Genomic DNA, 57671 nt, shown 5'->3' with positions numbered 1-57671 from the left:
TAAAAATCAACTCTACATTGTGACACGCCATTATGTGCGCCATAAAGAGTATCAAGCCATACACAGTGCGCTCGAGAAAGAATTACAGTTTGAAGAAGAAAATCTTTTGAGCATTAAAGACAGCTTGCATCGTTTGGATGAGGCAATGTTAAAACGTTTATGGGAATTAAAACGGCAGAATGGCTATGGCATTTAAAGATTCAAAGAAGGAACTGGAACAACAGGTGAAACGAAGTGTTCACAAAATGAACCAGGCAAAAAAAAGTAAATCCACTTTATTAGCCCAAACGGTTTATTTAGGGACCTTAGGCTTTGTTTTTGTATTACCGATTATTGCTGGAGCCTATCTTGGGGTTTGGCTCGATGAAAAAATAAAAGGGTTTTCCATCAGTTGGACCATCAATTTAATCCTTGTCGGTGTGATTGTTGGTGCAGTTAATGTGTATCTTATGATTAAGGAATAGCGGTGGGCTCAGAAGGATTTTTAGCGCGCTTTGCATTTTCACTAGGGTGGCTCAACATCAGCCAAAGCCTATTGACTACCTGGCTTATTATGCTGGCTTTATTTCTTTTTGCCTGGGTTTCAACGCGAAAACCATCTCTTCAACCCGGTACTTGCCAGGTTATTTTAGAAGGAATTTTGAGCACCATGCATGATGCAATTAAAGAAGTACTGCCTGCCCATGTAGATTTGGTCTTTTCTTTTGTGGCCACCTTGTGGATTTTTATCCTTATATCCAACTTAATTGGGGTGATTCCGGGATTTTATGCCCCGACTGCTGATTTATCGGTGACGGCCTCCCTTGCGATTTTGACTTTTTTATCAGTGCATTGGTTCGGCATTCGTGCCGAAGGGCTACGCGATTATTTAAAGCATTATCTTAAACCCACGCCTTTTTTGTTGCCGTTTCATTTAATCAGCGAGGTCTCTCGAACGTTGGCCTTGGCAGTACGCTTATTCGGTAATGTGATGAGCTTGCAATTAACCGCATTGATTGTACTTATGATTGCCGGATTTTTAGCCCCTATCCCCATCCTCATGTTGCATATTATTGAGGCCATTATCCAAGCGTATATTTTTGGGATGCTCGCTTTAATTTATATTGCTGGGGGAATTCAATCACACGAGCTGAAGAAGCAAGGAGAATCGTTATGAATGGTATCAGTTGGTTTAGTTTAGCATCAACCGTTATAGCAGCACTCGCGATTGCCATCGGAACCATAGGTCCGGCGCTCGCTATGGGGCGTGCGATTAGTCAGGCACTGGATGCTTTGGCACGACAACCGGAGGCTGAAAAATCCATCACCAGAACTTTATTTATTGGTTTGGCCATGATTGAATCGTTAGCCATTTATTGTTTGGTGATTGTATTGATTATTCTCTTTAGAAATCCATTATTGTCTTATTTTGTTACTCAGCAGGGATAAAATAAATGGAACTGTCTTGGTCAACGTTTTCATTAGAAGTCATTAATTTTCTAGTCCTGATTTGGATTTTAAAGCATTTTCTTTACGCACCCATCCAAAAAACCATTGCAGAGCGAAAAAAAACGGTGCAAGAACAATTAACAACGGCTCAAACCCTGCACAATGAAGCGACCCAGTTACAAATAAACTATGAACATCGTCTCACCGATTGGCAACAAGAGAAAGCAACACTGCAAAGTAGCTTGCAAGAAGAGCTGGAGCAGTGGCAATCAGAAGAAAAGCTTCGTTTTGAACACCAATTACGTGAAGAAAAAGAGCAGGTTTTTGCGCATGAGAGGCAACAATTCGCCGCACTCATTGAAAAAAAGGAACGAGAAGCCTTGCTTTTGGCGGGTAAATTTGCCGCAAAACTCGTCATCGACTTTGCTGATGCCCGTCTTGAAGAGAAAATCATTGCAAAAACCATTGAGGACCTCGCTTCTTTCCCAATCAAACAATGGCAATCGATGAGTGCTGTCTCTGAAGAAGACAGTGTGTGCATCCAAAGTGCCTTTCCCATCAAGGAACAGCAACGGCAGCATCTCATACAAGCCATGGAACATTTAGTGCCTCAAAAACTTAGCGCACGTTTTACTGAAAATCCGGCTCTGCTTGCGGGTTTAACCATTCAAATGGGTTCAGTGGTTTTGCAGGCCAATCTTCGCGATGAACTCAAATTCTTTACGGAGAGCAAAAATGGACTTGTCTAATCGTCCTTCGTTGATTGATAAAACGCGGCAGCGTATTGAGGATTATCAATTTCAAATCAGAGTCTCAGAGCAAGGACAGGTTGTTTCGGTAGGCGATGGCATTATTTGGATTAAGGGACTACCTACTGCCGCCATCGATGAAATTTTAATTTCAGTAGATGGTTGTTGTATCGCGATGGTTTTTCATCTCATGGAAGATTTGGTGGGCGCGATTATGTTGGTGCAAACGAAAAAGCTAAAAGCAGGCACCGCCATGTTTCATTTGAAGCGTGCCTTGAGTCTCCCTGTAGGCGATAAACTTCTTGGGCGAGTGATTGACCCTTTAGGCAATCCGTTAGATGGCGGAGAGGTTCCTCAATGTGAGGAACAGGGCTTACTGGATATGTTGTCTCCGCCCATCATCCATCGCGATTTTGTGAAACGTCCCTTTTATACGGGGAATAAAATTATTGATAATTTAATTCCCATGGGTAAAGGGCAGCGGGAGTTAATTATCGGGGATAATGGGCTTGGCAAAAGCTCGCTGGCCATTGATGTGGTCATTAACCAAAAAAATCAAAATGTACGTTGTGTTTATGTATTGATTGGCCAAAAGCGCTCGACCGTAAGCAATACCATTCAATTATTAAAAGATGCCAATGCCCTAGACTACACAACCATTGTGGTGGCCCAGGCAACGGCATTACCAGGACTTCTCTATCTTGCCCCATTCGCGGGCTGTGCCATTGCCGAACACTGGATGAACAAGGGTTTAGATACGCTGGTAGTTTATGATGATTTGAGTGCGCATGCGAACAGCTATCGAGAGCTTTCCCTTTTACTGCGCAGACCCCCTGGACGCGAAGCCTTTCCTGCGGATATTTTTTATCTTCATTCACGTTTGTTAGAACGCTCCACCTGCTTGGCTGCCGAAATGGGCGGCGGCAGCATGACCACGTTGCCGATTATTGAAACCAAAGAAGGGGAAATTGCAACGTATATTCCGACCAATCTCATCTCCATCACCGATGGGCAAATCTTTTTTGATGAAAAACTCTTTTCTTCAGGTTTTCTTCCGGCCATTGATATCACCAAATCGGTCTCACGCGTTGGTGGTAAAGCCCAGCATCCGCAAATTAAAAAAGAAGCCGGGAGAATGAAACTGGATTACATGCAATTTCTTGATTTGGAAATTTTTACCCGCTTTGGTGCACGACTGGATGCCAAAATGCAAAAGCAGATTCAAAAGGGACGACTTTTAAGAGAAATATTGAAGCAAGACAGGCTATCACCGCTGCCTATTGAGTTTCAGCAAGCCTGGCTTATTGCCTACAACGACGGTTTATTGGACCCATTGACTGTAGATGAGATTCCTCAAGTGCTTAAAAAAATAGAACAAGAACTAAAAAAGACCGACTTGACTTTAGGAAGCTCACGAGAACAATGGAAGAATGCGGTAAAAAGCTGGTTAAATGGCTAAGGCTTAACCTGTCCTTTAACTCACGGAAGATTTTATGACGAAACGAACTAAACTAAAAGAGCACCTTCATACCTTAGAAGAAATTGGTGACATCATGACCGCCATGAAAAATCTATGTTTCATTGAAATGAATAAAATTACTAAGTTTCTTGCCATGCAGGAACAAGTCATGCAAACGCTTCGTGAAGTAAGCCGTGATTTTTTAAGCTTTTATCCTATTTTTCCCACGAATCAACAAGAAGCTCATCCTGCGATTTATATTCTCATCGGCTCAGAAAGAGGCTTTTGCGGCAGTTTTAATGATAATGTGATGCATCAGTTAGATACTTTAAAAGAGCGCGATGCTGAATTTAACCCGGCACTCATAGTGGTCGGGCGTAAACTTGCCTTAAAAATGGCGGATGATACTCGAGTCATGGCCACAATCGATGGACCCAATGCGATTGAAGAAATTCCAGCCGTGATTTTAAACCTGTTACAAACTTTAGAGAAAGTGTCCTCCCAAAGACATATTGCCTTGCATTCCTGGCAGTGGGACATTCTGTTCAATGAGGAAGAACACAATCAAATTCAAGCAAAAACCATGCAACCCTTCAAAGAATTTTGCGCCAACGATGCAAATCATGGTTCTATTCCTCCTCTGCTCAATTTAGCCCATGAGCAATTTTTAGCTGAATTTGTGGATCATTACTTATTTTCCATGTGTTATTCGGTTTTTTATCAATCGTTTTTTGCAGAAAATCATCAAAGGCTCTTTCATTTGAATAGCTCGTTAGATCGTTTGGAAAGTAAAAAGAACTCATTAAAAGAATATCTTAATTTGCTGCGTCAAGAAGAAATTACGGAAGAAATTCAGATTATTATGTTGAGTGCGGAAGCGCTTATTGGCACTAAATAAACAATCAATTTTACGTACCTTGCTTTACAATGATATACTCAAACGCACATTTAAATGTTTTATGCTGCTTGTGGACACGCCATAAAAACACCATCCCAATTTGGAAATTCGGGTAACTCAAGCGACACTAAAATGGTTCATAAGTGATAGGGATATTTGCTTCATGGGGTTATGTGTTCAATCAATCATTACATTGAAGAAAAGGCTAGGTGGCATCACCGTAGTCCTTTTTTCTGTATTTTATTTAAATACGTACGCCACTACTTTGTCAACGCCCCTTTCTTTTTCCGAAGCAGGCCGGCTTGCCATTTTATTTTCTCCTGAACTGAAACGTTTGTGTACTGAGGCGGAAGCTTTGGAGCAGAAAGCCATTGCTGATCGCCAATTACCCGATCCGAAACTGATGGCAGGGACTATTAACGTGCCTACCAACAACTTCAGCTTTACACAAGATGAAATGACGATGATCATGGGTGGATTAGAGCAACGACTTCCACCAGGACATTCTTTAGCTATCAAGTCACGAAGGACTAAAGCAGAAGCGGGGGTCTATCGCGCGCGATTTCAAGAACAAAAGCTGGCTCTAGTTCGTACAGCACATGAGGCCTGGCTTGAATTGTACTATTGGCAGCAAGCAGCTCATATTGTTCAGGCGAATCGTCGTTTGTTTGTGTATTTACTTAAAGTCGCCAAGTCGCAATATGCGCAAGCTATAGCCACCCAATCGGACGTACTGCAGGTGGAAGTAGAACTATCCCAATTAGACGAACAACAAGTTCAAATCACCCAGCAAATAGAACAAGTGCGTGCAAAACTCGGGCGTTGGATAGGGCAAGAAGAGGCAAGACGTCCACTGGCCGCTACGTTACCTAAGTTACCCCACCTCCCATCATTAAATACATTGAAAACTAACATAAAAAGTCATCCTTTATTAAAAGCGGATTTAGGTTCCATTCAGGCCAATCGCGAAGCAGTGGCTTTAGCAAAAGAGCAATTTAAGCCTGGAGTGGTTTTTGATGTCAATTATGGCGTCAGACAAGGCCGCATGCCCGATGGGACGCCCCGTTCCAACATGTTGACCGCGCAAGTTACCGTTGATTTACCCATTTTCCCCAAGCATCGCCAAACACCACGTCTAAGGGAACAATTTCTTCATTTAGAATCGGCATTCTTGGACAGAAATGCCCACTTTCGCGATTTAATGGAAATGCTCATCAGTTCATATGCTGCCTGGGAGCAGCTCGTACGACGCGATGCAGTATTTACGCAAAAGCTGATGCCAGAAGTCAAGCAAAATGCCAAAGCAGCCTTGCTGGCGTACCAAAGTGCCACAACGGACATGAATACGGTGTTGCGTGCCTACAGCGGAGAGCTCAATATCCAGTTGGAGCAATTAAATGTTGAAATTGAGCAGCTTAAAACACGGGTAACACTACTTTACCTAGAAGGAAAAACAGGATGAAGCTGAAAATAGTCGCACTCCTTATTGTGTTACTGGCAGTCATTTTTTTAGTAAAAAAATGTGCTTTCTCTACTGAAAAATCTGCTGGCCAAGAAAGCGCAACCAATGAAAAGGGAAAGCCAGTTTATTGGATTGATCCCATGAATCCTATGATTCGCTACAATAAACCAGGCCTCTCTTCCATGGGGATGAAACTGGTCCCCGTTTATTCCGATAATGAAGGAGCTACAACCAATGGCAAAATAACCGTACGCATAGCCCCTGAGATTGTGGATAATCTTGGGGTACGCACCGCACCTGTCAGAAAAGGAACGCTTGCCCGAAAAATCGACACCGTGGGTTATGTGACCTCAAACGAAAATCTCATTAGTAACATTAATGCTTATGTCGATGGTTGGATTCGAAACCTTGTGGTCAAAACAACGGAAGCTCCTGTGACAAAAGGCCAATTACTCATGCAGCTTTATTCACGAACCCTGGTCAATGCCGAAGAAGAATATTTAATTGCGCTTGAAACCAAGGAGTCGACCCTGATTGATGCCTCGCAGCAAAAATTAATTTCCCTGGGCATGGCCGAAACACAAATTCAACAGTTAAAAAAAACGCGCAAAGCAAGTCAGCTTGTGGATATCTATAGCCCGCAAAATGGCATTGTGGCTACCTTAAATGTTCGCGAAGGCATGCGGATAACGCCTGAAATGAAAATGATGAGTATCATTGATTTATCAACCATCTGGATTATTGTGGAGGTGTTTGAGCAACAAGCCTCATGGCTTAAAGTAGGGCAATTGGCCGAAGCGCAATTTCCTGCTTTTCCTGGCAAAGCTTGGAAGGGTAGGATTGACTATGTTTACCCTCAGCTCAATCTAAAAACACGTACCCTTAAAGTGCGCTTACGCTTTGACAATCCGGACAATCACTTAAAACCCAACATGTATGCCCTGGTGACCTTGTCCCTGACACCCTTGGAACAGGTATTAAGCATTCCCAAAGAGGCCATCATTCAAACGGGTGAGGGAGCTCGGGTAATTATTTCTTTAGGCAAAGGTCGCTTCCAAGTTCAACCCGTAGTCACCGGCATTGAATCAGGTGACCGAATAGAGATTTTATCGGGATTAAAAAAAGGAGACGATGTGGTGAGCTCAGGAGAGTTTTTGATTGATTCGGAGGCCAGTTTAAAAGCAAGTTTGCAGCGTATGAATGACAAGCAAAGCAAAAAAGGGAAAATGAATGTACACTAATATCCATGCAGGGAGTCATAACCCATGATTGCGGCTATTATTCGCTGGTCCATCCAGAATCGGCCTTTTATCCTGCTGGCAACCCTTTTATTAATTCTTTCAGGACTTTATATCCTGAAACAAACACCGTTGGATGCCATTCCTGATTTATCGGATGTACAAGTAATTATTAAATCATTCTATCCTGGTCAAGCCCCGCAAATTGTTGAAGACCAAGTCACCTATCCTTTGACCACCAAGATGATTGCAGTCCCCGGGGCGGTGACGGTGCGAGGCCAGTCTGCCTTTGATGATTCGTATATTTATTTGATTTTCAAAGACGGGACCGATCTGTATTGGGCGCGTTCCCGAGTTCTGGAGTACTTAAGCCAGGTTGCCAATCGGTTACCACCGAATGCAAGTACCGCATTAGGACCGGATGCCACAGGGGTGGGGTGGGTTTATGAATACGCCTTGGTGGATACGACAGGCAAGCACGATTTATCCCAGTTAACAACCCTGCAAGATTGGTATTTAAAGTTTCAGTTACAGAAAGTACCAGGCGTCTCTGAAGTGGCACGGATTGGCGGGATGGTGCGCCGTTATGAAGTGATTCTTGATCCCAGCAAATTACGTGCTTTTGATTTAACCCTATCCCAAGTGATTGCAGCCATTCGAGATGCCAACCAAGAGGCAGGAGGCTCAACCATTGAAATGGGTGAAGCCGATTATATGATACGTGCTCGCGGCTATCTCAAAAAAACTACTGATTTTGAAAACATTCCCTTAGGTGTTTCGAAGCAAGGAACGCCCATCCTCTTATCCGATGTGGCAAGCATGCGGCTGGGTCCTGAAAATCGTCGCGGTATTGCAGAGCTCAATGGCAAAGGCGAAGTAGTGGGTGGCGTCATCATCATGCGGTTTGGTGAAAATGCTATGAAAACCATTCAAGAGGTTAAAGCAAAATTGGCGGAGTTAAAGGACAGTCTGCCACCGGGTGTGAACATTGTTGAAACCTATGATCGCTCAAGCCTGATTCAACGCGCAGTGAATACCCTGAATGATAAATTGATTGAGGAATTCGTCTTAGTATCCTTGATTTGTTTTGCTTTTTTATTTCATTTGCGTTCTGCTTTAGTCATTGTAATTACCTTGCCAATCGGTATCTTGGCTTCCTTTATCATTATGTATTGGCAAGGCATTACGGCAAACATCATGTCTTTAGGGGGCATTGCTATTGCTATTGGGGTGATGGTCGATGCTGCCATTGTTATGATTGAAAATGTGCATAAGCATTTTGAGCAGACTGTAGTGACCAAAGAAAATCGTTGGCAAATTATTCAAGAAGCCACCTTGCAAGTTGGGCCCTCGCTCTTTTTTTCTTTGCTGATTATCATGTTTAGTTTTCTGCCTATATTTACCTTACAAGCCGAAGAAGGTCGTCTCTTTTCACCCTTAGCCTTTACCAAAACCTATGCCATGGCCTGTGCGGCAGCCTTGTCGATTACTTTAGTTCCGGTGCTGATGGGCTATCTGATTCGCGGTCGTATTCGACCGGAAACAGAAAATCCCTTAAATCGTGCCTTGCAAGCGGTTTATCAACCGGTTATTCATGCGGTGCTTAAAGCGCCCAAGACGATTTTAGCAATTGCCTTTGTCCTTGTACTCATTGGTTTTTGGCCAGTCACCCGCTTAGGCTCTGAATTTATGCCGCCTTTAAACGAAGGCGATCTGCTCTATATGCCAACGACATTCCCAGCGATTTCAGTGGGTAAAGCGCAGCAATTAATCCAGCAGATCGATAAATTAATTCTTACCGTTCCCGAAGTCAAATCAGCGTTTGGGAAAATTGGTCATGCAGAAACAGCAACCGATCCGGCATCTATGTCGATGATTGAGACCACCATTCAATTTAAACCACAAAGTGAATGGCGGCCTGGCATGACCTTTGAAAAAATTAGAGACGAGTTGGATCAACACGTACAAATACCCGGTGTGACCAATGTTTGGGTCATGCCCATTCGAAATCGGATTGATATGTTAGCGACCGGCATTAAAACGCCTTTGGGAATTAAAATTATTGGTCCTGATTTAAAAGTCATTCAAGAGATAGGAGAGAAAATTGAACAAGTACTAAAGCCTTTGCCAGGTACTGCATCGGTGTTTGCAGAACGAGTAGTGAGTGCGCGCTACGTGAATGTGGACATTGACCGACTCAAAGCCTCTCGTTATGCCTTAAACATCCGCGGTGTGCAAGAGATGATTGAAAATGCGGTGGGCGGCATGAACATCACGCAGACTGTCGAAGGGCTTGAACGCTATCCGGTGAACTTGCGCTACCCACAGTTTGTGCGTGATTCAGTGGCGCAATTGCGCCAATTACCTATTGTGACTCCTACTGGTGCCCATATTCCTTTAGAGGCCGTTGCGACCTTATCGGTGACCGATGGCCCGGATATGATTAAAACGGAGAATACGCGTCCCGCAGGTTGGGTTTATGTCGATATCGCAGGACGCGATCTCGGCTCGTATACGAAAGCAGCCCAACAGGCAGTGAAACAGAACATCTCATTGCCTCCTGGGTATTCTTTATTATGGTCAGGACAATACCAGTATATGGAACGTGCTGAAGCACGGCTTATGATTGTCATCCCGCTGACGCTGCTGATTATTATTGTCTTACTTTATTTGAATTTCCATCGTTTTTCGGAAGTATTCATTATTCTTGGCACCTTACCTTTAGCGCTCGTGGGTGGAGTATGGTTTATTTATTTACTCGGCTATTATTTATCGATTGCGGTTGGCGTGGGATTTATTGCTTTGGCCGGTGTTTCTGCTGAAACAGGGGTGATTATGCTCATTTATCTTGACCAAGCACTTCTAAAGCAGCAACAACTGGCCCAGCAAGAGGGACGTGCGCTCACCAAAGCCAATGTGCGAAGTGCCGTGATTGAAGGGGCACTGCTTCGTCTAAGGCCTAAGATGATGACGGTACTCGCTATTATTGGTGGTTTGTTGCCCATTATGATTGGCGGTGGCACGGGTTCTGAAGTCATGCGCCGTATTGCTGCACCTATGGTCGGTGGCATGATTACCGCGACCCTACTCACGCTTATTGTGATACCGGCTGTTTTTTTAGTGTGGCAAGAATCAAAAATAACTGAAATAAAGGAGTCCGGTGAGTAAGTGATGAATATCCAGAACACTTCCCAACAAATGGTCCTGGTGTTTCATAACTAGGATGATTCACTATGCATCAGCGAATGGTTTTGATCCTATTTATTTTTTTAGTACCCGGAATAGCCTTAGCCAAGATGCAACACGCTCCTTCGACAGCGAAACCTCCATCTGACTTCAAATTCTCGGGTTATGTTGATGGTTCCTATAATTATCTTCAAAACAGCAATAAGTTTGCTAGTGGCACCTATGATCGCGTCTTTGACATCAACCCGAATGGATTAACACTCCAACAAGCGGGTATTACCTTGGCGTATCAACCGCAACAAGGGTTTGGCGGTTTAATGACGCCTGTAGCAGGAAGTGATCCCAATATTTTTGCACCCTATGGTTGGAATATTCGTTCCTTTGCAATGCCACAAGCTTATATGCAGTATGCAAGCGGTTCTTTGACTTTCATGGGAGGAAGTTTTATTGAATTAGCCGGTGCTGAAAATCTCTTTTCTTATAATGATACCAATTTTTCTCGCTCTATTCTTTGGGGTTATGCAGAACCTTTTACCGTGACGGGATTTAGAGTTTCCTATATTCCAAACAATCAACTCACCTTGGTAGGCGGTATCAATAATGGCTGGGACAATATTCGTGATACCAGCCGTCAGAAAACTATTGAATTGGGCGCCTCATATACGTTTAACCCCAAGTTTTCTTTAGCAGCTTATGCTTATTCGGGTCAACAGCGTGTTGCTGAAAGGACATCAAGCGGTCCTACAGGGCAGCGCTCTCTGATTGATTTAATTGCCACGCTCACAATCACGGAACAGTTAAGTTTTGTAATTAACTATGATGGTGCGCTACAAACGAAAGCCGCGCTTCCAAATGGCACTATAGCAGAAGCAGTCTGGCAAGGCATTGCTGGATATATGAATTATCAATTGAATCAGAAATGGCGAACCTCCTTACGTGGAGAAATTTTTTCTGATAGAAATGGTTATCGCACGGGAGTCGCTCAAACTTGGGATGAGCTCACTGTAACATTGAGCTATTTTCCTATTAAAAATCTTGAGTTTCGTGCAGAAACTCGACGTGATTTTTCTAACGTCAGTTCTTTTCTGAATAAAAACGATATTACAACAAGTCACAATCAACAATCATTTGCTTTAGAGGGGATTTTTAGGTTCACATAAAATACAAATCATTACAACTTCAGCGCTACGCTACTTTAATTACTGGACAATAAATGGAGGCAATCACAAAGGCTCTAAGTCAAATCAACAGCCTTATTTTTTTAATTCGTTATAACTCGTAAATCTGCGAGTCGCCATATTGCGTTACGTAAATTTACGACATAAATTAAATATAAATACTAAGGAGAAGGGCCCAGAAGAATTTATTGCATCATGATTATGCTATGATTCTAATGGATTCATTGAATTTGCGAAAACGTTTTTTGTTTTAGTGAGCAGAAATTAGAAGCAAATCGCTGGAGCCAATTGAGCCACCCAAGACTACAACCCTGATTCATAATTATACCAAGGACGGATATACGACATGAATGAACCAAGGAAAAAATGCTGCTCCAATGAAGAGACACCAACTTCGCAGAAGGAACTGACGTCATCAAATGCCTCTATGCCGTGTTGCTCGGTTAGCAATTCAGATGAAATCGCTCATTTTTTTAGCTTTCTCACTCAATTTTTTCAGGCAAATCTGGGTAAGGCAACAGCAGGAATGAGCCCAGCAGCTCTGAGGATTGCCTTCTTTTCTTGGCTAGTGCAATTGGAACAGTCACCCGGACTCTTATTGGAGTTAGCACTTTATCCAGCTTTGCATGCGCATGATTGCATTAATAATGTGCTCTGCGTGGACCGTGCTGCAGGGGGTAAAGACGTTCGCTTTCATAAAGAAAGCTGGCAAGCCATGCCCTGGCGGTTGTTTGCCGAGCAATTTCTGCAAGTTGAAGATTGGTGGCGACGTGCCACAACCCAGGTTCCAGGATTGCCTAAATCGGTTGAACGCACTGTTTCTTTTTGGGCACGCCAATTCCTTGATGCATGTTCTCCCTCTAATTTTGCCTGGACTAACCCTGATTTGTTCTACGAAACGATTCATTCCAATGGATTTAATTTGATTCATGGCACTGAACTAGCGATTCAGGACATGCTCGATAGGCTAATCGGTGCACCACCTGCTGGCGCGGAAGAGTTTATACCCGGTAAGGGTGTAGCGATTACTCCAGGACGTGTGGTCTTTCAGAATCATTTAATTGAACTCATTCAATATGAGCCACAAACCAAAACGGTATTTAAAGAGCCGGTGTTAATAATTCCAGCATGGATTATGAAATATTATATTTTGGATTTATCCCCCAATAATTCACTGGTTAAATGGCTTGTTGGTCAGGGGCACACCGTGTTTATTATTTCATGGCGTAACCCCAATGGCGACGATCGTGATTTAGGGATGGATGATTATTACCGACAAGGGGCAATGGCGGCCATGAATGCGGTTTCTGCTTTGTTGCCGCAAACAAAAATCAATCTGATGGGCTACTGTTTAGGTGGCACATTGGCAATGATTACGGCAGCTGCAATGGCACGCGATGGGGATAATCGTCTTAACAGTCTCACGTTACTTGCTGCGCAAGGCGATTTCACCGAAGCGGGGGAATTGATGCTTTTTGTCACCGACAGTGAAGTTGCTTTTCTCAAGAACATGATGTGGGAGCAAGGCTATCTTGATACCAAACAAATGGCGGGCTCCTTTCAGATGTTGCGTGCCTATGATTTGATTTGGTCTAAAATGATTCAGGATTACATGCACGGGGTGCGCCGCGGCACCATTGATTTGCTCGCGTGGAACGCAGATGCCACCCGTATGCCTTACAAAATGCATAGTGAATACCTTGAAAAGCTCTTCTTAAACAATGATTTTGCTGAAGGACGCTTCACCGTGGAAGGCGAGCCGGTTGCTGCTGAAAACATTCAATTGCCCATTTTTGCGGTAGGTACTGAAAAAGACCACGTGGCGCCTTGGCAATCGGTATATAAAATTCATCTGATGGCTAATGGTGATACCACCTTTATTTTGACCAGTGGTGGGCATAATGCAGGGGTTGTCAGCGAACCAGGTCGTCCCGGATGTTATTATCGTATTCATGAACGCAAAAAGGGTGACGCTTATTTAAGTCCTTCTCGCTGGTTAAATAAAGCAGAAAAGCGAGAAGATTCCTGGTGGCACGCTTTACATGATTGGCTGGTGCGGCAAGATACCCCAAAGCGGATTTCCCCGCCTGCCATCGATAACGCGCTGCCTTTAGCTCCTGGCAGTTATGTGATGCAGAAATAAAGGAACAATGATGGATAAGGAATTTCTGGAGAATGTCACTTTTGATGAGCTCATCCTTGGGCAGCAGGCGAGTCTCAGCAGGACGCTCACTCAAGAGGACATTGAGCTTTTTGCGGCCATGTCCGGTGATGTGAATCCGGCGCACATGGATCCCAAATTCGCCCAAAGCGACATTTTTCATGGTATTGTGGGTCATGGCATGTGGTCGGGTTCCCTGATTTCGGCATTGCTTGGAACCATCTTACCGGGACCTGGAACGATTTATCTGGAGCAAGATGTCCAATTTAAGAAACCAGTACGGATTGGCGATAAGATTACCATCACCCTCATTGTGCGTGACAAACGGGCGAAGCAAGCCATCGTCACCTTGGACTGTAAGGGTGTGAATCAGCGTGGTGAAATCGTGGTCGAAGGCTTGGCTACGGTGATGGCCCCAACGCAAAAAATAAGAGTGCCTAGAGCGAGCCTACCCCAAGTCGAAATTCATAATCATGACCGGTTTCAGGCCATTATTCAAACGTGCCAGTGCATGACACCGGTTCGTACCGCTGTGGTTCATCCGGTAAAGGCCAATGTGCTGGAAGCAGTGACTGATGCGGTGAAGGCCAAACTCATGATTCCTGTTTTAATTGGCCCAAAAGAAAAAATTAAATCAGCAGCCACCGAGGCAAAAATTGACATTACTCAATGGGAGCTCATTGATACGGAACACAGTGATGCCGCAGCCAGTAAAGCGGTGGAATTAGCAGCGCTTGGTGAAGTTGATGCCATCATGAAAGGTGCTTTGACCACCCATGAGTTGTTAGCCGCCATCGTGCCGACCACCTCCAACCTGCGTACTCAATACCGGATTAGCCATGCCTATGTCATGGATGTCCCGTCTTATCATAAACCACTCATTATTACGGATGCGGCAATTAATATTGCTCCCAGTACGAGTGAGAAGGCCGATATCTGTCAAAACGCGATTAATCTGTGGCGTGTCTTATGCGGTGAAGATAAAAAGCCCAAAGTCGCTATCCTTGCCGCGGTAGAGTTGGTTAATCCTAAGATGCAGGCGACCGTTGATGCCGCAATCTTGTGTAAAATGGCGGATCGCGGCCAAATCACCGATGGTATTCTCGATGGCCCACTGGCATTTGATAATGCTATCAGCAAGCAGGCTGCCGAGGATAAGGGTATTGTCTCAACGGTTGCAGGGGATGCCGATATTCTACTCGTCCCTGAAATTGAATCAGGTAACATTTTGGCAAAGCAGCTCACTTTCTTAGGACATGCAGATGCTGCCGGGATTGTTTTAGGTGCACGTGTGCCCATCATTTTAGTAAGTCGCGCCGATTCCTTACGAACCAGGCTCTTCTCTTGTGCCTTGGCCGTCAAAATGGCCGCCGCACGCAAGGCAGGGAAGATTAAATGATACCTAAGACAAAAGAGTGTATTTTGGTGATTAATGCAGGCTCCTCCAGTGTAAAATTCCAAGTGTTTTCTAAGGAGCCAACGCTACCACTTCTTGCTCAAGGCAAAGTGTATGATTTAGGGAGCAAACCCTTATTTACAGTAACCCATGAAACGCACACTCAGAATCATGCGGATACCACAGCATTTCCTGCTGACGCTACGCCTGAAAGTGCCTTGCATTTTATTCTGCACTGGATGGAAGCGCAAAATCAAAGCTGGCAGGTGAGTACGGTAGCTCATCGAGTAGTTCATGGCGGTACTTGCTTCACCCGTAGTGTGCGCATCACCCCGGACGTGATGGTCCAACTGGAGGAATTATGTCCCTTAGCCCCCTTGCATCAATCGCATAACCTTGCGGCAATTAAAATGATTAGCGAACTTAGGCCAGATATCATGCAAATCGCGTGTTTTGATACCGCCTTTCATGCCCATCACGAGCCTTTGTTTACAGAATATGCCTTACCACAAACACTGCGCGACCAAGGCATTCGTCGTTATGGTTTTCATGGTCTTTCATACGAATGGATTGCTCATACCTTACAGCAAAATGAACCCAAATTAGCATGTGGACGAATTATCGCAGCCCATCTTGGCAATGGTGCAAGTCTCTGTGCGATGCAACATGGCATCAGTGTGGATACGACTATGGGCATGACAGCCCTTGATGGCGTACCGATGGGCACACGCTGTGGCAGTCTTGATCCGGGTGCTGTGATTTATATGCTGCGTGAGCTTCATCTGCCTCCTGAGGAAATAGAGTCTATCCTTTATCATGAGTCTGGACTTCTTGGATTGTCGCATTGGACGCAGGATGTCCGTCTGTTGCAAGACAGTAGCGAGCCTGAAGCACGATTTGCACTCAATTATTTTTGTATGCGAACTGCCCAATGGATGGGGATGATGGCGGTGGCATTGGGTGGTGTTGATGGCATTGTGTTTACTGGGGGAATTGGTGAAAACTCAGTCTTTGTGCGTGATAAGGTATTACACCATCTTGCCTTTCTTAAGCCATTTGAAACGCGCATTATCCCGGCGAATGAAGAACGAATCATGGCGATGCATACGATGCCTCTTCTTGAAAATGTCGAGGAAAAAAGCAGATGACACATTTAAAAGGATTGATTGTTGGGGTGGCGAACGAACATTCCATCGCTTGGGGATGTGCTAAAGTGTTGTCTGAAACAGGCGCTGAATTGGCCATAACCTATCAGAATGAGCAAACAAAACAGTATGTGCAGCCCTTAGTAAATAGACTTTCTTGTCCAATCTTTATGCCTCTTGATGTCACCGATGATTCACAATTAGAGGCCTTGTTTCAGCGCATCAAAACTAACTGGGGAACGCTGGATTTTATGATTCATGCCATTGCCTTTGCGCCTAAGTCTGATTTACAAGGTCGTGTCGTGGATTGTTCACGCGATGGCTTTGGGATTGCCATGGATGTCTCGTGTCATTCGTTCATCCGCTTGGTAAAGGCTGCTGAACCGCTAATGACCGATGGGGGCTCAATAATCACCATGAGTTATTATGGTGCTGACAAAGTGGTAAAAAACTACAATCTCATGGGGCCGGTCAAAGCGGCATTGGAAACAACAGTACGCTATCTGGCCATGGAGCTTGGCAGCAAAAAGATTAGAGTCAATGCCATCTCCCCTGGCCCAATCAATACACGTGCGGCATCAGGATTGGCGGATTTTGATAGTTTGATGGAAAAAGCCGCCCAAGAAGCCCCTCTGCATCAGCTGGTCACTATAGATGCGATTGGTGAGGCCACAGCTTTTCTTGTATCCAATCAAGCCCGAACCATTACCGGCCAAATTATCTATGTGGATGGCGGCTATAATATTAAAGACTAATTCAATAAGGGAGTGAACATCATGTCATCGGAACATCAGCATCACCCACAACAAAAGCCCCAAGAAGAGCAACACTTTTGGCGCACTGCTCCTGGGGTGATTGCACTAATTATCATTGTCATTATCGGATATTATCTCATTACTGAGCATGGGGCTCATATCGCCAGTTTTCTAGGTGCCTCACCTTTTTTGCTCCTCATCTTACTCTGCCCACTGATGCATCTGTTCATGCATAAAGGACATGGTGGGCATGGAGACAAGCCTCATCATCAAAAGCCTGATGACGAGGATAATCATTCATCTGAGAACAAGGAGTAACAACGATGGAGCATACTTCTTATGCCTATGGCTTCTGGCTATTGGTCATTGTCAATTCGGCGATTTTCATTTTATTTGCTTACAGCTTTACTCAATTTAAAACAGGGCGTGATTGGCGCACATTTGGGGCTTTTTCTGCCTTTGTGGTGGCCTATTTTACCGAAATGTATGGCTTTCCTTTAACCATTTATTTGCTGTCAGGATGGCTTACCAGACATTACCCTGGAATTAATTTATATGGTCATGACAGCGGCCATTTACTCCATACCCTTTTGGGCTTGAAAGGGGATCCGCACTTTGATGTATTTCATATCTTAAGTTTTGTGTTCATCCTTGGTGGTCTTTGGATAATTGCTTCAGCATGGGGTACTCTTTATCGTGCCCAGAAAAAACAACAATTAGCCACAACAGGACTTTATGAGAAAATTCGCCATCCGCAATATGATGGTTTTATTCTCGTAATGGTCGGTTTTTTATTGCAATGGCCGACTATTCTGACCTTAATTATGTTTCCTATCCTGGTCACTATGTATGTGAAACTGGCTCGTAAAGAAGAACAAGAGACTTTTAGGGAATTTGGCGAAGAATATAAACAGTATGCAGAGGCAACACCTGCATTCATCCCCAAACTTTTTTAATCGGATAGACACACCAAAGTTTCTCTATTTCAAGGTCAACAGCATGCCCGTTGGATGAATTGTATTATCTGCTGGGACCGCTTATTGCGTTGAGAAGCAGTTTACTGCTTGGACTTGCAAAAGTGGGGTTAGCTTCCTACCCATTTATACCACTTCTAATGAGTTTTGATTATGAAAATCAAAAGACATATAGGTCACCCGTATCAATGCCAGCCCAGCCCTCCAGTATTGTGTCCTCCATACCCATTATGAGCAGTTTGGGAGTTACTTTGTGAATTAGCGGTCGTTATTGATGAGGCACAAGAGGTAAATAGCAGAGTTGATACTAATGCCATTAAAGCAATAACCATTTTAAATGCTCTCTGAATTTGCATATCGATGCTCCTTGCAATGAATATAAGGATTACTGTTGAATAAATATGACTAATAACGGACTGTTGTATCGTTAAATAATAGCACAACCATAAGCACAGGGGGCTAATTCTTAAGGGTAAGGTCTAATGTTAAAGTGTCTTGATGCTTCCAGAACATGCCAGTCATGAATTACAATGTATTGAGATAAAATCAGCTTCAATGAAGTCTTAAGGATTAATGGTTGAATTATTGCAAGATGTTCTCCTAATAAATTTCAGGCAAAATGCGGCAACAGATATGGAACAGTCTATGAAATTACAAAAGACCTTAATTGCCCCTCGTTTTTTATGGACTTCTCTTAGGATGAGTTAATGAGATTATTTGTGTTCACGATTGGCTTATTTATTTCATTATTCACTTATGGAGCCAGTACTCATCCAGTTCAAAAAGAAACAAAATCCGACAATGAGCCACCAAAGATTGGAAATTTTGCATTGCCTCTATCGCAACAACCCGGTCCCTTAGTCAGCTTTGGCCAAAATATTATTGAAAAAAATGAGACACTGTTATTTCTATTTGCCGATGATTTTGCCGGGGTAGAAAAACATTTTGTCGATGTGATGCCCAGTATTTTGTATGGCATTACCGACGATTTATCAATTTTTATTAATGCACCGATGGCTGTGAGTTATGTGCAGAATGAAAAAAAATCTTCAGGCTTTGAAGATGCCTTTTTGCAACTTGAAGATGCTTTTTATACTAAAAAAACGTCTTCTTTTGTAGAGCAAGCAACCCTGGTCATGAATCTTACGCTCCCTACGGGCTCTGCTCAAAAACAACCACCAACGGGTTTTGGGTCCCCAAGTTTTTTTATAGGTGGTACACTATCTCGTATGTATGTCGATTGGTTCGCATTTGCATCACCTGGGGTCGTAGTAACGACGAAGCGTAATGACACAAAGTTTGGCAATCAATTTCTTTATCAGGGTGGTTTTGGAAGACACCTTATTAACATCAAGGGATGGATGTTTGCGTGGATGGTTGAAGCGGATGGGCAATATTCACAGCGAAATAAAATCGATGGGGCCATCGATTTTAACTCGGGAGGAAATGTAGTATACATAACGCCTTCGTTATGGGTTTCTTCAAAAAAATTGATTCTTCAATTGGGTATCGGGCTGCCTGTTACCCAAAATTTATATGGGAATCAAACAAGGGATTCTTATTTACTGGTGGCGAATTTGGGTTGGACTTTGTAAAGGATTACTGATGAAGCAAATTATTTTTTCAATGATTGTTTTTGCACTAAGCATTCTTACGGGTTGCATGCCAAGGCCTCTGGAGCCTGATGCGAAAAATATCACGATTATCTATGGTCAAAACACACAAATTGCAAAAAATTGTAAGTTGCTGGGAAAAATATCGGGTAAGGATGTGCATGGTATGAAGCTTCAATTTTCATGGGGATTGCAAAAGAATCTTAAAAAAGATGATGTCAATTTTCTTAAAAATGAGGGGGAAAAATTCAATGCCAATGTCGTTGTGTTTGAAAAACATCAAACCTTGGTTAAAAGATACTACACGTTGAGTCCGAATCGGCATACAGACATCGAAATACATTCCATTGAAGGAAGTGCCTATCGATGCCCTTCTCAAATAATGCTCACAATCAAACGATTAAATACCATGAATCATTCGGTTTATGAAAAGCCCGTTATCATAGAAACCAATTGAGAATATTGACGTTGGCAATGAGATAATTTATTACTCACATTGAAGTACCTCATCGTTTAACTGTGATGCAATGAGACTGATGGTTTGCTGAGCGTTTTGATAAAATTCAGTAGGTGAGTAGAGCAATTTTTTCTTGCTTATTATACAATTGATGCTCTTAATGAGAAGGGCAAGATGAAATGCGAACCCATTATTTTTATTTGGCTTTATTACTAATGACATCCATTGTCCCTGTGAATACTTATGCAGAAACAAGTACTGCATCCCAACATCCTATTGGCGATGATTTAGCCTCAGATGAACATTTTTCAATTTTAAATGATCGTGGTGTAGCTTATGCTGTGGGTAGTAATGTGCCACAAAATGACGTGGAGGCCGTGAAGCGTTTTCGTCAAGCAGCCGAGCATGGATTACCCGTGGCGCAACGTAACCTTGGCATTATGTACGCATTCGGTAAGGGAGTTCAGCAAAGTGATCGTGAAGCCGCTCAATATTTTCGTAAAGCAGCGGAACAAGGGGATGTCATAGCCCAGTACAATCTTGGTGTGATGTGTGTTACTGGAAAAGGCGTATCAAAAAATGAAAGCGACGCAGTGAAGTGGTTTCGTAAAGCAGCACATCAAGGATTACCGATGGCACAACGCAATCTAGGTCTCATGTATGGCACGGGTAAGGGGATAAAGCGAGATTATACTGAAGCCTTTAAGTGGTTTCGCAAAGCGGCTCACCAAGGGGATCCTTTTGCTCAACTGAATCTTGCTGCATTGTATGTTGACGGAAAAGGGGCGCAACAAAATGATACCAAGGCCTTCGAATGGTTTCGTAAGGCCGCAGAACAAGGAGAGAAGATGGCTCAACTTCATCTTGGCTTCATGTATGCAGAGGGTAAAGGGGTACAACGAAATGACATTGAGGCAACTCAATGGATTGATAAAGCAGCACAGCAAGGATTGGCTTTGGCTCAATTCAACTTAGGCACAAGGTATGCTGAGGGCTTAGGGATTGAGCAAAATGATGCGAACGCAGTGAAATGGTTTAGTAAAGCGGCGGAACAAGGAAATGTTTTGGCGCAACGGAGCCTTGCGATTATGTATGCTACCGGACGAGGTATTCAGCAAAGTGATGTTGATGCGGTTAAGTGGTTTAACAAAGCAGCCGAACAAGGGGATTCCATTGCCCAATACAATCTTGGTGTGAAATACGTCACTGGCAAAGGAGCTCTTCAAGATAATTCTAAAGCAGTTCAGTATTTTCGTATGGCAGCAGAACAAGGGGTTCCCGAAGCACAATTTGCCCTTGCGGCCGTATACCATGATGGGGTAGGTGTTCCTAAAGATGATGCGGAGTCAATGAAGTGGCTTCGGAAAGCGGCTCAGCAAGGAAATGCTAATGCGCAAATGCGCTTAAATGATTTGGAACAAGGCTAACACCATACTATATTTCTAACGTATGTGAGTATGATTTTTTTGCGTATGATGATCATGCAGGAATATTGTTGATTCAATCTGGATATTTTTTCATTAACAAATACACTTTTCTTTTTGCCTATTCATATTTACTTATTATCCTCTTCTCAATCAATGCCCACCACCGTGTCCGCCATGCCCTCCAGCATTGGCCATCCATAACCACTTTTGTCAGTCTGTGAGGTATTTTGTGAACTGCCAGCTGCTGTTGATGAGGCACAAGAGCTAAACAGAAGCATTGAACTAACTAATGTAACTAAAGCAATAATCACTTTAAATGTCCCGAGGATTCGCATAGTAATACTCTTTATTCTATCGATTGTTTTTTAAACTACCTAACCACTTGATGCGTTATATTATCTATGATTTCACCATGAATTTCCCCAGAGGTTTTCTCAACATAAGCGAGCATCCATACGTATAATTGCTCCATATTATCGCCAGATTGATGGGCAATTTCATCCGCGCCATAATAAATGTTTGCCCTGTACTGTGTACCCATATGATGATCCTAAAAGTAAGCCAGCTTCTCCTTTCTTTTAAGTGTATTACAATCAACCCTAAAATGCTCAAATAGAGAGTCAATATTCAAGTATTGCCACAATGATGCACTAATATGGCAACAGGGTAAAAAAGTGCTACACTATATTTTCTTATCATTAGGATAACCGATATGGCCGATAAAATACGTGGAAAGGTGAAATGGTTTAATAACGACAAAGGATTTGGCTTTATTGCGAGTAGTGGCAAAGATTATTTTGTTCATTTCAGTTCCATTCAAGGGAGTGGCTTTAAAAACCTTTCTGAAGGAGCCCGTGTTTTATTTAAAATTGGAAAAGGACAAAAAGGCCCACAGGCGGAAGAAGTTGAGGTTATCTAACGATTCATTTATTTTTTTATCCAAAAAACATTAATAAACATTCAAAATGAAGGAGTCGTTTATGGAACGAATGACCGCAGTTGTAACAGGAGGTACGGGTGGGATAGGTTCTGCAATATGTCAACGTCTTGCAGCTGATTATCAAGTCATTGCGTGCTATTTTAAGGGCGGCAAACATGACGAAGCAAAACGATGGAAAGACACTCAGAAAGAAGCCGGTTTTGATGTAGATATCCTTTATGGTGATACCACTCAATTTGCTGATTGTGAGAAACTCACCGATTTATTAATGGAGCGCTATGGACGTATTGATGTATTGGTAAATAATGCGGGCATTACTTGTGATACGACGCTAAAGAAAATGACCTCGGTGCAATGGCAGCAGGTTATTGATGCTAATTTGACCAGTGTCTTTAATATGACGCGTAATGTGTTGCCTGCTATGCTTGAGCAAGGCTCTGGGCGGATTATTAGTATCTCTTCTATTAATGGTCGCAAGGGTCAATTTGGTCAATGCAATTACGCCGCCACCAAAGCCGCCTTGTTTGGTTTTAGCAAGAGCTTAGCCCAAGAAGTGGCAAGCAAAGGAATTACTGTGAATACCATCTCGCCAGGCTACATTGAAACGCCAATGCTTTCTGCCATGAGAGAAGATATATTAAAGTCAATTATTGCCCACATTCCAGTAGGCCGTTTAGGCAAGCCGCAAGAGATTGCCAATGCCGTGGCTTTCTTGTCTTCCCCAGAATCTGGGTTTATTACGGGTGCCAATCTTGATATTAATGGCGGGCAATATATGTAGTTAAATCGTTAAGTCGGATGAGCCTAAAAATCTTAGAACTATCCGTTAACATTTCACTAGTAAAATCAAATTAATTAGGCTAACTGTATTAATATCTACCAGCATACCTCACAATACAGACAATAACGCCGATGATTATTGCATCAGTTATTTTATCAATTTTTATATTGCCCCAATTATCATTTTCGGCACGCAATTCAAATGGATTAAATTCCTTTGATAAGGCTAGTTGTTTATATCTTCGCACAATAACTTCATTGTCTTCATTAAGCTGTGTTACAACTAAACTTCCTGGTTGGAGTTCAGAGTTAGGATCAATTATTAAAATATCATTTACTCTCAATTCAGGGTGCATGCTCTCATCTTTCATTTTTAGAGCAAATGCGTTTTCTCCAATACGAGTAGTGAGTTCAGCAGAAATAGGGATAAAGCTTATTTCATCTTGATTGTGTTCAGTTTTCAGTGTTTGAATGAATTTTTTCGGATCACAGGCTTGTTGGTGATCAAGTATTGGAATCAACGCTCCTAATCCTGGAATTTTTTTCGGTCTCTTCTCGTCGGTTAGGCACATCAAATAAGCAGGTGACACATCCAGTGCTTTAGCCAGTTGTTTTATTTCTTCTGGCCCAGGAGTTCTATCACCACGCTCCCAATTACTAATTCTGGATTGCTTAAGATCATCAGTTAACTCCTCAAGAGCTTTTCTAGTCAACCCCCTAGCTAAACGCTCCTCATGAATTCTTTGACCAATTTTTTCTTTTATATTCATATTAGTTAAACCAATTTATCCCAATAAGTGAAAATTTAAATTGACATTCGTACTTTATGTGTTAAATTGAAATTATTATTTACACGTATCGTACAACAATATTGATTGATATTAGTAAATATACCATAGAAATAAAATAATAACGAATTTATACACGGATTGAGAGTTAACAATGGATTTTTTGATTAATAGTGAGGAATTAGCTGCCCTTTGTGGTTTACCACATAACCAGCAACTTGCTTATTTAAGAGGAATACGGCCTTATATGGACGTTAAAACAGGCTTAGTTGGCATAAAACGTGGAATCAGTTATCAATCGATCGCTGAGCAACTTTATATTGAGCCGCACCAAGGCATTAAAAGCGAGAGCTGTTCGCGCATGCAAATACGCCGCGCCTTATCTGCTTTGGGACGCGCGGGGCTTATTACATTACAGTCCGAAGGCTTAAAATTAATTTTAAAATGTGATTTAGCCACAATGGGTTATTTTGTCCAAAATAAAGTAGACCTAAACCCGACACAGCAACTAGACCTATCTAACAATCAGCAAGGCCTTATAAATACAAGCTTATCAAAGACAGGCGCACTAAAACCCGACATAGATAAATCACCAAAAGCCGACACACCTCTAAAAGAAGATAATTATTATATTTTTTTATTATCACAATTCGAAAAATTTTGGGATTTGTATCCACTAAAAAAATCAAAGCAGAAAGCATGGGAAGCATTTCAAGCTCTTAATCCCACTGCTGAGTTATTAACGCAAATTTATTCATCTTTACAACAACAAATCCAGTTTTATCAGCAACAGCATAACCAAGGTCAATGGGTGGCTGCTTGGAAATTTCCTGCCAATTGGTTAGCACAACATTGCTGGGAAGATGAGATTCAGAGTGATATGTGTCAGGAGACAAATAATGCAGTCCATAAAACAAATTATCAGAAACAACCCATTAGAGACAGCTTCTGGGAGTCATGTAAATCAGGCATTGAAGAAGCCGATGACAGCAACATCATCGAACTCAGCGCCTACCGAGGAACATCACAAGCGTATTGATCGCTTATTTTTGAGGTTTGCAGCTATGTACGGACAGGTTTGGCGTAGTCAATTTAAAAGCGATGAGTTTTTAGTTTTTGTTAAAAGTGAATGGCAACAAGGACTACTTGGCTATGCGGATAACATTCTTGAGCTGGCAATTGAGTTATGTCGAAAAAATAAGGAATTACCGCCAACCTTACCCCAATTTATTGATTTTTGTAAAAACTGTTCTAAGAGGAGCTCATTTTTTATACCTGATGAATCTCCAAAAAACAATAACCCAGAAGTTGCTAAAACCCATTTGCAGAAAATAAAACAAATTTTAAATATGAAAGTTAACTAAAAAGGAGAAGAAGATGTTGAGTCTAACTAGAAGAGTTGGTGAAAGCATTGTTATTGGAGAGGATATATTTATCACGGTTCTAGCGTGTAAAGGGAATCAGGTACGCATTGCTTTTAATGCACCTAATTCAGTACCAATCCACCGTTATGAAATATATCAAAAAATTCAATCTGAAAAGCAAGATGGTTTGGTCGATCCAACTAAGAGGTTTTGTCCGTCAATGCAGCAATCAATCCTCAATCACCATTAAAAAGGAGGGGTCACATGTCTTTATTAAATCAGTTCAGAAGTAACGTGTTAAGCAGTATCAACGCTCACACAGGCAAGATTTTTATACTTATTTGCTTGCTAATAATGGCTCAAGGAACCTTTGCAGCAGATGCTTTATCTTCTGCAGAGGAAGTAGTTAAGGACACCTACAATGGTTCGATAAAAACCTATCTTTATGTCGGAGAAGCAGTAGCGGCTGTTGTTACTTTGATGTTTACCCGAAATATTAAGACGCTTGGCGGTGTTGGAGCGATGGCTATTTTTCTAAACGTCGTTGCAATGCTGGCAGGGGTTTAAGATGGAAGATCCGAAAAAATACAAAACGCCTCAATATCTTAATGAACCTTATCGATTGATTATTTTTACACTCGATGAGGTCATGGTCGCGGCATTAACTCTCTACGTATTTGGGGCTGTTTGTGGTTTTTTTGTTACCTCATTGATTCTAACCTGTGCGTTTCTATTTTTGATGAAACGCATGAAGGGGAATGAAGGTCCCTATTTTTATATCCACCTTTTTTATTGGTTCTTTTCTTTATCGCCTAAGTTGCGGGCAACACCACCGTCATGGATTAGAGCGTTTTTGGGGTAACAGAATGAAAATAGAACAAAAAAAATCAGAGTTGATGAAGGAAAAAAAGACCAGAGTTTTGCTCATAAGTATTAGTAGTGTGTTGCTTGCTATGACATTCATGCAATCAATTACCATCGTAGCTTTATTGCATTATGCCCATAGCAGACACGAAACCCATTTCATCCCACCTAAAATATCTCAAGAATTTACGCTCTCTGGAGCAGGTGTTTCGGAGGGCTATTTAAGAGATATGACCAATTTCCTAACGCAACTTCGTTTTAATATCACGTCAAGTTCGGCTACTTACCAATTTAATGCGCTCTTAGGATATGTAGCCCCCTCATTGTATGGCGACATCAGAACACAACTGGTAAAGGAGGTCGAACAAATCAATCACGAACATTTATCCAGCGTGTTTTATCCATCGACCTTTGAAATTGATATCAAACATTTAAGTGTAAAAGTAATGGGACAGATGAGGCGTTTTGTTGGTGCGGATTTGATGTCTGATGTACGGGAGACTTTTTTGATTAGGTATTCCTATGAATATGGCCTGTTGAAACTAACGAATCTTGAGAAGGTGTAATCATGAAACAAATGGCAATGATATTCAGCTTGGGCTTATTCATAGCGACAGCAGAAGGAGCGCAAATAAAAACAGTCAGAAATTATGAAGATATTTTTATTAATGCCTCAATTAAAGAACCCAATAATCTCATGTTAGAAGATGATCGCATTCAGCAAATAAAAGCGCCTGGCAACACCCTGGTTGATGCATGCAATGGAAAAGCAAATTGCAAACTAATTGATGATACGACGGGCATTCTTACTTTTTTGCCATCGCCGCCATACCACACGCGAGCGTTTACTATTAATTTGCTGACTGAAAAAGGCTTTTTTTACAACGTGCGTGTAGAGCCCAAACCCATTGCTTCACAAACAATCGTTTTTAAATCCTATAAAAATCCTGTAATTCGTGCCCGGGCACCACATACATCAAGTTATGAAAAGGTGATGGTTGGTTTTTTACGAGCGCTTGTGAATGGATATTTGCCAGAAGGTTTTATCCAAATAATACCCAAAAAGCCTACGGTCTATAAAGCACAAAAAACACAGCTAACACGTTTATTGACGGTTAAAGGCAATCGCATGCAAGGTGAGATTTTTGAAATAAAGAACGTAACTAATCAGCCTATTGATGCTAGAGAGTCCTGGTTTAATTGGCCTGGAACCAAAGGGGTGGCGCTTGCCAAAACCCATTTAGCACCGTTTGAAACTACTCGATTGTACAGGATTAGCTAATATGTCTATTCAACTTAAAAAACAGCAACAGATCCTTTTAGGCGTTGTTATCGGTGTTATCGTGTTAGTAATTGCCTGCTTTGCCTTATTAGGAAACAAGACTGCCAAACCTAAAGAGGTTGATAAACCTGCTTATAAAAAACATAGTTTGGCTAGTCCAATCTCTTCGAGCACTAATGAATCTCATTGGATTGAAAAAACACAAAATGCCTGGCGCACTGAACTTGCAAAATCAGAACTTCTTGATAAAAACATTAAGGCATTAGGTGATGAAAAAGATAAGCAAGGTAAGCTCATTAGCTCGCAAAAAGATGAACTTTCAGAACTGAGAGCAACGCTTTCTGAACTAAAGCACCAAATAGTTAAGTTACAGATGGAACGAACTACTCCAGTAAACGAAGCATCGAAAAACAATGGGCTACAAAATGGATTATTACCCCAAGCAGATGAAGCGGCAGCGAGCAATTCCATAGAGATAGACTCAGGATTTATTCAATACACAGCAAAGCTTAGTAAAAAATCCAAGCCTAGAATTAAAACACCCAGTAATTATGTGTTTTCCAATACCTTTGCTAAAGCAGTCGTTTTACAAGGGGCTGATGCATCCGCAGGCGTTTTAAGCCAGGCCAATCCCGACATTATGATATTTCAAATAGTTGAGGATGGAATTATGCCGAACAAATACAGGACACCTCTTAAAGGCTGTATGGTAAGTGCCTCAGTAATTGGTGATATTTCCAGTGAGCGGGGAAAGTTTCGTACTGAACGGTTAAGTTGCATTCATTCTAATGGTACTAATCTTGATATCCAGGTTACGGGCATCATTTCAGATTCGAAAAATGGAATTCGTGGACGTGCAGTATGGCGCGATGAGCCTATGGTGAAAAAGGCATTTTGGGGTAATTTCTGGGAAAGCATGGGCAATATTGGCCAGCAATACTCCACTGATTACAGTACCTCAGCTCTTGGAAGTGTGGCAACGATTCAACCTGGAAAAATTCCTCTGGCAGCTGTTTCTAGTGGTGGTTCTGGGGCATCAAAAATGTACGCGCAGTACAATATCAAGCGCGCAGAAATGTATCACCCAATTATTCAATTGCCTCCATTGGTAACGGTAGATGTAACGTTCCTTAAAGGTTTTTGGCTTGATGGAGGAACAGACACTAATGCACCTGAACAGCCAGAAGAAAGCCAAAATACTGAATCGCCTTCTGAATCTGAAACTGCTGAAGAAAAAGCAGCAAATCAATTTTTCTATAAAAACCACTCTTTTTAAGGACATAGAGAACATGAACAACCTAATTATTTTATTACTATTGCCATGTGTTGTTTTGACGGGTTGCGCCAAATTGAATGAGGACTTTGATTGCCCAGCTCCCAACGGAGGTTCGTGCAAACGAATGGACGAGGTTTATGACATGGTGAATGGAAAGGGCAAATCCTTGGCAGTAACCCCCAGTCGAAATCCTTTGGTGATGGATGGGCGACCTGGTCAGCCTGTGCGTTATGGAGAAGGGGTGATGCCTCTTTGGATAGCTCCTTATGAAGACACTGATGGCAATTATCATCAAGCTAATCGGGTTTATAGCGTGGTGAAGGAAGGACAGTGGATGCAGCAGTCACAATTGGCTTCAAAATAAGGAGAGCCATTATGTTGTCTACACTAAAAAAAGCGAGTCTTGCAGTCAGAAATACCCGCACTATTTTAAGTCATGCGACAGGCTCACTACTGGAAACATTGCGAGAAGAGCTTGGCATGACGGATGCGCATCATAAAAAACAAATTGAAGCGCTATTGGATACCTATTGCTTGGCACCTTATTTACCAGATGAGGTCTACGATGCAGAAGCTGATATTTATCCTTACAAACAAGCCTCTCATATGATGTTTGAATGCTCGACACTAATCGGTGCCAGTGAAGAAACTGTGACTATTCTTACCAGTATATTAACGGATATTTTGCCACCGGAAAGTTGTTTTCATGCTTTGTTTTGGGCATCGCCTAAAATTGGCCACATGATTGATGAAATGGAACATCAACGCAATCAAGGCAGTGAGGTTTTAAAAGCCCTGGCACACCGAAGAGCTGAATTTTATCGCAAAGGGGTGTATGGCTCATTAACTAAAGAAAGTAATTTTGTTTTGCGTGATTTCCGACTTTTTCTATGTATTTCGATTCCACGAAAATCTATAGAAGACGACCGTTTGTTGCTTGGTAGTTTGCGCGAAGACATTAGCAATAATCTAAAGTCAGTCAACATTATGTGTAAGGAACTCTCTGTGGAACAAGTAATTAGCTTAAAGCGTGAATGGCTCTTTCCAACCGAGAGTTTATATGAAGAAAAAACTAATTATGATGCAAATACTGAAATTCGCTTCCAACTTACTGATATTGAAGCGAGCATGCGAGTTACGTCGAATCAAATAGAGATTGAGCGCGAAGAAGATACCCGCGTGATTAAATGCTTGTCCGTCAGGCAATACCCTAAATCTCCTATGCAATGGCAAATGGGTGATTTGTTTGGAAAATTGTTTAATGCCTCATTGCAAATAAGCTGTCCTTTTCTTTTTAGTTTTGCAGTACGAATTAAAGATAAAGACAAGGTGATGGCAGCATTAGATGCCAAGTATGCCGATGAAGGTCAAAATGCCAAACAGCCCTTTATTGCCAAGTGGGTCAAGAACTTTAATAAAAAATACGCAGAAATTGAGGAGTTAAGAGAGCGACTCAGCAGCGATGATTCTTTGGTTGACTCCTATTATAACGTCTTATTGTTTACAACCCCTGCTAATGTCCGTCGAGATGTACGACGCGCTAAGGATGTATTTCGTGGCAATCAATTTGATTTACGCACGCCAACTGGCTTGCAGTTACAAACACTTCTGGCATCTATGCCCTTTGCACCCGCTGAAGGGATGTTTGATGATTACAAATCATTTGGGAGGGTAAGGCCTTTAACCAGTTTTAATACGGTTAACTTATTACCTATCCAGGGAGAATGGAAAGGTGCAGGACGGTTCGCTCAAGTCTATCCACAAAGACGGGGGCAATTTACCGCTATTTATTTTTTTGACAACGTAGTCAGAAACTACAATGTCGCCATTGTTGCCCCTCCTGGAAAAGGAAAATCCTTCTTAATGAATGACTACATTCAAAGTCTGTTATCCCAGGGCGGCTTTGTTTATATTATTGATGTGGGCGGTTCCTACGCAAAATCTTGTGAGATGTTGAACGGACAGCTCATTGATTTTAATCATGACACCGAAATTAGCCTAAACCTCTTTTCAACAATTGATGTACAAGCCAAAAATGACACCGCATTTAAAGACGTTCACAATCAATTAATTCAGCTCGTTGGTATGATGGCAAGACCATCCGGTAACGTCAGTGATGAAGAACGAAGTCATATTGAGAAAGCCATTGAGGCAATGTGGCGACAACATCACAATGCTACAACAATCACTCTTATTGCTCATCACTTAGAAGCGAGTCACGATCCTATTTCTCAAAATATTGGGCGGCTGTTGTACAGCTATACTAAAAATGGTCGTTATGGCAATTATTTTGAGCCGCCCTGTTCATTGGATTTTAAAAGAAATTTAGTCATTTTGGAGTTGGGTGGTCTTGATGGAAATAAGGACTTACAACGCATTGTATTGAAAATCTTAATGTATCAAATCACTAATGCGATGTATTACACGCCAAAGCACATTCCCAAAAGTTGCTTGATTGATGAATCCTACGAATTACTTTCAGACAATGGCACGGGCGGCAGTGCTAATTTTGTGAACGAGGGCTATCGGCGAGCGCCTAAATACGGTGGTAATTTTATTACTGTGACCCATGGCTTAGATGATTATGACAACAATCCAACTGCCAAAATGTGTTACGACAATGCCTATTATAAAATCTTTTTAGGTGCCTCAAAAAGTACGATTGATACTTTAAAAACGAGTAATCAGCTGGATGCTTATGGTGAGCGTTTAATCCGAAGCCTTAAAATAACTAATGAATACTCTGAATTTTTAATGATGTGTGAAGAAAATTCAACAGTGCATCGTTTGATTGTTGATCCATTTTCACGCGTGCTAAACACTACACGTGGCCCTGAAGTAGAGGCTTTGAAACGATTAATGGCAACAGGTTTGCCATTAGCTGATGCCATTTCCAAGGTTGCTCAGGAGGTCTACGGTTATGTTTAAGACAACTAAAGTAGCGTTACTTACTGCACTCTTCACTAGCATCTTAGTTAATGGGATTTTTTATAGTGCTTTGAGGAAATCAGAGATTGCAACCGTTGATATTCTGGCAATTACCTCTGAATTCATCAAAAAAGAGGCACAAAAAAATCATTCAACTCCTGAAAAGGAGTTGGCAATCAAAGATTTTTCTCACCGTTTGGAGCAGGCCTTGAACGACTTATCGCGTTCCAAATCACTGATTTTAGTCCCAAGAGAGGCCGTGATTAAAGGTAGCCCTGATTATACAACTGTTCTGATGGATAGGGTGGGTTTGGAGTCTAAATCGTGAGAGCGCTTCTATTAATTATCTGCCTGTTTTATCTACCTTTGGTTAGCGCGAAGGATTTTGGCGTATTAGGAAAGACCTTCGTAATAGCTGAAATGGACTTTTTAGAGTACATCCAGAAAAAAATGGCAGGTATGCAGGCCAGTGGTGAGTGGAAGACGGTTCAGTCTGAATTTAAAAAACGGGTAAAGGAACATTTGGCGCGTCCAACACCTACACACTTACCCAGGGCAGTGGTAGATAAAACGTGGTTTTTTAATCCATCTCTTACAGTGCCTTACGATGTGAAAGACAGTCGCGGGGTGGTAATTGTTAAACAAGGCACAGTAATTAACCCGTTGGATAGAATAGGCTTAAGCAGCACACTTATTTTTTTTGATGGTGATGATGAAACGCAAGTGTCATGGGTTGTTCAAGAATTAAAACAGCATCAAAAAGTCAAACTAATCCTCATTGCAGGCTCTGTAAAGGATGTTGCTAACCAGTTTAAACAGGCTATTTATTTTGATTTAAATGGGTTTTTGGTCACCAAATTTCAAATAAGGCATTTGCCGGTAAGGATTGTGCAAGCAGGGAAGCGTCTACTAATTAATGAGGTGAGTATATGAAGTCCCTTTTTATGTTCCTTGCTTTTATTATTACCGGAGTAACAGAAGCAGGCTCGTGCCACGGTCGTTTTGTTAATCCCATCACCGATGTGTGTTGGTCGTGTTTGTTCCCCTTAAGTTTAGGACAAATAAACCTCATTTCTTCGAATCATTTACCAGACACTAAAAATCCTAAGTTGCCTGTTTGCGAATGCCCAGGAAATCCTATCCCACGTCTGGGATTAACGATTGGGTACTGGGAGCCTGTCAACTTAGTTGATGTTACCCGTACTCCTTTTTGTTTAGTTAATTTAGGAGGAATCTCCTTAAATTTTGGTAAGTATTATCGCAAGGGCACGGTGGAAACCGACAGCAATTTGTCCAATCAATCCTTTTATCATGTGCATTGGTACAAATTTCCATTGATGTATTGGCTTAATGTATTAACCGATGGCATTTGTGTTGAAAAAGTCGATTTTGATATTGCTTATCCCAGTGAATTAGATGTGATGTGGAACGACGATGAGCTGGGTTTTATCATCAATCCGGAAGCAGTATTATTTGGCAGTTTACTCGCACAAGCAGCCTGCGCTGCCGATGCAAGTACCGCCTTATTGGGCAGTGCCATAGATAAACTCTTTTGGTGTGCGGGAGCTCAAGGAAGTATGTATCCCTTAACAGGACATGTGCAAGAACACGTTGGCGGAGTTCAGGCCTCAGTGCTGCTATCTGAACGTATGAATTACAAGTTGCATCGCCAAGGACTACTGGAAGATACAGTAGGGCTTGATGATTCGACAAGCAGTACAAAATCCATTTGTCATACTCATTATTCCCCTATTTTACCCAAATCACGTTACCGGTATCAGATGGTTAATCCTTTGCCAACTACTCACGCCTGTTATCCATTGGGTCGTGCTACGAGCCTATGGGAGGCAGGTCATGAATACCCATTTAAGGGTGAAGATTTTGGGTATCTGATTTGGCGTAAGCGCAACTGTTGCGCCCTTTAATGATAGGAGCTGTGATGAACCCCACATTATTAGTTGTATTATTCTTGTTTTCAGCATCGGTCTTTGCAGCGGATGAAGCATATATTGCCTCAGTTGAATCAAATGCTAGAGATCGCGCCAATGCCTTTACTCAAGAAGTAAAACAAATTAGTAAAAACCTTGAAGCCTCAGAGAAATCAGGACAAATCGCTGAGTTTACTAATGAGATGCGTCAAGCCCCTAAAACACAAGAGCCTATAGCCACTCATTTGAAAAAAGTCGGTCAGGTTCTTGTGTTTTTATCGTTTTCGATGCCTGAAAGAAGTCTGCAAGCCTGGCTTTTACAATGCAAACGAAGTGGGGCAATTCCTGTAATTCGTGGGTTGATTCATAATTCGTTTAAAGAAACGATGACTGTTCTCCAAGCGTTAAGTCAGAAAACTGGGATTGGAATGCAACTGGATCCGATTCTTTTTAAAACTTTTGAAATAACTGCGGTTCCTGCTGTGGTTTATGTCAAAGACGTGCCTCTTTGTCCTGCCAATATGGATTGTAAGCCAGTTGATTACGACAAACTTTATGGTGATGTATCTCTGGATTACGCCTTGGAAAAAATGGATAGCGAACAAGCCATGGAGGATCCTGCGTTACATCAAATGATTCTTCTGTTAAAAGGAGAGCAAGTCAGATGAAATGCATCATTTATATTTTTTTGATATTAAGCTCACAAGTCAATGCGCTTGATCTGAAGCAGGCCTATAAAGAAGGCGCCCAGACAGGAACAAGCCATGAGAATCAATCCATTGACCTGTTGAAAGAGCTCGATCTTAATAAATTCCCTGGTTATCAAGCAAATCTACCGCAGGAACATTATTACAGTGGAGTCACTCAGGAAAATACAGGCCTTGAAACGGATTCACAAACAGTCGTTGTTGATAATGAATCAGGGAAAGCAGTTAGCGAAAGCTTCAATCACCGACCGTTGTATCAAGTAAATCCAGCTTCCGCATCTATGCAAAAACTGAATCAAATCGCAGAAAATGGGGATGCAATTATACGTGGTCAACATACTGATAAAACCACCTGTTCTTTAAAGCCCAAAGAGTGCCACTATTCTTGGCAGGAAAAAAAATGTCTGACTAGCAAAGGATTAGGAACACTGCATTGTGCCAGAATTCTGCGTTTGGAACTCTCACCTTACAAAACGGAAAGTTATACTTTATCTCTGCAAAAAAAAGGAAGGAGTAGCAAACCTTTTAAGGTCTCAGTTCATTTTTCTCAAACGGATACTTGCCAGCAGGGAAAAAATCCTTGCTATACGATTTATAAAGATCAAGTAACGGTTCCTGCGATTAAATTACCTGATCATTGTGCCATGGTTAAGGTAAGCATTGTGGATACAAAGGGTTTGGTCGTAGTGGAACAAACTGCTACCTGCGCCAATCCCTCTTTAACACTGTCTGTAGGAAAGTGTCGATATGGACATTGCACGATTCCTTATGTTCACTCCGTGACGATGACGGTAGAAATCTATCAAAGCAAAGAGAATTGGGATAATCAGTGCCAGCATTTAAAAAATAAGGAACAAGAAGGATTATGCCACATCACAGAACCCTTAACCTGCACAGAGCCCAATCAAACACGGGTTATTGGAGACGTTCCGTTTACCCGTCCTTGCTGGAAAGAGCGAGCAACCTATAAGTGTGGTGATGAGGGCCAGAACACTTGTGATGGCATTATAAATGAAGGATGTGAGCAAACTGCTTCAATCTGTTTAAAGGAGGAAGGTGGTCGTTGCAAAACCTACCAGCAAACCTATCAATGCCCACAAAACCAATGCACCGAGAATCAATTACTCTGTGGCGAGGGTGCATTTTGTTTGGAGGGTGATTGTGCAACACATGAATACAGTCCTGCCAATGAAGATGATTTCAAAAAAGCCATGTCTTCATTGTCAGCAGTATCGGATGCATCGAAAGATTTTGATGGAAATGCCAATTTTATTTTTAAAGGGCAGAAGCTTGAATGCTCCAAAGTAATGCTCAGATATAAAAATTGCTGCAGTGATTCTGGGTGGGGTGTTGATTTGGAACTGGCCCATTGTAGCGATAGTGAGAAAAAATTGGGTAAAGCCCGAGAAAACAAGCTGGTTGTTCCAACAGGCCAGTATTGTTATAAACGCAGAAAATTTCCTGGTGGTTCCGTATGTACCGATACCCATGAAACCTACTGTGTCTTTCAATCAAAATTAGCCCGCATTGTTCAAGAGCAAGGACGGCGGAATCAATTACATATAAGTTTTGGCCAAGGGAAGCATTCTAATTGCTCGGGGATTACGCCAGAACAAATGCAATTAATTCATTTTGAATCGATTAATTTTTCTGAATTTTACGACGAGGTAAAAAACAAGCTTAAAAAACCTGATTATGGACAAACAGCCAATGGAGTAAGTAAGCGCCTTAATGAATTTTATAACCAGGGAGATATTAATGGCTAAGTGGTTTTTTGTCTTTTTGATTAGTGTCAGCCCCTTTCTCTATGCCGAACAACCCTATCTTAACGAGCATGAAGAAGGTTGGTATTGGCATAAGGATCCAAAGGTACTTCCTAAAAAGAAAGCACAGGTGACATCCCCACTTATAAATAAATCAGCAGATCCTGATAAAACATGGAAATTAATTGGCGAGCGAGTGCAGCGCGCTCGTGCACAAGCTATTTTAAATCCAACTACTGCAAATATAGCTAGGGCAAGACGACTGCAACGTTTGATTGTGGCGCAGGCTAATCTTTTTTCTGAAAAATGGATGCTCGACTTGTTAATAAATCCTGATCAGGATGAAAGTCTTGTTAATCCGAGTGGCAGTACAGCACGTGATATTTACAACCAGCAAAACAGCATGCAAAAAGAAAGAGTGATTGTTCAAATTAGCCAGACATCGGGATTGCTGTATTTCTATAAAGGTGGAGAACCCTTCAGCGAGCGCATGGCGGAAGTTGTGAGTGACTTTGCTAACAGTTATCACATGACCGTCATTCCTATTGCCATGACTGATCATTTCTCTCCATTACTTCCTAATTCCCGGGTGGACTCAGGTGAGGCGAATCAAATGGGTGTAAAACATATTCCTGCCGTATTTGCTCTTAACCCAGTTTCTAAAAAAACTATGCCAGTTGCCTATGGTCTGATCAGTCAATCGGAACTGAAAGAAAACATATTAATGGCAACCAATGCTTTTCAATCAGGGGAATACAATGCGCAATAAATCAGCGGTTTTAATAGTGTTAGTGATGTTATTTGCGTCCTGTGTGTATGCAAATCGTGCTGATACACCACTTCATACGCTTGCTAAACAACAAGGATTTTTCTTCTTTTACAGTTCGAGCTGCCCTCATTGCCAGCGTTTTGCACCGACACTAAAACGTGTAAGTCAGCAATATGGCTTTAGCGTAGTTGCAATTTCGGTTGATGGCGGTTTTTTATCATCATTTCCTGATGCGGTAATGGATGAAGGGCAAACCAAGGTATTTCAAGTCAGCGTTTTTCCTTCTCTCTTCTTGATTAACCCAAAGGATCAATTAGCACGGCTTGTAACCGAGGGCAATATTGATGAAGGTGAATTGATTAATCGTCTACTGAAGATGAGTCAGACACTTGGCGAAGAGGTGGCTCAATGAAAAAAATTATTCTGTCATGGGCTCTGATGAGCGCCATTAGTGTTAGTCACGCTAAATCAATAGGAGATGATTTAACAAGCTATTTTAAAGCCCTCAATATGGGCGCTAATGTAACAGAGCCTCATGCTTATCAGGCACAGCGTGCCGGTTTTTATACGGGTGGTAATTTGTATGCCAGAAGTAGTGTACGTAATCTACAAATCATGCGTTTGAACTGGCCTAAAGTATCCGCAGGCTGCGGGGGTATTGATGCTACCTTTGGCGGATTTTCCCACATCAAGGGTAAAGAGTTTGTCGATTTCACCAAAAATATATTGAACAACTCACAAGGATTAGCTTTCCAGTTGGCCTTAGAGCAAGCCACACCACTTTTAGGTAATGTAGCCACTAAATTGCAAAATGTAGCTACTTGGGTGAATCAATCAGGGATGAACTCATGCCAGATGTCTGAGAGTGCAGTGCTTGGTTTATGGCCTCGTACCCGCCAGGCACAACAGCATGCCTGCCAATCCATCGGTCAATCCAAGAATCTTTTTTCTGATTGGGCAGAGGCGCGGCAAGGGTGTGGTAAAGGTTCCAGCAATTACGATTACGACCGGGTAATTAATGAAAACAGTAGCAATGAGCAAGTAGTTGACAATACTAATGTGGCATGGAATGCATTAAAGAAAAACGGTCTATTTGCAGACGACACCGAATTAGCCCAGCTCATGATGACTTTATCAGGCACCCTAATTCTTACTCGTGATGCAGAAGGAGTACATGTCCAACGCCTGGCTTCCTTAGTGAGTAACAATAATTTAATCAGTGCACTTTTACGTGGTGGCGAGGTGAGAGTCTATCAATGTGATGAAAAGGTCAAATGCTTACAACCAACTTTAACCAGTAAAACCATTGATATGAGTCATGGTTTAGAGTCAAAAGTTCGTGACCTTATCTTGGATATGGCAAGTCATATTAAAGACAATGTGGAGCAAAGTGAAGCCGTAAAAGGATTGATAGAGTCTACCCAATATCCGGTTATGAAAATGGTCAGCGTGCAACTTGCCTTTATGAAAGATAGTACGGTAATAGACACCACTCGATATTCAGAGGCCATTGCCATTGATATTTTGTTTCAATATTTGAATGAAAACCTGCAACTCATCAAACAGGCAGCAGGCACTCTGCAATATCCAGAAGCAATCATGAAAGAGTTTCAATCCGATCTTACCCAAGCTCGTCAAGATCTCACGCAAATGGAAGGCACAGCGCATCAGCGTATGAGCATGGCAATGCAAATGATCCAGGAAACCCAAACCATCGAGCAAATGTTGGTCGGTGAATTTTCATCAGAGCTCACTCAATCTTTGAGTTGGGCCAATCAGTTGAGGTAAATGCGATGGCTGTTACGATGCAAATTTATACAATTACCGGTGGTGAGTTGATTAAAGCATTTTATAACGCCACAGCCGCTATGTTTCACTATGATGGAATATTAGGAATTTTTAGAACTGCACTAATTATTGGTGGTGTTTGGACAGTTGGCCAATTTATTGTAAAGCGTGACATTCGTAACATGTTTTTCTTTATCTTAAAATATGCTTTTGTTATCTCCTTTATCCTCACGCCTACCTGTAACCTACAAATCCACGACAGAACTGACCCACTGCGCCCAGATTTAACTGTTGATAATGTTCCCTTGGTTCTGGGTGTTGTTGGGGGCTTGAGCAGTCAGTTAAGCGATAAAATAACGCAGCTTTTTGAATTCTTCTTTCATTCACCTAACGACATGGATTACAGTCAAACAGGCATGATCATGGGTGCGAAGCTCTTTTTATCAGCGAGCAATATTAAAATTACCGATCCCGTATTTAATTCAAACATGCAAAAATTCATGCAGCAATGCGTCTTCTATGATGTGATGTATGGTCGATATAGTTTAAAAGACATTAACCAGGCAAGAGATATTTGGGAATTGGTTAAATCGAATGCTTCGGTTGCGCGTGGATTTATTTACGATGGACAGTTTAGATCCTGTGTGGAAGCAGCTGCCTTATTGGATGGCGCGTGGAATAGCGTCATTGAAGACGCTAAATCCAAGTACGCAGGCTTTGCTTTTGGTAATCATTCAGATGCCTTGGCCAATTTTGAAAAGTATCTCCCACAGGCTTACAATCATTTAACGGCCATGTCCAGTGATGCAGCAGCACTGATTCGGCAAAATATGATGGCCAATGCTATTCGAGATGGCGTGTTTTCTATGGGCGCTCGTGTAAACTCCAAAGCGGCCATTGACAGTTTTTCAGCAAGTCGTTCGCAAGACAAAATTCCCGCGGCATTAAGTAATATTGGATTGATGTCCGCTTATTGGTTGCCTATGTTGCAGAGTCTTTTGTTTTGCATCGTCATAGGATGTTTTATTTTCGTTTTGTTCTTTTTCCCTTTTCCCTGCGGCATTACATTTTTCCAATTTTACGCAACACTTTATGTTTGGCTTGCCTTGTGGGCACCGATGTTTACAGTAATTAACTATATCATGACCATTTTGGCTCAGTTTTCATTATCTTTTGTCTCAACAGGAGTGACTACCCTGATGTATCAAACAGGAATGAATCAAGTCTACGAAAATATGGCGGCTTTAGGTGGATATTTAGTCTTAGCGACTACTACCTTGAGTTATATGTTAATCAGTCGACAAGTGGGTAGCTTTGTTTCGGTTGCGCAACAACCTACAGGTGTTGTTCAAAATGCCGCATCCTCTGCGGCTGAAGAAGCACAAATGGGTAATTACAGTTATGGTAATACTAGTTTTGGCAACCATCATGGGTTTAACAACAGCTCTTTTCATAATGATCAAAATGCAAGAGTATCGTTAGGTGGCATAGAAACCAGTCTTGATAGTGGCTCGATTGCAAGGCTATCAAGGGATGGCAGTGAAACATTGACCATGGCAACTGCGACTTCACATACCCCACTTAATATTCAACTAGGCGAAAGCACGCGCTCTGCGTTTACTGAATTATCAGACAACGCCAAGAGTGCTGGATTTAATAAATCAATTGCTTCATCACAGCAATATGCTGCATCGCTTCGAAGCTTAGCAGAATTAGGTGAAACACAATCACATAACGAACAAAGTGGACAAGGATATCAAATATCTACTTCAGCAGGTTTTAATCAAGCGGCATCAAAGATTTCTAATCTTATTGATACTTTTGCTCACGATCATAATATTTCTCGGGATGAGGCCACAAAAGTATTAAGTGCCGCCAGTATTAATTTTGGTGGTTCAGGTGGTTTGGGGACTGGCTCTGCTGTTCCTGGGTTAAAAGGAAATGTTGAGTTGGGAGGAAATTTACGCCGCGAATGGGATAAATCAAACTCCCATCAAGATGCACGCTTGATGAATGAAGCACGCCGTTTTAGTGATGAACATCATTTTACTGCTGTAGTTAATGAGGCACGACAAGCTACTAAAGATGAGCATTTTCGTGCATCCGATGATTTTAGTGGACGCTTGGCTAACAATTTTTCAGCAGGCTATGATAAATCCATGAATTATCGTGATGAGGCTATGGCAAGTTTTTCTGAATCAGAGAGTTATCAGCGACAAGCAACTAGATCCAGTGAGCAAACAGCGTCGATTAATCTTGATGCGCAAACAGGTTTTATTGATTGGTTATCACATCATCGTGCTCCTAATAGTCAGGGCACTATTGGGTTACAGCAAGCAGAATGGCTGATTCGTCATGATCCTGAATTAGCGCAGTCTTATGCTCGACAATTTGTTACTGAAAAGACAGAGCAAACGATTAACCAATTTCAAAAAAATCATCCTATTAATGAACATCAGGTGCAACAAAAAAATAATGTTTTTAAAAATCATATTAGAGGTAATGAGGGCGTAGATCATGCGCTTAATGATTATTCCAATACTTTGAATAAGAGAACCCAGAACATCAATGTAGGTAACGTTAGCAAAGAATCAGTTACAGCAGTTGACAAAGATTTTGTTCGCTCCAATAAAGAAATCTCTAAGAATTTAGGCGGTATTGTTCAAGATGGCTCCCAACTGATGCAGGATGTAATCGTTGCTCAATCTAACAAGGACGTAAAATGATGGCTACCAGGAGCGCGTACCATAGGGATTTCCTGAGATATCCATACCACTGCTGCCCGACATCGGACGGCCTGAGCTTGGATTTATGCTCACGTGGGAGCCGTAATTATTTGAACGATGGTAACTGGGTGATTCATTTGATGAAAACGGCTGGTTTAATGACGAAGAATCAGATCCGCCATGTCCCAAAGATAATGCGTAGCCTAAGTCAGAGAGCATTAAAACAAAGCCAAAAGAAGAACCAAGACCATACGAAGCTAAAGGCACAGCCACAAACAAGAACCAATCAGCGCAGTAGAAAAATAACGAGCCGCTATTACTTGGAAACGCTCCAAAAGCAAGGAAGGCTAAAACTTCAATTAAAAGAACAAGAGATCCTATTCCTAGGGAGGCCAACCGAATTTGTTTTTGTTCAGCAGCGGATAGCTCATCAATTGAACGAATTATCACTTGCCCTTTATGGTTCTTCTCCATTGAATTTCCTCCTTTTTTATTATTCTAGCGTGATTTTCACTCTTTTTATACTGATTCGGAGTCAATTATGGCTATAAATCCCACAAAATTGTTTATACGCGGCGGTCAAATCTTTTTACACAATGTACGCATGTTCACGCAAGTAGGTAAGAAAGTTAGCCTTGCTATGATCATAGTTTTTTTTGCTTTCACAGTGATGACTTTTTATTTTAATACCAGTACTTATCAGCGTTATATAGGTCAAGTGTGGGTTAAAGCCCAAGCAATGGTCCTAATACAAAGCAAAGCGAAACAAGTAGTACGTATGCCAACAGGTGAATCTTATCCGGTGTATTCGGCACAAATTGTAAAAGCCTCTATGGTCATTACATTTATAGATCAACTAAAGCGAGCACTATTTTACAGTCTGATGGAGTCATTATTTGCCTCCATGGGGATGTTGATTATTATGGTTAAATGGCTACAAAAAAGAGGAGAAAATCAAAGTAAATCCAAAATCATTCGTGGTGGTGAGCTAGTTGATGAAGAAACCTTACAAAAACGTATTAAAAAAACAACAAGAATTTCTCCCTATAAGATTGGGCGGGTGTCACTTCCTTTAGGTTCTGAAACTCAGCATATACAAATAGTGGGTACAACAGGCTCTGGAAAAACTGTTGCTATTCGTAATCTATTAACAACGATTCGAGATAGGGGTGAACGTGCCATTATTTATGATAAGGGAGGGACTTATTTATCCCGTTTTTATCGCGAAAATCAGGATGTAATTTTAAATCCTCTGGATACCAGAGGCCATTCCTGGAATGTCTGGGCAGAGTGCGAAGATAAGGCTGATCTTGAAGCTCTGGCTGAGGCAATCATGCCAATGCCTATTAATAACACCATGGATCCTTTCTGGATCAAAGCCGCGCGTATGATTTTTGTATCTACAGCCAATGAACTAAAAAATGATTCCAATCGCTCCAACCTTATGTTATTGCAATATTTGCTCACGGCAGATTTAGGCCGTATCCATCATTTATTACGTCATACTGAATCTGAATCACTGGTATCGGATAAAGTACAAAAAACTGCGTTAAACGTAAAAACTGTAATGGCCACCTATTTAAAGTCCTTGTTGTATTTGAAAGATGATGGTGACATATTTTCGATTCGTGACTGGATTTTGAATGACCAAAGCAACTCTTGTTTGTTTGTCAGTTCTGATGGGCGCAAACATCCAACGATTAGGCCATTAATATCAGCCTGGATTAATACCGCTACCAAAGAGCTCTTAAGTTTAGCTCCCAATGATAACCGAAGAGTTTGGTTTATTTTAGATGAGTTAGCTACTTTGCATGCTTTACCTTTTTTAGCCGCAGTTAAATCAGAAAGCCGTAAATTTGGCGGTTGTTTCCTATTGGGTCATCACGGCGCATCCCAATTACGTACTATCTATGGTAACGATGGTGCTGCGTCCCTTTCCAACTTATGTTCAACCCGCTTATTTTTGCGCTTACCTGAACATACTGATGCAGAGCATGCTTCTCGTAATATTGGTACTTATGAAGTTGAAGAAGTGAATGAATCAGTTAGTTATGGGGCAAACACTATGCGCGATGGGATTTCTGTATCTCGGCAGATTAAAGAAAAGCAACTGGTGTTACCAACTCAAATCCAGGTGGTTAATGACTTACAAGGGTATTTGCGCGTCAAAGGGGAGTTCCCTGCTGCAAAGGTTAAGCTTGATTATGTGGATTATCCACTTATTCATGAAGAGTTTATCGCGCGCGACATTGATCCCGATCCCTTGCGTCAAAAAATAGAAAAATTAGTTGACACCTACAGCGATCCTCTTCTGGCAGCCTCTCATGATGAGGCATTAGTGGCGGTAATAACACCAAAGAAAGAATCGGTAAAAATTGAAACAAAAGAAAAAGAGAATGTTGAGTTCCTATAAAAGCAGCTTAATCAAAGTCGCGGAGGAAATATGTTAAGTATTCAGCCATTAAAAAGTGCCGAAGGAGCGGCATCTTATTATCTTGATGTTGTTAATTATTATGCTAACGATTCCAAAAGCGTGCGTTGGTTAGGAGACGGAGCCAAAGTACTTGGCATCCACGGACAAACATTAGAAAAAGATCAAATGATGGCTCTTCTCAAAGGAAGCTTGCCTGATGGAACCCAACTTGGCCGAATTGATCAGGACGGCATTCATCATCGCCCAGGTTTTGATATGACAATTACTGCGCCTAAATCCTTTTCCATATTGCTTGAAAGCGGCGCTGACCCAAGGCTGGGTGATATATTTGATAAGGCCCTTGAATGGTTTGTTGAGCAAATGGAGGAAGAATTTTCCCAAGCACGCCAATTAGTTGATGGAAAAGTTGAGTACATTGATACTCAGAATTTTGTGATTGCAGCGTTTCGCCAACCAAGTTCTCGTGCTAATGATCCAAATTCACATGGGCACTTGGTTAGCTTAAACATGACAATGTGCCCAGATGGGAAATGGCGCTCACTTGCCAGTGATATGGATGCTAATAGGGGTGTGGTTGAGCAAATAATGAAGCATCATATTTATGGCGGGCTTAAATTTCGCAATAAATTAGCAAACTTAACCAAAGAGTTAGGCTATACAGTGGTTTCTGATGGCGATGGTTTATGGGAAATTCAAGATGTGCCTAATGAGGTTTTAGCTCATTTTTCAAAACGGCGTAGTTCGATAGATTCAATGCTCGATGAAAAGGGATGGACTGGTGCAAAAGCTTCATCCTTGGCGGCTCAAAAAACAAAGCCTGATAAAGAAATTATTGATCATGAGCAGTGGAAAGAAGACATCATCAGAGAATGCCATGAATTGAATTTTGATCCTCATCAATTGGTAGAGGCAACCTATAAACAGCAAAAAAAAGTGTTTCAAACCGTAAAAGAAGCAATCGTGGAGCGCTTTTATGGCAAAGAGAACATCGAAATGAATCATGCCAGGGAAGCTGTGTATGTTGCCATTGAATCGGTCAGTCAACAACAGGCGGTATTTGAACAAAGAGAGTTAAAAAAAGAAGCACTTAAGCATGTCATAGCCAGTAACAGCATAGTTGATGAAAAATATATTGATAAAGTGATTGCTGAAAATATTAAAAATCAAAACCTATATGAAGCCAAGCATCCCTATACTCAAAAAGCATTGTTGACAACGCCTTGGCAACTGACTATGGAGAGTGAAGCAATTCAAAGCATAGAAAATGGTAAGGGTGCAGTTGGGGCAATTTGTTCCAAACAAACGGTTCGAGATTTTATAAAAGATAAAGAGCAAGACATGCAGTTTTCTTTATCTTCTTCACAGAAAAAAGCCATGACGCTCTTTTTAACCTCAACGGATCGATTTATTGCCATTCAAGGGTATGCTGGAACTGGCAAAACCACCATGTTGCGTTTAACCCGAGAACTGGCATTCCTTCATGGATATGCAATACGCGGTATTACGGCAGGCTCATCCGCTGCCAATGAACTGCGTAATAAAGGTGGTTTGAATGCCACAACCTTTGCAAGGGAGTTAGGCCAATTACAAAATCAAAAACAGGACTTAAGTAAAACCATATTTGTAATTGATGAAGCTTCGATGTTGTCTAATCCCCAAGGTCATAAAATTATTAAACTCGCAGAACAATTTAATACACAGCTAAAGATCATTGGCGATAAAGCCCAACTTCCATCACCATCCAGCGGGAAATTATTCTCTGTCGTTCAGGATTATGGGATTAAAACCGTTGCTATGACGGATAATCTTCGCCAGAAGGACGCAGAATTGAGGGAATCGGCCATTCATGCTGGCAGAGGTGAAATCTATGATGCAGTTGATAAGTTAACCCATGTTGAAACGCTTGATACTTATCTAAAGCGAGTTGAGTATATTTCAAGCAAGTGGTTATCTCTAACACCAGAAGAACGGCAAAACACACTATGCTTTGCGCCAACGCACAAGAACCGCCAGGATATAACGCAGATTTTACGAAACGCCCTAATTAACGAAGGAACTCTAACTGGACAGGAGCATCTGCAACCCATATTAAAAGAACGCAATTTAACCGGAATTAAGCTCCGAAATGCAGCTTATTATAGTCAAAACGATGTCATTCGTTTTAATCATAGTATCAAACGGTATAACATCAAAGCAGGAGATTATTTAACTGTTGGGCAAGTTACTAACGCAAACAAGCAAAAGAATACGCTGCTCCTTAAGCTCGAAAATGATCAAACCATCAAATTCAAACTGTCCTCACTACCTGAATTTAAAACAGAAAATAAAGATCTGGAACGTCCAGTCGAAGTATATCGGCAGGAACAGTTGAGTCTAATGGCCGGTGATCAAATCCAATGGAAACGCAATTCTGAACACAACGGTATTCGCAATTCTGAATTGGCAACCATCAAACAAATCACCAAAGAGGGAATAGAGCTCACCACAGAAGACAATCAAACCCTATACTTACCTCACAGAGCAAAGGAACTACGTCATCTTGATCATGGCTATGTGCTCACGACCTATGCTACCCAGGGCAAAGATAAAAAAAGAGGTCTTGGACTTATTGAAAGCCAAAACCGATTTGCATCAACCATCCAAAACTATTACGTGGAAACAACACGAGGTATTTGGGAAATGATAGTAGTCACGGACGATAAAGATCACCTGGTCAAAGCCATTACTACCAATAACAACGATAAGTACTCCTCAATGGATATGGTTGATTCAGAAGTCCTAAAAGCACATGAAGCACGTTTTAAAGAGCACAAAAACAGCATGGTCTTACAAAATGCCATTGAAAAAAAATTATCGAAAGAACAAGACTGGCAGGGCTTGGAACAGACAGTAGAAACCTATGTTCAATGCAAACAACAAGGACAAGATAGAAAAGCGACAAAAATAGCGTTTGCCATTGTGAATGATCCTAAACTGTATCGCCTTGCCAAAGAACGCTTGGGTTTTGGTGTTAGTACCTATCGGCGTGAAGCCCTGCGTTTTCAAACCTCAAAATTATTTCATTCACTACCCAAAGCAGAACGCCAGGATTTTTCTACTGTTAGGCAGTATGTGTCTTTAAACCAACAAATCCTTAAACGAAGTCAGCATATCAACGCGCAATCGTTGGATAATGGAATTTCAAATCAGAATAAACAAGCTCTGCAACAACTGTCTGCTAAACGCAATGCAGTAGCTTTTGTAATTAGTAGGGATCTGGAGCGTTATAAACCCTATTTACAGCATTTTTCTATCGGAGAACTAAACCGGATTGGATTACCACAGCATGAGTATGGCAAGGAATTTAAAAAAGCACAGCTACGTCTGGAATCACTTGGCAAGCAGGCAACAAGGGACTTAATACGCACCAATATTTCGCTCTATTTAAACGCACAAGGCGAAGAGAAAGAACGACTCGCAGCTTTAATTAAAAGAGAATCCAAGTTATCACACTCTTTTGTTTTAACGCATGCAAAAGAACTGAACCAAAAGCCTGAATCGTTGTGGCTATCCATTCATAAAGATGCGCGTTTGCAAAGTGATAAGCTGTTTCGCAATGGATTAAGTGCCGAGGGAAGATTGGCATTCGATAATGTCAAAGCCTATAAAGCGTTACAGTTGGAGCTTAGAGAGAATTGGACTACAAGTCTAAAAAAAGCTGAAAACAGTGAAGGGAAGGGGGATAATCCAAAATCTATTGAGTTAATCACTGCTCGTAATGAGTTAGCCCATAAATTGATGCACAATAAAGCCATGCTTGAAATAGCCTCCTATTTCAAGCTGGATTTAGCAAAGCTAACAACACAGAAAGAAAAGCATCAGTATCGGGAAAATATCAAGCAATTTTCGGCAAATAAGTCTAATTTTAAAGCACGTCTTGCAGTAATTAATGAGATTAAAAATGATATCGCTGGTCACTATCCTTTCATAAAGGAAGCAAATCTTGAAACCAAAATCCTTAGTAAATATCTACGTGTTACCGACAGACAAGAACGATTTTCTACTCTTTCATCCTCTGAGAAAAAAGATTATCAATGCTTCCTGACTTACAAAAAAGCCAGCGTTCAAGCATACAAACTTTGGCAGCAAGCTCACCTTAATAAAGCCGATGGCAAGGTGCAAAATAACAAGCTGATTTCAGAAGCAATCACTCAGTCATCAAAACGTGATGCATTGGCTCATCAACTAAAAGACTCAAAGTACCTTGATTCAATTTTATCCTATGAAAAAGGCAACAAAGAAAAGCTGTTAGCCCAGGCTAGCAACCACCAAATAAAATTACGTGAAATTAAAGAGCTAAATGAAGTCGTACACACACTATCAACTCAATTTCCTAGTGTCACAAACTCTAGTTCTGCAAAAGAAATATCAGCTTGGAAAAAGAATTGGTTATCCCTTTCTAGTGACATGAAGCAAATTGAAAAAGGCAAAGGGTATCAATTAGCATTACAAGAATATTCCTTGAATGTGTCGTCCGTAAAAGCAATTAATAAGGAATTAGAAAGCAACTATGATTTTAAGCCAGAAATGGTTGCTCCAAAACCATTACAATCAACCAATCCGGCCTTACAAAAAATCCAAAAATCTGCACAATTTTTGGATGCAAGAATTGTTAATGAAGCCTTGATGGTCGACCCTGCAACCACCTATAAAGCAATCTGGGGTGAGCCAAAAACACAAAACTCCAGAGAATTACGTTATTCTGGCGGCTTAATTGTAAGCTTGAAAGGCAAGGACAAAGGCTTATGGCATGATTTTAGTGACGGGATAGGCGGCGCACCGATTCAAGCAATTATGGCAAGAGATAACCTGTCCTTTAAAGAAGCTCTCTCCCAAGCTGTGTCCATGGCAGGCATCAATCAATTAGAAGAGCCATCCAAGCTCATAAAAGCCCCCACTCCAAGTAAAAATGAGGTACAAAAATTAAGTGATCTTGAAAAAAAGAACAAAGTAATTTCAGCAAAAAGCATCTGGGATGGTTCTATCCCAGCAAAAGGAACACTAGCCGAAAAATATCTAAAACAACATCGAGGTATAGAATCCATTGATAAAATGGATATACGCTTCTGGCCAACTGGCTCTCAATGGAAAAACTGCAATGAACAAGGATTATTGGAAGATAAAGTCAATAAAATCCCAGCATTAATCATTGCAGCAAGAAATGAGAAAAATGAGCTGACAGGGGTTCAACGAATTTACCTGGACAAGCAAACTGCCAGTAAAAATAAATTCATGGACAATCCAAAGCTATCCAAAGGAATCATAGAAGGCAGTTGTGGCGTTATTCAAAAAGGAATGCAAGGCTCTTGCCTTTATATCGCCGAAGGCTTTGAAACGGGAGCATCTATAGCACTTGCGGACAGCAAAGCCACAGTATTATGTTCTTTTGGTGTGTCAAACATGAAGAACTTAATTCCAATCATCAAGAAATTCAATCAAAAGGAAGTCGTTATTGCAGGAGATAATGATGGTGAACTCGCTAAATCACAACAAGCTATCGAAAAATCAATTGATGCTTTTAAACAAGATAACTTAAGTGCCAGAGCAGTATTTCCCAATGGGTTGCATGGGAAAGAAAAAACGGACTGGAACGATATTCATTTAAGCAAAGGGGTTGCAGAAATCCAAAAACAACTAATGAAAAATGATATAGGAGCTATTTCATCAACCGTTGATAAGCCAATTGAACTATCAAAAACAATTGCCGATTTTGCACAAATGAAATCCATAAAGTTAAGCGACAGCCAATTAATTTCTATTAGAGACAAAGCTGCAATAATTTCAAAAAAAAGTGAATTAAATCAATTGGTTGAAACTTACAACAAAAGCCAGCATGCGCTAGAAAAATCTGGCTCATTCAGCCATGAAAAATCATTATTCATAAAAATAAGGCATGAAGTAGAAATGGAGCTTTAGTGTTTCTTTGATTCGGTGTCAACCGCCGAACCCTAAGTGTATAATCCTTGCAGGTTTGATTAACATTTCTCATTCTTTATTCTGGAGAGTATTGAGCAATAATACGTTCAGCCTCTCGCTCATACTCATTAGCCAACTCTCTTAACGTTACAGCAAACCGCTGAAATCCTTCATTTTCCACTGTATCTGCTTTGCAACGAAAATCTTCAGCTAACTCTTTTTCTGGTTTACCAGTTGGATCAACACAATGAACACCTCGTGAGTTATATATCCGCGTCTTAAAACCAGTGCGCATATCATTGGCCTCACGGTCATTCAAAGCTGCTGCTACTGTGTGATGGATCCACAATCCATTTGGATCAGCTGGGGCGTAAATTAAAACTTCACCAATATTGGAGAAAGCTGAGTCCAAGTGCCCCGATTCAATAGAAAGATTTTTTACCTGTTCAAGCCATTTGTTGAAATGCTCTGCAATAAATTCCCCATCCTCATGTAAACCAGGAGGTGTCCTCCAGTTGTGTAATAATTGCCAAGCATTCATCGCAATATTCTTTGATTCTTCAGATGGTTCTTTCGGTGTTTTACATTCTTTTTTAGAATGATATACAAGTTGAATTACTTCACAAAAAAATTCAGGGTCAATCGCAAGTCTATTCTCAAGAAGTTTAGGCTCAGTTCCCATGTGGCCGTCCAGCAATGGAAGATATGCCCATTCAACTTTAAAAAGATCATCTTGATCAACTGAAGGTTCGGACTGTAGATATTTGATCAGTTCAACAATGTCATTTTCATCCCTAAAGTAGGATGGCTCATTAGAAGAAGGTACTAAAAGCAATACTTTAACGCATTGTTTAACATCAATGGGCATCTTGGCATAAAGCATTCTATGTAAGCAACCAATCGCTGAATGAGGTCTACCAAAATCAATGAGCTTATCAATAGCTATTCCAAGATTGACATCAGTCTGATAGGCATTCGCACCGACGCGAGACCAATATTCTTCTTGGTGTTTTTTCAGCCAAATTGATACACGATCCCATGTCTCTTTGCTGAATGGCAAAAAAGTCAAAAAAACCCCAATTTGCTCTGGCGTCCACCCTGACTTATTAATGCTATCGCACCAGTTCCAACCATTGCTGTGGTGTTTTCTCAAAATAAATCCTCTCAACAATGCTTTATGATTGGCATTTGTTGTATTCAGAAAATGAGGTATAAGGGTGTTTTCAATTATCTTATCCTCTATATTACCAAGTGCATGACCTACGCGATCCGGCGAATCTGCTGTTTCAGCAAATCGTATAACAGTCTTAATATCACTTTTCTGAAAAATTTCCTTGATGGCTGCGTCTCGTCGCTCATTTAATCTATTCTGTTGCTCGTCCCAATCACCGTTCTCATCATAAAGATCAAAATCACGGACAGAGAAAAGATGGTGATACAAATTGAATGGATTTGTAGGCGCAAGACGTTTAGCAACATTATCAATATAAGTAAGTCGATCCTCTGAAAACGCAGATTGTGCACCTATATTATAGCGCTTATGTTTGTTTATAAATTTTGTAAGAGGCTCCCAAAGCAAAAGCCTTTTATCTTCAGGTAGTTCTGAAATGTCATTCGAAGATAGTACTTCTATAAGTTGATTGAATGCTGGGTCAGGTAGACTGCTAAAATGGTCAATTAACTTAGAAAGCCGTTTAATATCATAACCCGCAGCATGAACAGCAAGCTCTGCATAAAATGATGTCTGCTGCCAGTACTCCTGATGCGTAACATTTTTTGTATAATCATCAGGAACTGTATTTCTCCAGATCGGTTTATGTGATCCAGAAGAAGTCTGACGTTGGCCAGGCAGGAGATGAATAATTAGATTCCAAGCCACCTCAGGCCATTCCTTAAGAAGCGTCTTCACGGCTACCTTTCGCTTATCAACAGTTGCGAATGTTTGAGGCAGCCACGGAAGTAAAATGGTTATCAGAGAATTAGAAGGTCGATTTGACCACTGACCACCAGGATCATTATTGGCAAGTTCACCAAGCACAACACAAGCTTGAATAAAGTATTGCTCGTTCCAGGCTAATCCTTCTAGTGACCAAAGGAGACCTGTTAAATAATTTTCTCCGGTGATACCCTTGCCTTCCTGAGCAAAAAGTTGCTCAAACGGGCATGGTGATAAATGCAATGCCTTCTCAACTATATTAAGAAATTCATTGGGGGCGGCTTCGGCAAGAATAGGTAGTACGTTGTTAAGACTGCCCCAAACAACCCAATCAGCAGCTGTAAAGATTTCACGAATAGTGAGAGTTGCGGTAATTTCTGGTTTTTCTTGTGAACAATTGCTACATGTGTTGGGCTGACTACCCAATAGAGCCAGCCCTTCAGATATTCCTTTTCGTAATACGTAGGAGTATTCCAACACATTACCGCGAATATTAGCGGTATATCGCTCATCAGCAGGCAACTCGAAGGAAGGATCCGGTGTTTTCAGAACACAAATAGCTAGGGATTTAAATAGATCGAGATCCCGATCCAGGATACGTGAACTTAGCAAGTTCCAAAGCTCTATTCTATTAACAATGCTCCAAATGCCATTTTTGAGCGATAATGGGCTATCAGATAAATGTAATATTTCTCGAGCCTTCTGCAACCAAGTCTCATAATCAATTCTAAGCAATTGAGTTAATACTTCTATGTCGCTTTTACTCTTTTCATTCCAACCACCAATAAGAATTACCAATGCCAAGAAAGTAGCATCTGCATGAATCGCCCAATCAGTTTTAGATTTCTCTTGGAAAGACATGGGTTCCTCAGGCATTTTCATTACAGCTTTTTGTTTGAAAGCTTCAAGAAGATCTTCTGGTAGCTTATCTAGAATAATAGTTCCTGCATCCTGACTCCACGTTTGTACAATATCAATAACTCTTGGCCAGACCCACATAGGATACTGTTGTTGAAATTGAGAAATGTGAGAAAGATGCCTGCACATGGGCTTCAAAATGTGAGCCACCTCCACCTGTTGAAAATGGATTACTTAGTTTCTTTTTTTTACCCATCATTTTACCTCTTCTATGTATGGGGTAACCTAGCTCAAATGAGAGTTTAGCTTTTTAAAACAGCTATGTTAAAAATATAATAATGAGAAAAGCTTAACTTAGTAATTCCTGTTGGATACCCTTTAATTTATTGAATTTACTTAAGGTATCTTGGGTTATTTGAACGATTTTATCATCATCAAAATTAAATTTGTCAATGGCAATCTCTTTGATGATACCATTAATTTGAATAATGAGCTTTTGGCAATATTCTTCAATGTTTGTAGTCTTTTGCTCATCTTTTTTTTCAGATTTGCTGTTCATAACAACCAGTCCAATTTCAACAAGCCGTGTAGTTGTATAAGAGAGAGAATCATTCTCTTTGCCTGCTATTTTAATTATTTGTTTATGAAGATTGTCAGGTAAAGTAACAGTAATTCTAGCCATAATTTAACCTCTTTTTGCGATTATGTTGGATACTTGGCTGATGCATCCATGCACGCCACCCTAATTACAATTAGATCATATTAGACTATATATTTCAAATGGTTACGAGTGTCAGTATGCAGATCTGCATCAGATAAAACTCACAAAATATTTAAAAGTGATGCACATTTGCATACGGCTTTTTGATTGCTAATTAACAAATATTTAGAGTTTCGCGGCCGATTTTTGCAAATATGGATTTATTATTTAATAAATACAATGGGTTACACATACCGCAACCAGTTGCGAAAGGTGTGCTGTCTTCTTTTATAGGTTGATTTTATTCATTAATTTTGTACGGAAATTTATGGAGCATGAAAATATTTTATCAAGCGCAGGACAATTGCGCGTTTGTGATTTTATGCTGAATCTACATTTCGTCTACCCAATTTACAAGTCATGCTCACCCAGTGTTAACCTACGCTGCTCTTTGCCTGTTTCCATATAAACATTAACTCATCAAAAGTTTGTCCTTTCAAATTAATGAGTTTCTTTTCATGAGCAATTATTTTGACAGCGCGAAGCCGCCGCTCAAATTTTTCCACGGTTTGTTGGAGCGTATCTTTGGGATCTAATTTACAAAATACACACAGTGAAAACACGGCATGCAATAGGTCACCTATTTCTTCCTGCAAAGCAGATGAGTTATTATTAGTTCCTGCTTTTAAATGCTCATCGACTTCAATACACTCACTTTGGATTTGAGCCATAATCTGATCTGTCGTTTCCCACTGAAAACCAAATTCAGCAGCTTCATTTTCTAATGCTGCAATTTTTTCTAATAGATTCATTAATCATTTCCACGTTATTGTTGTCTACCACGTAAATATAAAACTTTTGTGTTCGATCCAGGATTGACTCGTTCTTCTGTTTCAAAAATCTCTGGTTTTCCTTTAACCAAATCACTTAGCTTTTTGAAACCATAAAGCCTGGAATCAAAGTCTGGTTTTAACTTAGTTAAATAGCCACCAAATGTTCCTATGTATGCCCAACCAGTATCATCGTATGAGTTATTTAATACCTCTAGAATAAATTCTTTTGGAAATTCTTGTGCTGAGGGTTCATTCGCTTTTGCTTGTTTAACAGGCTGTTTTCTCTTTTTTGACTGACTGATTGAGTGATCAGGTGGTGCTACAGGGCGTAGTACTTCAGTGAAAATAAATTTATTGCAGGCATTACGAAAAGCCTCTGGTGTTTTTTTCTCTCCAAATCCGAAAACTTGCAACCCTTCTTCACGAATACGGTTAGCAAGACTTGTAAAATCACTATCACTTGACACGATACAAAAACCACCAAAACGATGCGTATAAAGTAGATCCATAGCATCAATAATAAGCGCACTATCCGTTGCATTTTTTCCAGAAGTAAAAGCAAACTGCTGTACTGGTTTTATAGCGTGTTTATGCAACACCTTTTTCCATTGTGAGCTAGATGGCAAGGTGAAATCGCCATAAATTCTCCTTACAATCGCATCTCCATAACCAGCAATCTCAGTTAAAAGACCATCAATAATTGCTGCTCGAGCATTATCAGCATCAATAAGTACTGCTAATTTTAACGCGGCTTCTTCTGTTGTAATTTTTGTCATGCTAATTGACCTGTTTTATAAATTATTTATTTTTTGAACGATAAAATTTACACTCAACACCATGACCAAGAGCATCTTTATAATATTCCATACCACACTTCTCCATTACTCGATGTGATGCACTATGTTTGAGTGGCGCAAAAGCAATAATATAATCAGAATTGATATTTATTTTACTCCATTCAAGAAGTGCCTCTAGTGCTTCAGATGCATAACCCATACCCCAAAATTTTCTTACGATAAGGTATCCAACTTCAATTTCCCCTGTTTCAATTGGCCCAAATCCACATCGTCCAATGAATTCATGAGTCACCTTATTGAATATAACAAAACCAGGCAATCCTTTATCTCCATAAAGGCTCATAATCTGTGTTATTCTTCGCTTAGTCTGCTCGCGATCTTGTGTTCCATCAGGAAAGAATTTTCTAACTTCTCGGTCTGCATGAAGCTGAGCAACTTGATCTAAGTCCTCATCCTTAATTAAACGCAAAAGCATCCGTGGTGTTTCAATTTTTATGGTCATATTGGTTCACTTATAACCCTATATTTTCTATATATTGAATTTCTTCTTGTGAAAGCTCAAAGTCATATATGTTTAAATCATTATCCATGTGTTGTTGATTTGTAGTGCCAGTTAAAGGCAATATCCCCACTTGGTTTGCAAAGTGAAATATAATTTGCGGAATGGTTTTATTATATTTTATAGCAAGTGATTGCATGTGAGGGATTAATAAATGCTGCTGATTCGCGGTGAGCAAAGAAAATCCTTGATAGATAATCTTGTTTTTTTGACTAAATATCCTAACGTCTTGGTCCCACTGCGTGATAGCGAAACATCTATTTTGTATAAACGATGGCTTTATAGAGACTTTTCTATATAACTCTTCTACTTGTGCAATATTGACATTCGAAATACCGATAAACTGCACTTTGCAGTTATGCACCAGCTCTTCCATGGCCTGCCAAATTTCCAAATCTGCATCGATTATACCATGAGACAGTGAAGGACCATGAAGTATATAGGAGTCAATATAATCTGTCCGTAAATGTTCAAGTGAACTTGCAAAGGATTGCTTGACCTGGTTAGTCAGCGAATCAAACTCATCATAAGGTTTTCTATGATCTTGACCATGTACAGAAGTAAATTTTGTTTGAAGAAATAAATCACTGCGTGTTTTTTGAGTGGTTGTTAAAAATTGCTCAATAGCATCACCAACGGCTTCTTCAAAATAATGTCTGCGCTGATTGGCTGTATCAATTCCTCGAAATCCTGAGTTGAGTGCCTGAAGCACCAATCGTTTTGTATCATCTTCTTTCCATGCTGTACCATATAAAATAGGGGGAATGATGGATGTGTTGTTTTGTTTTTTATTCATAATGCCGTCTCCATTAGTATCACAGCATGATCATTAAGTTTGGAACAATATTTTTTAAATTAACAATGGTTTTCAACACTTGATTGACCTGATCAATACCTAAATAGACCCTGTGTCAATTTTATTTTGACTTTGGGCTTTCCACAATTGAGCATATGCACCATTTTGATTTAATAGTTCATTGTGAGTACCTTGCTCAATAATCACACCATTAGCGAGTACCAGAATATTATCTGCATGCGTTACTGTAGAAAGCCTATGGGCAATAATAAGTGTTGTTGTGTTGACCGATATTTGTTTGAGACAGGTCTGAATGTCTTTCTCTTTTTTCATATCCAGTGAAGATGTTGCTTCATCAAAAATAAAAATTTTGGGTTTTTTAAGCAGCATTCTAGCGATGGCCACTCGTTGTTTTTCGCCACCAGATAATTTTAATCCGCGCTCACCAACTTGGGTTTCTAACCCATCAGGCAGTTTTGCCACGAACCTATCAAGATGTACTGCTTGTAATGCATCCGCCAATTCATCGTCAGTGACATGCGGATTTCCATAGATTAGGTTATTTCTTAAGGTATCATTGAATAAAGCAGTTTCCTGAGGAACAATACCGAGTATTGCTCTGAGTGATGTATGTTGGATACTGCTAATATTTTGCCCATCAATCTGAATGCTCCCCGAATTCAAATCATAAAGCCGAAAGATTAATCTTGCGAGAGTAGATTTGCCGGATCCTGAGGATCCAACGATTGCAGTAGTGGTACCGGGTTCAATTATAAAGCTAACGTCATCAAGAATTTTTCGATGTTCATTATAAGCAAAATGGACGTGATCAAATTGTATTTTTCCTTCTTTGTACTTAAGTGTTCTGGCATTGAGTTGGTCTTGAATATCAATAGGAATTTTCAGTAACCCAATCGCGGTTTGAAAACGAGCTAAATCATCTCGGGTAACACGAATTCGATAGCCTAGCATGGATAATGGCAGCATGAACATGAATAAATAGCCATGGACCAGTACAAAATCTCCGACATTCATGGTCCCTGCAATGACTCGGCTGCCAGCAAGTAAGAGCATAATAATAACACACATACCGACAATGACATTTTGGATAAGATGAATTTTTGCATCGGAATTTAATGCTCGAGTATCGGCACGGGCCTTTTCTTGTAATTTTTGAGCAGCTGTATTGATTTCATCCTGTTGGGTATTAAAATATTTCACGGTATCTGCATGCAATAGGCTTTCCACCAGATAAGCATTTGCAGATGCATCTTCATTGTTTTGCTTCATTCTGCATTTTACAATCCATTGAGCGGTGTAATAGCTTAGCAAGATATAAGAAACCAGCATCAACAACAGAACCAACCCAAAAAA

General features: G+C 40.9%; 55 protein-coding genes (2 of these 55 running past the window's edge). 43 read left to right on the top strand and 12 right to left on the bottom strand.

The window, feature by feature from the left end; all coding sequences use genetic code 11:
* The 17 genes from LOX96_RS02050 to LOX96_RS01970 all read left to right on the top strand — a co-directional run.
* Nucleotides 1-196, top strand: the 3' portion of a protein-coding gene (locus LOX96_RS02050) for a F0F1 ATP synthase subunit delta/epsilon (RefSeq protein WP_250420745.1). The gene continues 215 nt to the left of window position 1, outside the view; only the last 196 of its 411 coding nucleotides appear in the window; the start codon falls outside the window, past its left edge; it ends in the stop codon at nt 194-196.
* Nucleotides 186-464: an AtpZ/AtpI family protein gene (locus LOX96_RS02045; RefSeq protein WP_250420746.1), complete on the top strand. Its 279-nt coding sequence runs from the start codon at nt 186-188 to the stop codon at nt 462-464. The genes LOX96_RS02050 and LOX96_RS02045 overlap by 11 nt, the downstream gene beginning before the upstream one ends.
* Nucleotides 465-466: 2 nt before the next feature.
* Nucleotides 467-1156: a F0F1 ATP synthase subunit A gene (locus tag LOX96_RS02040; RefSeq protein ID WP_250420747.1), complete on the top strand. Its 690-nt coding sequence runs from the start codon at nt 467-469 to the stop codon at nt 1154-1156.
* Nucleotides 1153-1428, top strand: coding sequence for a F0F1 ATP synthase subunit C (locus tag LOX96_RS02035; RefSeq protein ID WP_250420748.1), 276 nt, complete (start codon nt 1153-1155; stop codon nt 1426-1428). Before LOX96_RS02040 ends, LOX96_RS02035 begins: the two co-directional genes overlap by 4 nt.
* A 5-nt stretch (nt 1429-1433) precedes the next feature.
* On the top strand, nt 1434-2177 hold the full coding sequence (locus LOX96_RS02030) for a F0F1 ATP synthase subunit delta (protein WP_250420750.1): 744 nt from the start codon (nt 1434-1436) through the stop codon (nt 2175-2177).
* Nucleotides 2164-3636 (top strand): F0F1 ATP synthase subunit alpha, encoded by a 1473-nt coding sequence (locus tag LOX96_RS02025; RefSeq protein WP_250420751.1) that lies wholly within the window; start codon nt 2164-2166, stop codon nt 3634-3636. The genes LOX96_RS02030 and LOX96_RS02025 overlap by 14 nt, the downstream gene beginning before the upstream one ends.
* A 34-nt stretch (nt 3637-3670) precedes the next feature.
* Nucleotides 3671-4534: a F0F1 ATP synthase subunit gamma gene (locus tag LOX96_RS02020; RefSeq protein WP_250420752.1), complete on the top strand. Its 864-nt coding sequence runs from the start codon at nt 3671-3673 to the stop codon at nt 4532-4534.
* 163 nt (nt 4535-4697) lie between these two features.
* On the top strand, nt 4698-5996 hold the full coding sequence (locus tag LOX96_RS02015; protein ID WP_250420753.1) for a TolC family protein: 1299 nt from the start codon (nt 4698-4700) through the stop codon (nt 5994-5996).
* On the top strand, nt 5993-7237 hold the full coding sequence (locus LOX96_RS02010) for an efflux RND transporter periplasmic adaptor subunit (protein ID WP_250420754.1): 1245 nt from the start codon (nt 5993-5995) through the stop codon (nt 7235-7237). The genes LOX96_RS02015 and LOX96_RS02010 overlap by 4 nt, the downstream gene beginning before the upstream one ends.
* Nucleotides 7238-7261: 24 nt before the next feature.
* Entirely contained in the window at nt 7262-10402 is a 3141-nt protein-coding gene (locus LOX96_RS02005; RefSeq protein WP_250420755.1) for an efflux RND transporter permease subunit, read from the top strand.
* 65 nt (nt 10403-10467) lie between these two features.
* A complete protein-coding gene (locus LOX96_RS02000) occupies nt 10468-11580 on the top strand; it encodes an outer membrane beta-barrel protein (protein WP_250420756.1) in 1113 nt (370 codons plus the stop codon).
* A gap of 364 nt (nt 11581-11944) precedes the next feature.
* Entirely contained in the window at nt 11945-13741 is a 1797-nt protein-coding gene (locus tag LOX96_RS01995) for a PHA/PHB synthase family protein (protein ID WP_250420757.1), read from the top strand.
* A 10-nt stretch (nt 13742-13751) separates the two neighbouring features.
* The gene (locus tag LOX96_RS01990) at nt 13752-15158 is read left to right on the top strand and encodes a bifunctional enoyl-CoA hydratase/phosphate acetyltransferase (RefSeq protein WP_250420813.1); all 1407 of its coding nucleotides are present in this window, start codon (nt 13752-13754) and stop codon (nt 15156-15158) included.
* Nucleotides 15155-16303, top strand: a complete 1149-nt coding sequence (locus tag LOX96_RS01985; protein WP_250420759.1) for an acetate/propionate family kinase — start codon at nt 15155-15157, stop codon at nt 16301-16303. Before LOX96_RS01990 ends, LOX96_RS01985 begins: the two co-directional genes overlap by 4 nt.
* On the top strand, nt 16300-17055 hold the full coding sequence (gene fabI, locus LOX96_RS01980) for an enoyl-ACP reductase FabI (RefSeq protein WP_058387907.1): 756 nt from the start codon (nt 16300-16302) through the stop codon (nt 17053-17055). The genes LOX96_RS01985 and fabI overlap by 4 nt, the downstream gene beginning before the upstream one ends.
* A gap of 21 nt (nt 17056-17076) precedes the next feature.
* A complete protein-coding gene (locus LOX96_RS01975) occupies nt 17077-17373 on the top strand; it encodes a DUF2933 domain-containing protein (RefSeq protein WP_058387906.1) in 297 nt (98 codons plus the stop codon).
* Between the two features lie 5 nt (nt 17374-17378).
* Nucleotides 17379-18011, top strand: a complete 633-nt coding sequence (locus LOX96_RS01970; RefSeq protein ID WP_058387905.1) for a methyltransferase family protein — start codon at nt 17379-17381, stop codon at nt 18009-18011.
* 203 nt (nt 18012-18214) lie between these two features.
* Here LOX96_RS01970 and LOX96_RS01965 read toward each other — a convergent pair whose 3' ends face one another.
* Complete coding sequence (locus tag LOX96_RS01965) at nt 18215-18385, bottom strand: hypothetical protein (protein WP_167344180.1); 171 nt, start codon at nt 18383-18385, stop codon at nt 18215-18217.
* A 351-nt stretch (nt 18386-18736) separates the two neighbouring features.
* Here LOX96_RS01965 and LOX96_RS01960 point away from each other — a divergent pair, with 351 nt between their 5' ends.
* The 3 genes from LOX96_RS01960 (at nt 18737) to LOX96_RS01950 (ending at nt 21526) form a co-directional block, all read left to right on the top strand.
* A complete protein-coding gene (locus LOX96_RS01960) occupies nt 18737-19624 on the top strand; it encodes a hypothetical protein (RefSeq protein ID WP_058387904.1) in 888 nt (295 codons plus the stop codon).
* A gap of 10 nt (nt 19625-19634) precedes the next feature.
* On the top strand, nt 19635-20099 hold the full coding sequence (locus tag LOX96_RS01955; RefSeq protein ID WP_058387903.1) for a DUF4156 domain-containing protein: 465 nt from the start codon (nt 19635-19637) through the stop codon (nt 20097-20099).
* A 179-nt stretch (nt 20100-20278) separates the two neighbouring features.
* Nucleotides 20279-21526 carry a tetratricopeptide repeat protein gene (locus LOX96_RS01950; RefSeq protein WP_058387902.1) on the top strand — a complete coding sequence of 416 codons (1248 nt, stop codon included), beginning with the start codon at nt 20279-20281 and terminating at the stop codon, nt 21524-21526.
* Between the two features lie 146 nt (nt 21527-21672).
* Here the strand turns inward: LOX96_RS01950 and LOX96_RS01945 are convergent, their stop codons facing one another.
* Nucleotides 21673-21861, bottom strand: coding sequence for a hypothetical protein (locus tag LOX96_RS01945; RefSeq protein WP_058387901.1), 189 nt, complete (start codon nt 21859-21861; stop codon nt 21673-21675).
* A 35-nt stretch (nt 21862-21896) separates the two neighbouring features.
* A complete protein-coding gene (locus tag LOX96_RS01940; RefSeq protein WP_167344179.1) occupies nt 21897-22067 on the bottom strand; it encodes a hypothetical protein in 171 nt (56 codons plus the stop codon).
* A gap of 171 nt (nt 22068-22238) precedes the next feature.
* Here LOX96_RS01940 and LOX96_RS01935 point away from each other — a divergent pair, with 171 nt between their 5' ends.
* A complete protein-coding gene (locus LOX96_RS01935; protein ID WP_058387900.1) occupies nt 22239-22445 on the top strand; it encodes a cold-shock protein in 207 nt (68 codons plus the stop codon).
* A 61-nt stretch (nt 22446-22506) separates the two neighbouring features.
* Nucleotides 22507-23247 carry an acetoacetyl-CoA reductase gene (phbB, locus tag LOX96_RS01930; protein ID WP_058387899.1) on the top strand — a complete coding sequence of 247 codons (741 nt, stop codon included), beginning with the start codon at nt 22507-22509 and terminating at the stop codon, nt 23245-23247.
* Between the two features lie 88 nt (nt 23248-23335).
* Here phbB and LOX96_RS01925 read toward each other — a convergent pair whose 3' ends face one another.
* Nucleotides 23336-24016 (bottom strand): helix-turn-helix domain-containing protein, encoded by a 681-nt coding sequence (locus LOX96_RS01925; RefSeq protein ID WP_058387898.1) that lies wholly within the window; start codon nt 24014-24016, stop codon nt 23336-23338.
* Between the two features lie 172 nt (nt 24017-24188).
* Here LOX96_RS01925 and LOX96_RS01920 point away from each other — a divergent pair, with 172 nt between their 5' ends.
* Genes LOX96_RS01920 through LOX96_RS01830 form a run of 19 tightly spaced genes read left to right on the top strand, consistent with a single transcriptional unit; the run spans nt 24189 to nt 41429 of the window.
* Nucleotides 24189-25073, top strand: coding sequence for a hypothetical protein (locus tag LOX96_RS01920; RefSeq protein WP_058387897.1), 885 nt, complete (start codon nt 24189-24191; stop codon nt 25071-25073).
* On the top strand, nt 25018-25398 hold the full coding sequence (locus tag LOX96_RS01915; protein ID WP_065235800.1) for a hypothetical protein: 381 nt from the start codon (nt 25018-25020) through the stop codon (nt 25396-25398). The genes LOX96_RS01920 and LOX96_RS01915 overlap by 56 nt, the downstream gene beginning before the upstream one ends.
* Before the next feature lie 13 nt (nt 25399-25411).
* Nucleotides 25412-25648: a carbon storage regulator CsrA gene (gene csrA, locus LOX96_RS01910; protein ID WP_058387895.1), complete on the top strand. Its 237-nt coding sequence runs from the start codon at nt 25412-25414 to the stop codon at nt 25646-25648.
* A 14-nt stretch (nt 25649-25662) separates the two neighbouring features.
* Nucleotides 25663-25965, top strand: coding sequence for a type IV conjugative transfer system pilin TraA (locus LOX96_RS01905; RefSeq protein WP_058387894.1), 303 nt, complete (start codon nt 25663-25665; stop codon nt 25963-25965).
* A gap of 1 nt (nt 25966) precedes the next feature.
* Nucleotides 25967-26260, top strand: coding sequence for a type IV conjugative transfer system protein TraL (gene traL, locus LOX96_RS01900; protein WP_058387893.1), 294 nt, complete (start codon nt 25967-25969; stop codon nt 26258-26260).
* Nucleotides 26261-26264: 4 nt separating this feature from the next.
* The gene (gene traE, locus LOX96_RS01895) at nt 26265-26828 is read left to right on the top strand and encodes a type IV conjugative transfer system protein TraE (RefSeq protein ID WP_058387892.1); all 564 of its coding nucleotides are present in this window, start codon (nt 26265-26267) and stop codon (nt 26826-26828) included.
* Between the two features lie 2 nt (nt 26829-26830).
* The gene (gene traK / locus LOX96_RS01890; protein WP_058387891.1) at nt 26831-27544 is read left to right on the top strand and encodes a type-F conjugative transfer system secretin TraK; all 714 of its coding nucleotides are present in this window, start codon (nt 26831-26833) and stop codon (nt 27542-27544) included.
* 1 nt (nt 27545) lies between these two features.
* Entirely contained in the window at nt 27546-28820 is a 1275-nt protein-coding gene (locus LOX96_RS01885) for a TraB/VirB10 family protein (RefSeq protein WP_058387890.1), read from the top strand.
* Between the two features lie 13 nt (nt 28821-28833).
* Nucleotides 28834-29184 (top strand): type IV conjugative transfer system lipoprotein TraV, encoded by a 351-nt coding sequence (traV, locus tag LOX96_RS01880; RefSeq protein ID WP_058387889.1) that lies wholly within the window; start codon nt 28834-28836, stop codon nt 29182-29184.
* 11 nt (nt 29185-29195) lie between these two features.
* Nucleotides 29196-31748 carry a type IV secretion system protein TraC gene (gene traC, locus LOX96_RS01875; RefSeq protein ID WP_058387888.1) on the top strand — a complete coding sequence of 851 codons (2553 nt, stop codon included), beginning with the start codon at nt 29196-29198 and terminating at the stop codon, nt 31746-31748.
* Nucleotides 31741-32076: a TrbI F-type domain-containing protein gene (locus LOX96_RS01870; RefSeq protein WP_058387887.1), complete on the top strand. Its 336-nt coding sequence runs from the start codon at nt 31741-31743 to the stop codon at nt 32074-32076. Before traC ends, LOX96_RS01870 begins: the two co-directional genes overlap by 8 nt.
* Entirely contained in the window at nt 32073-32681 is a 609-nt protein-coding gene (traW, locus tag LOX96_RS01865; RefSeq protein WP_058387886.1) for a type-F conjugative transfer system protein TraW, read from the top strand. The genes LOX96_RS01870 and traW overlap by 4 nt, the downstream gene beginning before the upstream one ends.
* Nucleotides 32678-33673: a conjugal transfer pilus assembly protein TraU gene (traU, locus tag LOX96_RS01860; RefSeq protein WP_058387885.1), complete on the top strand. Its 996-nt coding sequence runs from the start codon at nt 32678-32680 to the stop codon at nt 33671-33673. The genes traW and traU overlap by 4 nt, the downstream gene beginning before the upstream one ends.
* Nucleotides 33674-33687: 14 nt before the next feature.
* Nucleotides 33688-34344 carry a type-F conjugative transfer system pilin assembly protein TrbC gene (gene trbC / locus LOX96_RS01855; RefSeq protein WP_237761318.1) on the top strand — a complete coding sequence of 219 codons (657 nt, stop codon included), beginning with the start codon at nt 33688-33690 and terminating at the stop codon, nt 34342-34344.
* Complete coding sequence (traN, locus tag LOX96_RS01850; RefSeq protein ID WP_058387883.1) at nt 34341-36149, top strand: type-F conjugative transfer system mating-pair stabilization protein TraN; 1809 nt, start codon at nt 34341-34343, stop codon at nt 36147-36149. The genes trbC and traN overlap by 4 nt, the downstream gene beginning before the upstream one ends.
* Complete coding sequence (traF, locus tag LOX96_RS01845; RefSeq protein ID WP_058387882.1) at nt 36142-36915, top strand: type-F conjugative transfer system pilin assembly protein TraF; 774 nt, start codon at nt 36142-36144, stop codon at nt 36913-36915. Before traN ends, traF (LOX96_RS01845) begins: the two co-directional genes overlap by 8 nt.
* Nucleotides 36905-37327, top strand: a complete 423-nt coding sequence (traF, locus tag LOX96_RS01840) for a conjugal transfer protein TraF (RefSeq protein ID WP_058387881.1) — start codon at nt 36905-36907, stop codon at nt 37325-37327. Before traF (LOX96_RS01845) ends, traF (LOX96_RS01840) begins: the two co-directional genes overlap by 11 nt.
* The gene (locus tag LOX96_RS01835) at nt 37324-38703 is read left to right on the top strand and encodes a conjugal transfer protein TraH (protein ID WP_250420760.1); all 1380 of its coding nucleotides are present in this window, start codon (nt 37324-37326) and stop codon (nt 38701-38703) included. Before traF (LOX96_RS01840) ends, LOX96_RS01835 begins: the two co-directional genes overlap by 4 nt.
* Nucleotides 38704-38720: 17 nt before the next feature.
* Nucleotides 38721-41429, top strand: coding sequence for a conjugal transfer protein TraG N-terminal domain-containing protein (locus LOX96_RS01830; protein ID WP_250456340.1), 2709 nt, complete (start codon nt 38721-38723; stop codon nt 41427-41429).
* Nucleotides 41430-41432: 3 nt separating this feature from the next.
* On the opposite strand, the gene LOX96_RS01825 is transcribed toward LOX96_RS01830, so the two are convergent.
* Complete coding sequence (locus tag LOX96_RS01825; protein WP_058387879.1) at nt 41433-41903, bottom strand: hypothetical protein; 471 nt, start codon at nt 41901-41903, stop codon at nt 41433-41435.
* A 67-nt stretch (nt 41904-41970) separates the two neighbouring features.
* Here LOX96_RS01825 and traD point away from each other — a divergent pair, with 67 nt between their 5' ends.
* Both traD and traI read left to right on the top strand, forming a co-directional pair.
* On the top strand, nt 41971-43842 hold the full coding sequence (gene traD / locus LOX96_RS01820) for a type IV conjugative transfer system coupling protein TraD (protein WP_237761315.1): 1872 nt from the start codon (nt 41971-41973) through the stop codon (nt 43840-43842).
* A 30-nt stretch (nt 43843-43872) separates the two neighbouring features.
* Nucleotides 43873-49818, top strand: coding sequence for a conjugative transfer relaxase/helicase TraI (gene traI / locus LOX96_RS01815; RefSeq protein ID WP_058387877.1), 5946 nt, complete (start codon nt 43873-43875; stop codon nt 49816-49818).
* A gap of 76 nt (nt 49819-49894) precedes the next feature.
* Here traI and LOX96_RS01810 read toward each other — a convergent pair whose 3' ends face one another.
* The 7 genes from LOX96_RS01810 to LOX96_RS01780 all read right to left on the bottom strand — a co-directional run.
* A complete protein-coding gene (locus LOX96_RS01810) occupies nt 49895-52822 on the bottom strand; it encodes a hypothetical protein (protein WP_250420761.1) in 2928 nt (975 codons plus the stop codon).
* A gap of 139 nt (nt 52823-52961) precedes the next feature.
* Nucleotides 52962-53294 (bottom strand): hypothetical protein, encoded by a 333-nt coding sequence (locus tag LOX96_RS01805; protein ID WP_237761313.1) that lies wholly within the window; start codon nt 53292-53294, stop codon nt 52962-52964.
* Nucleotides 53295-53746: 452 nt separating this feature from the next.
* Nucleotides 53747-54124, bottom strand: coding sequence for a MazG nucleotide pyrophosphohydrolase domain-containing protein (locus LOX96_RS01800; protein ID WP_058387875.1), 378 nt, complete (start codon nt 54122-54124; stop codon nt 53747-53749).
* A gap of 14 nt (nt 54125-54138) precedes the next feature.
* Entirely contained in the window at nt 54139-54921 is a 783-nt protein-coding gene (locus LOX96_RS01795) for an NYN domain-containing protein (RefSeq protein ID WP_058387874.1), read from the bottom strand.
* A gap of 22 nt (nt 54922-54943) precedes the next feature.
* The gene (locus LOX96_RS01790; protein WP_058387873.1) at nt 54944-55444 is read right to left on the bottom strand and encodes a GNAT family N-acetyltransferase; all 501 of its coding nucleotides are present in this window, start codon (nt 55442-55444) and stop codon (nt 54944-54946) included.
* A gap of 10 nt (nt 55445-55454) precedes the next feature.
* Nucleotides 55455-56297 carry an aldo/keto reductase family protein gene (locus tag LOX96_RS01785; protein ID WP_058387872.1) on the bottom strand — a complete coding sequence of 281 codons (843 nt, stop codon included), beginning with the start codon at nt 56295-56297 and terminating at the stop codon, nt 55455-55457.
* A 99-nt stretch (nt 56298-56396) separates the two neighbouring features.
* A protein-coding gene (locus tag LOX96_RS01780) for an ABCB family ABC transporter ATP-binding protein/permease (protein WP_058387871.1) crosses the window boundary here: on the bottom strand, nt 56397-57671 show its 3' portion. The gene runs 519 nt beyond the window's last position; the window shows 1275 of its 1794 coding nt (coding positions 520-1794); the start codon falls outside the window, past its right edge; the stop codon is at nt 56397-56399.

It is taken from the genome of Legionella maioricensis (genome assembly GCF_023618015.1).
GTDB classification, from domain to species: domain Bacteria; phylum Pseudomonadota; class Gammaproteobacteria; order Legionellales; family Legionellaceae; genus Legionella; species Legionella maioricensis.
Note: the sequence above shows the minus strand (reverse complement) of the source record. Positions and strands in the feature narration are given on the sequence as shown.

Excerpts from the sequence above, each read along its gene's own strand:
- LOX96_RS02045 (WP_250420746.1), top strand. The coding sequence starts at position 186 with ATGGCATTTAAAGATTCAAAGAAGGAACTGGAACAACAGGTGAAACGA.
- LOX96_RS02035 (WP_250420748.1), top strand. The coding sequence starts at position 1,153 with ATGAATGGTATCAGTTGGTTTAGTTTAGCATCAACCGTTATAGCAGCA.
- LOX96_RS02030 (WP_250420750.1), top strand. The coding sequence starts at position 1,434 with ATGGAACTGTCTTGGTCAACGTTTTCATTAGAAGTCATTAATTTTCTA.
- LOX96_RS02025 (WP_250420751.1), top strand. The coding sequence starts at position 2,164 with ATGGACTTGTCTAATCGTCCTTCGTTGATTGATAAAACGCGGCAGCGT.
- LOX96_RS02020 (WP_250420752.1), top strand. The coding sequence starts at position 3,671 with ATGACGAAACGAACTAAACTAAAAGAGCACCTTCATACCTTAGAAGAA.
- LOX96_RS02015 (WP_250420753.1), top strand. The coding sequence starts at position 4,698 with ATGGGGTTATGTGTTCAATCAATCATTACATTGAAGAAAAGGCTAGGT.
- LOX96_RS02010 (WP_250420754.1), top strand. The coding sequence starts at position 5,993 with ATGAAGCTGAAAATAGTCGCACTCCTTATTGTGTTACTGGCAGTCATT.
- LOX96_RS02005 (WP_250420755.1), top strand. The coding sequence starts at position 7,262 with ATGATTGCGGCTATTATTCGCTGGTCCATCCAGAATCGGCCTTTTATC.
- LOX96_RS02000 (WP_250420756.1), top strand. The coding sequence starts at position 10,468 with ATGCATCAGCGAATGGTTTTGATCCTATTTATTTTTTTAGTACCCGGA.
- LOX96_RS01995 (WP_250420757.1), top strand. The coding sequence starts at position 11,945 with ATGAATGAACCAAGGAAAAAATGCTGCTCCAATGAAGAGACACCAACT.
- LOX96_RS01990 (WP_250420813.1), top strand. The coding sequence starts at position 13,752 with ATGGATAAGGAATTTCTGGAGAATGTCACTTTTGATGAGCTCATCCTT.
- LOX96_RS01985 (WP_250420759.1), top strand. The coding sequence starts at position 15,155 with ATGATACCTAAGACAAAAGAGTGTATTTTGGTGATTAATGCAGGCTCC.
- fabI (WP_058387907.1), top strand. The coding sequence starts at position 16,300 with ATGACACATTTAAAAGGATTGATTGTTGGGGTGGCGAACGAACATTCC.
- LOX96_RS01975 (WP_058387906.1), top strand. The coding sequence starts at position 17,077 with ATGTCATCGGAACATCAGCATCACCCACAACAAAAGCCCCAAGAAGAG.
- LOX96_RS01970 (WP_058387905.1), top strand. The coding sequence starts at position 17,379 with ATGGAGCATACTTCTTATGCCTATGGCTTCTGGCTATTGGTCATTGTC.
- LOX96_RS01965 (WP_167344180.1), bottom strand. The coding sequence starts at position 18,385 with ATGCAAATTCAGAGAGCATTTAAAATGGTTATTGCTTTAATGGCATTA.
- LOX96_RS01960 (WP_058387904.1), top strand. The coding sequence starts at position 18,737 with ATGAGATTATTTGTGTTCACGATTGGCTTATTTATTTCATTATTCACT.
- LOX96_RS01955 (WP_058387903.1), top strand. The coding sequence starts at position 19,635 with ATGAAGCAAATTATTTTTTCAATGATTGTTTTTGCACTAAGCATTCTT.
- LOX96_RS01950 (WP_058387902.1), top strand. The coding sequence starts at position 20,279 with ATGCGAACCCATTATTTTTATTTGGCTTTATTACTAATGACATCCATT.
- LOX96_RS01945 (WP_058387901.1), bottom strand. The coding sequence starts at position 21,861 with ATGCGAATCCTCGGGACATTTAAAGTGATTATTGCTTTAGTTACATTA.
- LOX96_RS01940 (WP_167344179.1), bottom strand. The coding sequence starts at position 22,067 with ATGGGTACACAGTACAGGGCAAACATTTATTATGGCGCGGATGAAATT.
- LOX96_RS01935 (WP_058387900.1), top strand. The coding sequence starts at position 22,239 with ATGGCCGATAAAATACGTGGAAAGGTGAAATGGTTTAATAACGACAAA.
- phbB (WP_058387899.1), top strand. The coding sequence starts at position 22,507 with ATGGAACGAATGACCGCAGTTGTAACAGGAGGTACGGGTGGGATAGGT.
- LOX96_RS01925 (WP_058387898.1), bottom strand. The coding sequence starts at position 24,016 with ATGAATATAAAAGAAAAAATTGGTCAAAGAATTCATGAGGAGCGTTTA.
- LOX96_RS01920 (WP_058387897.1), top strand. The coding sequence starts at position 24,189 with ATGGATTTTTTGATTAATAGTGAGGAATTAGCTGCCCTTTGTGGTTTA.
- LOX96_RS01915 (WP_065235800.1), top strand. The coding sequence starts at position 25,018 with ATGACAGCAACATCATCGAACTCAGCGCCTACCGAGGAACATCACAAG.
- csrA (WP_058387895.1), top strand. The coding sequence starts at position 25,412 with ATGTTGAGTCTAACTAGAAGAGTTGGTGAAAGCATTGTTATTGGAGAG.
- LOX96_RS01905 (WP_058387894.1), top strand. The coding sequence starts at position 25,663 with ATGTCTTTATTAAATCAGTTCAGAAGTAACGTGTTAAGCAGTATCAAC.
- traL (WP_058387893.1), top strand. The coding sequence starts at position 25,967 with ATGGAAGATCCGAAAAAATACAAAACGCCTCAATATCTTAATGAACCT.
- traE (WP_058387892.1), top strand. The coding sequence starts at position 26,265 with ATGAAAATAGAACAAAAAAAATCAGAGTTGATGAAGGAAAAAAAGACC.
- traK (WP_058387891.1), top strand. The coding sequence starts at position 26,831 with ATGAAACAAATGGCAATGATATTCAGCTTGGGCTTATTCATAGCGACA.
- LOX96_RS01885 (WP_058387890.1), top strand. The coding sequence starts at position 27,546 with ATGTCTATTCAACTTAAAAAACAGCAACAGATCCTTTTAGGCGTTGTT.
- traV (WP_058387889.1), top strand. The coding sequence starts at position 28,834 with ATGAACAACCTAATTATTTTATTACTATTGCCATGTGTTGTTTTGACG.
- traC (WP_058387888.1), top strand. The coding sequence starts at position 29,196 with ATGTTGTCTACACTAAAAAAAGCGAGTCTTGCAGTCAGAAATACCCGC.
- LOX96_RS01870 (WP_058387887.1), top strand. The coding sequence starts at position 31,741 with ATGTTTAAGACAACTAAAGTAGCGTTACTTACTGCACTCTTCACTAGC.
- traU (WP_058387885.1), top strand. The coding sequence starts at position 32,678 with ATGAAGTCCCTTTTTATGTTCCTTGCTTTTATTATTACCGGAGTAACA.
- trbC (WP_237761318.1), top strand. The coding sequence starts at position 33,688 with ATGAACCCCACATTATTAGTTGTATTATTCTTGTTTTCAGCATCGGTC.
- traN (WP_058387883.1), top strand. The coding sequence starts at position 34,341 with ATGAAATGCATCATTTATATTTTTTTGATATTAAGCTCACAAGTCAAT.
- traF (WP_058387882.1), top strand. The coding sequence starts at position 36,142 with ATGGCTAAGTGGTTTTTTGTCTTTTTGATTAGTGTCAGCCCCTTTCTC.
- traF (WP_058387881.1), top strand. The coding sequence starts at position 36,905 with ATGCGCAATAAATCAGCGGTTTTAATAGTGTTAGTGATGTTATTTGCG.
- LOX96_RS01835 (WP_250420760.1), top strand. The coding sequence starts at position 37,324 with ATGAAAAAAATTATTCTGTCATGGGCTCTGATGAGCGCCATTAGTGTT.
- LOX96_RS01830 (WP_250456340.1), top strand. The coding sequence starts at position 38,721 with ATGCAAATTTATACAATTACCGGTGGTGAGTTGATTAAAGCATTTTAT.
- LOX96_RS01825 (WP_058387879.1), bottom strand. The coding sequence starts at position 41,903 with ATGGAGAAGAACCATAAAGGGCAAGTGATAATTCGTTCAATTGATGAG.
- traD (WP_237761315.1), top strand. The coding sequence starts at position 41,971 with ATGGCTATAAATCCCACAAAATTGTTTATACGCGGCGGTCAAATCTTT.
- traI (WP_058387877.1), top strand. The coding sequence starts at position 43,873 with ATGTTAAGTATTCAGCCATTAAAAAGTGCCGAAGGAGCGGCATCTTAT.
- LOX96_RS01805 (WP_237761313.1), bottom strand. The coding sequence starts at position 53,294 with ATGGCTAGAATTACTGTTACTTTACCTGACAATCTTCATAAACAAATA.
- LOX96_RS01800 (WP_058387875.1), bottom strand. The coding sequence starts at position 54,124 with ATGAATCTATTAGAAAAAATTGCAGCATTAGAAAATGAAGCTGCTGAA.
- LOX96_RS01795 (WP_058387874.1), bottom strand. The coding sequence starts at position 54,921 with ATGACAAAAATTACAACAGAAGAAGCCGCGTTAAAATTAGCAGTACTT.
- LOX96_RS01790 (WP_058387873.1), bottom strand. The coding sequence starts at position 55,444 with ATGACCATAAAAATTGAAACACCACGGATGCTTTTGCGTTTAATTAAG.
- LOX96_RS01785 (WP_058387872.1), bottom strand. The coding sequence starts at position 56,297 with ATGAATAAAAAACAAAACAACACATCCATCATTCCCCCTATTTTATAT.